The organism is Micromonospora sp. NPDC004704 (genome assembly GCF_053601675.1).
Genome location: NZ_JBSGCD010000019.1, coordinates 1 through 56615, shown reverse-complemented (window position 1 = coordinate 56615; position 56615 = coordinate 1). Strand labels below are relative to the sequence as shown.

Here is a 56615-nt window from a genome sequence, read left to right as displayed (position 1 = left end):
CCTACCTGTTCGCGATCTGGACCCCGCCGGCACAGCGACTCCGCACCGCACTCCGGTCCCGGTTCGAAGAGGTCACCATGGGCCGTACGGTCTGGGCGAACCTGCCCCCCGCACTCGTCTACCACTGCCGCCGCCCCATCCGCCCCACCCGCCCCCACTCCGGCCTCACCCCGGTCAGCGCCAGCAGGGACGACACCACCGCCTGAAGCGAACACCCCTGCTCCCAAGCAACAACGCCCGGTCCCCATCGGGACCGGGCGTTGACGAACAAAGGTTTGGGTTGGGCCCGCCGTGCCCGGCGGAGAGATCAAGCCTGACCGCTCGGAGCCGGGCACGGCGGGCCCAACCCCCCAACGAACACCCTCAAGCAGCAGGCCAATCATGAGCCCCCAGACGCGGCGAGACCGCCCCCGGAGGAGCGGCCTCGAGCCACGAGAGAAAACCGGTCACCGTGGATTGCGCCATCGCGATCTCCACCGGTGCCTGATGGCTGGTACAGCGGAGGATCACCCAGTCGGCCGGCATGGAGAACTGTTCCTGGCCCTCGGGCAACCGGCGACGTTCAACCGCGAGCCCCCGACGGGCGAGCACCCGCTTGGGCCGGATGGCAAAACTGAACATCCGGTACCAGCGCAGTTCGTCGTCGGTGAAGCGCCCGAATCCTGGCGACCAGCCCCGGCCGTCGAGCATCGTCGACACCCGTACGCTGAGCCGGATGATCCCGCCCGAGCGGGTCACCAGGGCACGCCGGACGAAGAGTACGAGCAGGCCGGCGAGCACGACCAGCGCGCCGACCCCGATCCACTCCAGAACCAGCACCGACGTGCCGGGTCAGCGGGTCGAAGCGGCGGTAACCGGGGTGGCGCTCTCGGCGAGGACGGTGACGCCCGAGCCGGTCACCGAGAGGAAGCCACCGGCCACCTCGAACGTGATCTGCTCACCACCGGCGAGCTTGATCCGGACCTGTCCGGGCTCGGCGAGCTGCCCCAGCAGCGGAGCGTGGCCCGGCAGCACTCCGAGCTCGCCCTCGGTCGTCCGCGCGACGACCATTTCGGCGTCACCGGACCAGACCTTCTCCTCGACGGCTACGAGCTCGACGTGTAGCTGATTTGCCACGCTGACTCCTTGTATAGCTACGGGATCCCACCGAGTCTAGTCGCGCATCCGTCCCGTTCCCACGGCGGGTGGCGAGAAGCACCCCCGGCTACTTGTCCGTGTTGATCAGCTCGGGGTGCGCGGCCACGAAGGTGTCCAGCGTGTCGGCCTGTACGGAGGCGAAGAAGTCCGGGGCCGGGTCCTTCAGTTGCTCGCCCTGGTAGTTGCTGGACGAGCCGAGCGCGGCGTGCGGCAGTTTGATCAGCGTCATCGAGTCGGACCGCAGGTCACGCAGGGCGAAAGCCCAGTCGGCGACGCTGTGCCCACGACCGTTGAAGATCAGGGACTGGCCGGCGGCGCGCAGCACCGCGTCCAGCTTGAGCGGGTTGGTCACCACGTCCCGGCTGAGTGCCTGGCTCGCCATCGCCCGGATGAACTGCTGCTGGTGCCGCTGCCGCCCGTAGTCGCCGTCGACCAGCGTCTTGCGCTGCCGTACGTAGTCCAGGGCCTGCCAGCCGTTCAGGTGGGCCTGGCCCTTCTTGTACTCGCGCTGCGGCCCGATGTAACCCTCGCCGTTCGGGTTGCCCGGCCGCGGGGTGCCGTCCGGCTGGAGGTGCTCGGACTTGGTGTCGGCGTCGATGTACATGTCGACGCCGCCCATCGCGTCGACGATCTTCTTGAAACCGCCGAAGTTGAGGATCGCGCCCGCGTCGAACCGCTTGATGCCGGTGTAGTTGCTGATCGTGGTCTGCAACAACTCGAAGCCCTTGGCCGCGTCCGGGTTCTTCCCGGGCACCAGGCTGCCGTGCGACATGGCGGCGTTGAGCCGGTCGTTGCCGCCGGCGTAGTTCGCCTTCGGGAAGGCGGGGATGTCCACCCGCAGGTCACGGGGAAGCGAGAAGAGGTACGCCCGGTCCATCCCGGCCGGCACGTGCAGGATCATGATCGAGTCGGCCAGCGGGGGCGTGGACGGCTGCCGCGGGTCGATGCCGACCAGCAGGATGTTGACCGGCCCCTTGATGTCGGACACTTTCGGCGGCGGGGTGCCGGGTCCCTCGTCGCCGAAGAGGTCGGCACTGGCCACCGCACCCTGGTAGCGCGAGAGCAGCGCCTCGAACCCGACCAGTACGACCCCACTGAGCAGCATCAGCACGGTACCGAAGATCGTGCAGAGTCGCGCCCAGCGCGGCACCGCCGACTTCTTCCTGCGCTTGCCGTGTGTGGTCGGCGTACCGAGGTCGGTCACCAGGCATCTCCCATCATCGCGCCCCGACGGAAACGGACGGCCCTACGAGGGCACGGACGTTGCAGAGCGTAGCGCTGGTTTCTGGGTAAACGCCTGGAAGATCAACTGGGCCGCCCCGCACCCCGCGTACGCGAAAAGGGACCGTGTCGGCGGTCAGCCGGCACGGTCCCCAGTCGCAGTACGGAAAACTAGTCCTTCATCAGCTCGCGTGCGTTGCGCTCCAGGTCGTCCAGGCCACCGCACATGAAGAACGCCTGCTCGGGGAAGTGATCGAACTCACCCTCGCTGATCTTCTTGAACGCCTCGACGGTGTCCTTGACCGGCACGTACGAACCCTTGATGCCGGTGAAGACCTCGGCCGCGAAGGTGTTCTGCGACAGGAAGCGCTCGATCCGCCGGGCACGCCCAACGGTGATCTTGTCTTCCTCGGAGAGCTCTTCGATACCGAGGATGGCGATGATGTCCTGCAGGTCCTTGTAGCGCTGCAGGATCCGCTTCACCTCGGAGGCGACGGTGTAGTGCTCCAGACCGACGTACTCCGGGGCGAGGATCCGCGAGGAGGACGCCAGCGGGTCAACCGCCGGGTAGATGCCCTTGTCGGAGATCGACCGCTCCAGGTTGGTGGTCGCGTCCAGGTGGGCGAAGGTGGTCGCCGGTGCCGGGTCGGTGTAGTCGTCCGCCGGCACGTAGATCGCCTGCATCGAGGTGATCGCCTGGCCTCGGACCGAGGTGATCCGCTCCTGGAGCTCGCCCATCTCGTCGGCGAGCGTCGGCTGGTAACCCACCGCACTCGGCATCCGGCCCAGCAGGGTGGAAACCTCCGAGCCGGCCTGGGTGAACCGGAAGATGTTGTCGATGAAGAGCAACACCTCCTGCTTCTGCACGTCCCGGAAGTACTCCGCCATGGTCAGCGCGGAGAGGGCGACCCGCAGACGCGTGCCCGGCGGCTCGTCCATCTGGCCGTAGACCAGCGCGGTCTTCTCGATGACGCCGGACTCGGTCATCTCGTGGATGAGGTCGTTGCCCTCACGGGTACGCTCCCCCACCCCGGCGAACACCGAGGTACCACCGAAGTTGTTCGCAACCCGGATGATCATTTCCTGGATCAGCACGGTCTTGCCCACACCCGCGCCGCCGAACAGGCCGATCTTGCCACCCTTGACGTACGGGGCGAGCAGGTCGAGAACCTTGATGCCGGTCTCCAGCATCTCGGTCTTCGGCTCGAGGTCGGCGAAGGCCGGGGCCTTCCGGTGGATACCCCACCGGTCGGAGACCTGGAGCTTCTCGCCCTCCTTGAGGTTGAGGCACTCGCCGATCGCGTTGAACACGTGACCCTTGGTGCCGTCACCCACCGGGACCATGATCGGGTTGCCGGTGTCCCGGACCTCGGCGCCGCGGACCATGCCATCGGTCGGCTGCATCGAGATGGCCCGGATCATGTTGTCGCCCAGGTGCTGGGCGACCTCAAGGGTCAGCGTCTTCTCTCCACCGGAGAGCGAGACGGTGACGTTGAGGGCGTTGAAGATCTCCGGCATGGCGTCGCGCGGGAACTCGGCGTCGACGACCGGGCCGATGACCCGTACCACCCGACCGGTGGCGGTCTTCGTCTCTACTGGTGCAGTCATCACACTTCACTTCCCGACGCGGCCAGCGCGTTGGCGCCGCCGACGATCTCACTGATCTCCTGGGTGATCCCGGCCTGGCGGGCCGAGTTCATCTCACGCGTGTATCTGTCGATCATGTCCTCGGCGTTGTCGGTCGCGCTCTTCATCGCGCGCCGGCGTGCCGCCGACTCACTCGCCGCCGACTCGATCAACGCCGCGTAGATCCGGGTGTTGATGTACTTCGGCAGCAGTGCGTCGAGCAGCGCCTCGGCTTCCGGCTCGAACTCGTACGCCGGCAGCAGGCCCTCGGACCGCGGACGGTCCTCGACCTCCATCGGGCCGATGATCTTGGTAACCGGGTTCTGCGTCATCAGCGACTTGAACTCGGTGTAGACGATGTGCAACTCGTCCACGCCCAGCACGCCGTCGATGCCGCCGCTGCCGCTCTCGTCGTCCGCGCCGTGGCCGAACGCCTTGATCAGCGTCTCTCCCACCTCGCGGGCGTTCGCGAACGACGGCTGCTCCGAGAACCCGGTCCAGCTCGCCTCGATCGGCCGGTTGCGGAACCGGTAGAAGGTGACGCCCTTACGGCCGATGACGTAGAGCACCGGCTCCTTGCCCTCGTCCCGCAGCCGAGCCAGCAGGGACTCGGCCATCTTGATCGCGTTGGAGCTGTAACCGCCGGCCAGGCCGCGGTCACTGGTGACCACCACGACCCCGGCTCGCCGTACCCGCGGACGGGCGGTGAGCAGCGGGTGGTCGATCGCCGCGTTGGACGCCAGCGCGGTGAGCACACCGGTGATGGCCTGGGAGTACGGCAGGGACGCCGCGACCCGGGCCTGGGCCTTGGCGATCCGGCTCGTCGCCACGAGCTCCATCGCCTTGGTGATCTTCTTCATCGACTTCGCCGAGCGGATTCGTTGACGAAGAACGCGAACCTGGGCCGCCATTGGTCAGCCCTACTTCTCTACCGCAGCGTCGGTCCCGCCATCCCGGTACCGGGTTACGGTCTCGCGGTTCTCTTCGCCTTCGAGGGGCGCGGCTGCGGCCTCGTTGACCTTCACGTCGTCCGCTTTACCCAGGAACTGGGCCTTGAACCGGTTGATCGCCTCGTCCAGGGCGCGCGGCTCGTCGTCGCTCCAGTTGAACGCCGCGATCGAATCCAGCGTCGACTTGTAGTTGTGCCGCAGGAACTCGAGGAACTCGTTCTCGAACCGGCGTACGTCGGCAACCGCGATGTCGTCGAGCTTGCCCTCGGTACCGGCCCAGACCGACACCACCTGCTCCTCGACCGGGAACGGCGAGTAGTTCGGCTGCTTGAGCAGCTCGACCAGGCGGGCGCCACGGTCCAGCTGGTTACGGGAGGCCTTGTCCAGGTCGGAGGCGAAGGCGGCGAACGCCTCCAGCTCGCGGTACTGGGCCAGGTCCAGCCGGAGCCGGCCGGCGACCTTCTTCATCGGCTTGACCTGCGCGGCGCCACCGACCCGGGAGACCGAGGTACCGACGTTGATCGCCGGCCGGACACCCTGGTTGAACAGCTCGCCCTCGAGGAAGATCTGCCCGTCGGTGATCGAGATGACGTTGGTCGGGATGAACGCCGAGATGTCGTTGCCCTTGGTCTCGATGATCGGCAGACCGGTCATCGAGCCGCCACCCAGCTCGTCGGAGAGCTTGGCGCAGCGCTCCAGCAGGCGGGAGTGCAGGTAGAAGACGTCACCCGGGTACGCCTCGCGGCCCGGCGGGCGACGCAGCAGCAGCGACACGGCGCGGTACGCCTCGGCCTGCTTGGTCAGGTCGTCGAAAACGATCAGGACGTGCTTGCCGCCGTACATCCAGTGCTGCCCGATGGACGAGCCGGCGTACGGGGCGATGTACTTGAAGCCGGCCGGGTCGGAGGCGGGCGAGGCGACGATGGTGGTGTACTCCATCGCGCCCTGCTCCTCCAGCAGGCCCTTCACCGAGGCGATGGTGGAGGCCTTCTGGCCGATCGCCACGTAGATGCAGCGGACCTGCTTGGCCGGGTCACCCGACCGCCAGTTGTCCCGCTGGTTCAGGATCGTGTCGATCGCGACCGTGGTCTTGCCGGTCTTCCGGTCACCGATGATCAGCTGACGCTGACCCCGGCCGATCGCGGTCATCGCGTCGATGGCCTTGATGCCGGTCTGGAGGGCCTCGGTCACACCCTGACGGGCCATGACGTTCGGCGCCTGCAGCTCGAGCTCGCGGAAGCCCTCGTTGGCGATCTCACCGAGACCGTCGATCGGGGCACCGAGCGCGTTCACCACGCGACCCAGGAAGGCGTCGCCGACCGGAACGGACAGCACCCGGCCGGTGCGCTTGACGCGCTGGCCTTCCTCGATGCCGGCGTAGTCGCCGAGCACCACGGTGCCGATCTCCCGGACGTCGAGGTTGAGCGCCACACCGAGCGTGCCGTCCTCGAACTCCAGCAGCTCGTTGGCCATCGTCGAGGGGAGCCCCTCGATGTGCGCGATGCCGTCACCGGCGTCGGCGACAGTGCCGACCTCCTCGCGGGAGATGTCGGGCGAATAGGAGGAGACGTAGCGCTCCAGGGCGCCGCGGATCTCCTCCGACGAGATGGTCAGCTCGGCCATCCTCTGCTTCCTCTATTCAGGGCCCGGAGTTAACTCAGAGCGGCAGGCTAAGTACGGCGTAGTTCGTTCAGCGCTTGGTGAGCGCGTTACGGGTTTCGGTGAGTCGGCGCAGGATGGTGCCGTCGTAGAGATCGGCACCGACCTGGACGCTCAGCCCGCCGAGCACGTGCGGGTCGACCGTCTGCTTGACGGTGACCTCCCGACCGTAGATCTCGGTCAGCTTGGTGCTCAGCCGGCGCTCCTCTTCCTCACCGAGGGGCGCCGCGACGGTCACGTAGGCCACCTGCCGGTCACGGCGGTCGGCGGCCAGCTCCACCAGGCGGGTGAGCCCGTTGGAGAAGGACCGTCCACCGAAGCCGGCCAGGGCCACCTCGGCCAGGCGGATGGTCGACGGCTTCGCCTTGCCGGACAGCAGGGTCCGAACCAGCTCGGTCCGCTGCGCCACCGGCGCGATCGGGTCGGACAGGGCGTTGCTCAGTCCGGTGTCTCCACCGACCACCTGGCCGAAGCGGAACAGCTCGTCCTCGACCTCACCGAGGTCGTCGGCCCGGTCGGCACTGGCGAGCAGTGCCTCCACCCCGAGCCGCTCGGTGCCGGTCAGCAGTTCGGACGGAGCCGACCAGCGACCACCGACCAGCGCGGTGAGCAGCTCGGACGCGTCCGAGTTGACCTTGCCGGCGACCAGGCTGCCCAGCAGGCCGGCCCGCTCCTCGCCGGAGCGGGCCGGGTCGGACAGGGCCCGCCGCAGCCGCGCCTCACGGCGCAGCAGATCGGCCACGGCGAGGATCCCGTCGGCGGTGTCGGCGATCGCCGACGGCTCGGCGGTCTGGGCGTACGCGTCCAGACGCTCCGCCACGGCGGCGTACGACTCCCGGCTGGCGGCCTGCATCAGCGGGCCCCCGCGCTCTCGAGCCCGGTCAGGAAGCGCTCGACCGTGCCCTTCTGACGCGCCTCGTCGGCGAGCGACTCACCGACGATCTTGCTGGCCAGGTCGACCGCGAGCGTGCCGACCTCCGCGCGCAGTTCACGCACGATGGTCTGCCGTTCGGCGGCGAGCTGTTCCTTGCCGAGCGCGATGATCCGGTCGGACTCCTCGCGCGCCTTGGCCAGGACGTCCTGTCGGATGCCCTCGGCGTCGGCCCGCGCGTCGTCGCGGATCTTGGCGGCGTCGGTACGTGCCTCCGCCAACTGGGCCCGGTACTGATCGAGGAGCTGGTTGGCCTCGGCCTGTGCGACCTCGGCCCGCTTGATGCCACCCTCGATCGCTTCGACCCGCGCCTGGAAGGTCTGCTCCATGCGCGGGAAGACGAACTTCATCAGCACGAAGCAGAGCAGCGCGAAGGCGACCGATCCAACGACGATCTCCTGCCAGAGCGGGAGAATCGGGTTGTGCTCGGTGGCGCCTTCCGCAGCGGCGATGTAAAGCATGTGAACCCTCCGTTGACGAAGGCGGGCGGAACTAGAGCTGGCCCTGCCAGATGAAGCCGAATGCGATGCCGAGCAGCGCGAGCGCCTCGATCACGGCGAAGCCGATCCAGACGTAGGGCAGGGTGATCCGCGACGACTCGGGCTGACGCGCCGTCGAGTTGATGTACGCGGCGAAGACCAGGCCGACGCCGATGCCGGGGCCGATGGCGGCAAGGCCGTAACCGATGGCGGCGACGCTGCCCTCTACTGCGGCGATGTCCATTAGTTGGTTCCTCCTGGGTATCTCGCGTGACGGTCACGCGGGACGACAACGGTTGTGCGGTTGTGGATCAGTGCTCTTCGGCGACAGCGCCCTGCACGTAGCTTGCCGTCAGCACGACGAAGACGTAGGCCTGTAGGACGATGACCAGTGCTTCGAGGAAGGTCAGCGCGACGGTCATCACCCAGGAGAGCACCGAGACCGGCGCCAGCAGCGGGGTCGCGTTGAGCATCGCGAATCCGCCGAGGGTGAAGACCAGCAGGAGCATGTGGCCGGCGAACATGTTCGCGAACAGACGCACGGCCAGCGAGAACGGGCGAACCAGGAACGTCGAGAATGCCTCGATCGGAATCAGCAACGGCAGGATGTACCACGGCGCCGGCGGGATGAGGGCGTTCTTGAAGAACTTGCCCGCACCGTGGTGCCGGATGCCCACCCAGATGAACATCACGTAGCTGATCGCCGCGAAGATCGCCGGGAAGGCGATGTGCGAGTTCGGCGAGATCTGGATCAGCGGAACGATGCTGAACAGGTTCGTCAGCAGGATGAAACAGAAGAGCGTGGTGAAGTACGGCGCGAAGGCGACTCCACGGTGCCCGATCATCTCCACGGCGATGTTGTTGCGCACGAAGCCGTAGATCGACTCGGCGAACCACTGCTTCTTGGTCGGCACCAGCTGCGGTTTGCGGTAGCTCAGCAGGAAGAACAGGATGAGCAAACCGGCCGCGAGCCAGACCAGCAGGGTGATCTTGGTGACCCACAGCGAGTGTCCGCCCCACGGGGCGATGCTGGGCAGGAAGAAGTCCCCCACGCTGGGTGGAAACGGAGAATCGCCCTCCGCGAGGACGACCGTTTGTCCGATCACCGCGTCCCTTCCCTAGTTAGGCGGCGCGCCGAAGTGGCGGATGACCAGGTAGATCCCACCAGCCGCGCCGAGTACCACGCCGATCCCGATGGCGACGCCATCGGTCTCGAGCCACCGGTCGACCAGCCAGCCGATGAGGCCCCACACCAACATCCCTGCGATCAGGTACGCGAGCGCGGTCCATCCCTGTCCGGCGTTGGGCGGCTGATAGTCGCCTGTGCCGTCAGCGGGTTGGGGGGTTTGGTCACCGGCCATGACACGGCGAACGGTATCAGCCAGAAATACGAGGCAAGGAGGCACCCCCCGCACAACCGAGGTGTGTGGGCGTTCTGGGGCGCAGCGTCGTCTGGAGGCACGCTACTCCGCTTAGGCCCGCTGGGAAATGACCGATCACGGACAGTTTTTTGCCGCGCCGTGCTAGGTGGTGGTCCGCCGCAGGTGAACAGCGGTGATCCACCAGATGTGCACACCGGTCCAGACCGCCACGCCGGCGACCACGCCGAGCGCCAGCGGCACCAGCCCTGGCCAGCCAGTAGCAGCCGCCGCGGCCATCAACACGCCGAACACCGAGAATTTGGCCGCGTACATCGCCAGACCGAACGGCAGGACCAGTTGCGGGTCCACCGAATCGGCCCAGGCCACGACCAGGGTGGACGATGTGTAACTGAAAGTGACGACGGCAACGCCGATCGCCGCACCGATCGCTCCGGTCGTACCGGATGTCAGGCCGCCGACCAGGGCGGCCAGCGCGACCAGGCCCGCGGAGGCCAACAGCAGCACCGGCAGGTGCTGCAATCGCCAGTGATTGTCCGTCGGGGACGCAGGGTCCGCGACGTCGTCAGCGCGGGGTGCGTCGACCGGTGCGGGGGACTCGGCCGGGTCTCTGTCGGAGGGAAGGGCGCGGTCCGCCGCCAGCTCAGCCACGGGGGTACGCCGGGAAGCCGGCCACCAGCTCGGTGACCTCGTGGGCGACGGCGGCCAGCGTCTCCTCGCCACCGGTGGCGGTCGGATCGGTCCGGACGGCCCGGGAGATCAGGGTCGCGATCTGCCGCATCTCACCCTCGCGCATGCCCTGGGTGGTGACACTCGGGGTGCCGACCCGGATCCCTGAGGCGATCATCGGCTTCTGCGGGTCGTACGGGATGGCGTTCTTGTTCAGCGTGATCCCCGCCCGGCCGGCCCGTTCCTCCGCGTCCCGCCCGGTCACGTCCAGCTCCCGCAGGTCGATCAGGGCCAGGTGGGTGTCGGTGCCCCCGGAGACCGGCCGCATCCCCTCCGCGGCGAGCCCGGCGGCCAGCGCCTGGGCGTTGCGGACCACCTGGGTGGCGTACGTCCTGAAGTCGGGTGACGCGGCCTCGCGCAGCGCGACGGCCTTGGCCGCGACGGAGTGCATCAACGGACCACCCTGGGTGAACGGGAAGACCGCCTTGTCGATCCGCTCGGCGAGCCCCTCCCGGCAGAGGATCATGCCGCCGCGCGGTCCCCGGAGCACCTTGTGGGTGGTGAAACAGACCACGTCGGCGTACGGCACCGGGGACGGGATCGCCCCGCCGGCGACCAGCCCGATGAAGTGCGCGGCGTCCACCATCAGGTACGCACCGACCTCGTCGGCGATCTCCCGGAACCGGGCGAAGTCGATCAGCCGGGGGTAGGCGGTCGCGCCACAGATGATCAGCTTCGGTCGGTGCGCCAGGGCGAGGTCGCGTACCTCGTCGTAGTCGATCAGCTCGGTGTCCCGGCGGACGGTGTAGCCGACCGGGGAGAACCACTTGCCGGAGAAGTTGACCCGGCTGCCGTGGGTCAGGTGACCGCCGTGCGGCAACTCCATCGCCAGCACCGGGTCACCCGGCTGCACCAGCGCCGCGTACGCGGCCAGGTTCGCGCTCGCCCCGGAGTGCGGTTGCAGGTTGGCGTGCTCGGCGCCGAACAACTCCTTGGCCCGGTTGATGCCGATCTCCTCGGCCCGGTCCACCTCGGCGCAGCCACCGTAGTAACGCCGTCCGGGATAACCCTCGGCGTACTTGTTGGTCAGGGTCGAGCCGAGCGCCGCCAGTACGGCCGGCGAGGTGAGGTTCTCGCTGGCGATGAGTTGCAGTCCGCCCCGCAACCGGTCCAACTCGCCCAGGACGACGTCGGCGATCTCGGGATCGGTGGCCGCCAACTCGTCGAAGTCGGGCCCGTAGAACTTGCTCATGTGGTCTCCTCGTCGAGTGCGCCACCGCAGTGGAGTGTACGGAGCGGCCCGGCGTGATCGACCTATGCCCTGGTCAGGACGACAACCCCCGGCGATGCGCTCAGGGCAGCAGGGCGGCGGCGAGCGGGTCGACGGTCTCCTCGATCTCGTCGGCGACCCGGCTGAAGCACTGGTCACCCCGGCCCCACGGGTCGTCGAGATCGTCCGCCGGCAGCGGGGTGCTGCCCCGCCGGGCGGCGTCGACTGCCTCGACCAGGGCGACCCCTCGGGCGTACACCTCGTCCGGGGTGGCCGATGCGGCGGGCAGCCCGGTCAGGTCGACGGCGGCGAGCAGCCGGCCGAACTCGCCGAGCACGAAGGTCCGCCCGGCCGCGTCGGGGCGGAGCGCGACCACGTAGTCCTGCTGGTCGGCGGTGGCGGTCAACACCAGGTCGGCCGCGTCGATCTGGTCCGAACGCAGCTTGCGGGCGGCGAAGCCGTCGATGTCACCGCCACGGGAGCGGACCTGACGGGCGGCGGGCGGGTTCATCTCCTCACCCGCGTGCCAGCCGCCCGTGCCGGCGCTGTGGCTGTGCAGCAGTTCGTCGGCGAGCCCAGGCCCGCCCGTCGCACCGTCGGCCCGCCGGGCCAGCCGCTCCCGGATCGCGAGGGCGAGCAGCCGCTCGGCCATCGGGGAGCGGCAGATGTTGCCCATGCAGACGTGCAGGACGGTGAACGGCGGCACTCAGGCCACCCGGCCCTGGATGTCCGGTACGACGTCGCGCAGCTTCTCCAGCGGGATCGCCCCCTCCCGCAGCACGCGGGGGATCTCGCCGGTGAGGTCGACGATGGTGCTCGGCACCGGGTCCGGCGCGGTGCCGGCCTCCAGGTACGCCCGGACGGAGTAACCGAGCTGGTCGCGGGCCTCCTCGGCGGTGGTCGCCGCGGGCTGCCCGGTCTTGTTCGCCGACGAGACCGCCATCGGCCCGGTCTCCCGGAGCACCTCCAGCGCGACGGGGTGCATCGGCATCCGTACCGCGACCGTGCCGGCGGTGTCGCCGAGGTCCCACTGGAGGCTGGGCGAGTGCTCGACGACGATCGTCAACGCGCCCGGCCAGAACGCCGCAACCAGGTCCCGGGCGGCCGACGGCAGGGTGAAGACCAGCCCGTCGAGGGTGTGCCGGGAACCGACCAGGACCGGCGGCGGCATGGACCGACCCCGACCCTTCGCGTTCAGCAGCGCGGTGACGGCGTACGGCGTGAAGGCGTCCGCGCCGATCCCGTACACCGTGTCGGTGGGTAGCACGACAAGCTCGCCGTTCTTGACCGCCTCGATCGCGGCGGCGATACCGCGGTCGCGCTCGGCGAGGGACCGACAGTCGTAGAGCATCACGAGGAGCCAGTCTGCCACGCCGGAACGGCATCGGCGGCACGGGTGCCGTCAGTGCGACACGCGGTGACAAACCGGGCCCGGCCCGTCAGGTCCGGATGGTCGCGTACCTCGTCGAACCGGCCGTCGGCGCGCAGCAGCGCCGGTACCGCCTCGGCGTGGGTGTCGTCGTGCTCGATGCCGAGCAGCCCGCCGGGGCGCAGCAGGTCGGCCGCGCGGGCCAGCACCGGGCGGATCACCGCCAGGCCGTCGGGGCCACCGAAGACCGCCTCCGCCGGGTCGTGGTCGGCCACCTCCGGGGGTACGGCGGTCGCCGACGGCACGTACGGCGGGTTGCAGAGCAGGATGTCCACCTGCCCGGCCAGCCCGGCGAGCAGCTCCGGATCGGTGACGTCGCCGGCCACCACCTCGACCGGCCGGTCCCCGGCGGTAGCCCGCTCGGCCGCGTTGCGGCGCAGCCAGGACAGCGCCTCCGGGGACCGCTCGACCGCCACCACCCGCGCCTGCGGCACCTCGTCGGCCACCGCCAGGGCGATCGCCCCGCTGCCGCTGCACAGGTCGACCACGAGCGGCCCAACGGGCGCACCCGTGCCCCCGGCGGCCCCGACCATCGCGCGGGCCCCCTCGATCCCCCAGCCGGCGAGCAGTTCGGTCTCCGGACGGGGTACGAAGACGCCCGGCCCGACCGCCAGCTCCAGATAACGAAACGGTGCCGAACCGAGGAGGTACTGCAACGGCTCGCGCTCCACCCGACGACGGACAAGTTCGGCGAACCGGTCGAGTTGGGCGGGGGTGAACCTGGCCGTCAGCGCCAACCGCCCACGCGACGTATCCAGCACGTACGCGGCCAGCAGCTCCGCTTCGGCCCGGGCGGGGCCGATTCCGGCGGCGGCCAACGCACCGGTCGCCCGACCGACGGCAACCGAGGGCCGCAACCGTTCTGACCCTTCGGCGGGCTGCTGTAGGAAATCTGTCACGCCATAATCATGAGACGTCGGACGGGGGCACCGGACACGGGCGCCGCTCGTCCGCGATTCGTAGGAGGTTCCGCGTGAGCTGGCTCGACCAGGTCAAAGACCAGGCCGAGGTCCTCATGCACGCTCGCGGGCTGATGGAGGCCGGCCGGTCCGCCGCGGCGTGCCAGACCTTCGAGCAGGTCATCGACGCCACCGAGGACCCGTACTCCCGCGCCGACGCCCTGGTCCAACGCCTCTCCGCGCTGATCAACCTGGGCCGGACCGCCGAATACACCACCGCCGTCGAGCGCGCCTTCGACGCCGCCCGCGACCTCGTCTCCGAGCCGTACCTGCACGGGCACCTGCACGCCCTGGCCGCGCTCGCCGCGCACGACCACGGTGCCCTCGACCGGTGCGTGACCCACCTGGTCCGCAGCGCCCAGGCGCTGGCCGCGGTGGAGGACCCGGACCGGGAGACCGCCTGGGCCTGGCACGACCTGGCGATGGCCTACTCCTACCTCAGCTTCCACGGTTATGCGCTCTCCGCCATCGAACGGGCCCGCCAGCTCGGTGCCGCCGCCGGTATACCGGACGAGACGTTCGCCGCCCCCGGCATCCGGCTGCGCAACGCGGTCACCCTCGACCACCACGGCGACAGCGACGGCTGCCTGCGGGTGCTCCGCGACATCGGCGGCGACCTGGACCGGTTCGTGTCCACCGGTGGCGGGGCACGGCTGCGCCCGAGCAGCCTGGTCGCGTACGGGTACGCGGTCGCCCGCCGGGCGGCCCTCGGTGAGCCGACCGAGCTGCCCGCCGGGATCTCCGCCACCTCGTTGCTCAGCAAGGGCGGGGACAGCGCCCGGGCGCGGGACATGCGCCAGCTCGGTGAGGCGTGCCTGGCCATCGCCGCCGGGCGGCCGATCGAGGCGATGACCCGGCTGGACACGATCACCGTGGCCGCCGAGACCCTCGGCGCGGCCGAGCACGCCCGGTTGCGCAGCATGGCGTACAGCAGGGCGGGTGACCATCCGGCGGCACACCGGGCCGACCGGTTCGCGTTCCGGCTCGCCGCCCAGCGCAACGACCGGCTCCGGGACGTGTACGTCGACGGCATCGCGGCCCGGATCGACCACGAGGAGTTGCGCCGCGAGGCGGCCCGGTACGAGGACGAGGCGCTCACCGACCCGCTCACCGGCCTGCCCAACCGCCGCCGGTTGGAGCGTTACGTCGCGGCAATGGTCGGACGGGGCGAGCGGGCCGTGATCGGCGTCTGCGACCTCGACGGCTTCAAGGCCGTCAACACCGCGCACGGACACCACTCCGGCGACCTGGTCCTGCAACGCATCGCCGGGGTGATCAACCGGGTGATGCGGCGGGGTGACTTCGTGGCCCGGTTCGGCGGTGACGAGTTCATCGTGGTGCTGCCGAGCGCCGGCATGGCCGAGGCCGACGACGTGGGCCGCCGGATCACCGCCGCGGTGTACGCCGAGGACTGGGCCTCGCTGGTGCCGGGCACCCCGGTCGGGGTCAGCGTCGGTTTCGCCGAGGTGAGCGGGGCCGGTGCCAACCTGCGGGAGGCGCTGAGCACCGCGTTCAAGGTCGCCGACCGGGAGATGCTGCGGTCGAAGACCCGGCCCCGGATCGTCTCCTGACCGGGTCCGCGAGAGCGGCGGATCAGCGGCGGGACAGCTCGCTCTCGCCGGCCAGCCTGGCCGCCCGGTCCGCCTCGGTCAGCGCGTCCAGCACGGCGTCCAGGTCCCCGGCGAGCGCCAGGTCGAGGTTGTACGCCGTGTAGCCGATCCGGTGGTCGGTGATCCGGTTCTGTGGGTAGTTGTAGGTCCGGATCCGCTCCGAGCGGTCGACCGTACGCACCTGGAGCCGGCGGGCGTCGGAGGCAGCCGCGTCGGCCTGCTCCTGGGCGGCGGCGAGCAGCCGGGCCCGCAGGATCCGCAACGCCTGCTCCCGGTTCTGGAGCTGGCTCTTCTCGTTCTGGCAGGAGACCACGATCCCGGTCGGCAGGTGGGTGATCCGCACCGCCGAGTCGGTGGTGTTGACCGACTGGCCGCCGGGGCCGGACGAGCGGAACACGTCGATCCGCAGCTCGTTCGGGTCGATGGTGACGTCCACGTCCTCCGCCTCGGGCAGCACCAGGACACCGGCGGCGCTGGTGTGGATCCGGCCCTGGGACTCGGTGACCGGCACCCGCTGTACGCGGTGCACCCCACCCTCCCACTTCAGCCGGGACCAGACCCCGTTGCCGCCCTCCGGTACGCCCTTGGTCTTCACCGCGAGCGAGATGTCCTTCACCCCACCGAGGTCGGAGTCCTGCACCTCGAGCACCTCGGTCACCCAGCCGTGGCGTTCGGCGTACCGGGTGTACATCCGGAGCAGGTCACCGGCGAAGAGGGCGGATTCGTCGCCGCCCTCACCGGCCTTGATCTCCAGGATCACGTCCTTGGCGTCGTGCGGGTCGCGCGGGGCGAGCAGCTCGGCCAGCCGCTGTTCGAGCGCGGGCAGGGACGCCGCCAGCGCGTCCACCTCGCCGGCGAACGACGGGTCCTCGGCGGCGAGTTCACGGGCGGCCTCGATGTCGGCCCGGGCCTCGGACAACTCACCGGCGGCCTTGTGGATCGGGGTCAGCTCGGCGAACCGACGCCCGACCCGCCGGGCGGTCGCCTGGTCGGCGTGGATCGCCGGATCCGCCAACCGCTTCTCGAGCTGCGCGTACTCGTCGAGAAGGCCAGCCAACCGCTCACTGCTCATGACCCGTACTCCTTGTGACCGAGCGGGGGAACCGCGGCGGAATGGGGGACCGCGGGCATATACGGACAACGCCCGCGCCCGGTACGAACCGGGACGCGGGCGCCGTCGACGCAGCTACTTGGCCTTCTTGGCCTGAACCTTGGCGTACTTCTGCTGGAACTTCGCAACCCGGCCGGCGGTGTCGAGAACGCGCTGCTTACCGGTGTAGAACGGGTGGCAGGCGCTGCAGGTCTCGACGTGGATCGAGCCGCCCTTGGCGGTGCTGCGGGTGGTGAACGTGCTACCGCAGGAACAGGTCACCTCGGTGGTGACGTACTCCGGGTGGATGTTGGGCTTCATGTCGCCTCGGTCCCTTTCGTCAAGTGGTCGCCGGGTCGCCGTCAACGCTCGTCACGATCGCGTGGCGCGCTCGGGCGTGAACCGGAACCGGTGGCCGATTGACCAGTGTGCCATGGGCCTCGGCCCACCCCGAAATCGGGCTGCACACCTGATCCGTGGTGGTTAACGTTCCCCGCACCCCTGTGCATTCCCCTCCCGCCGAAAGGCATTCCCCGTGACCACCGCTGTCCGCGTACCGGTGACGCCGTTGGCGCACGTCTTCGATCCCTCGGCCCTGGCCGAAGCGCTCGCCGAGGGTCTCGTACGCGTGCAACGGCACCCCGAGCTGCCGCTGTCCATCTACAACTACACCGAGGCGTGCACGTACGCCTCGATCTGGACGCCGGTGACACTGGCCTGTCGGGGGCTGATCGTGGACGACGTGACCGGGGCGGTGCTCGCTCGGCCGTACCCGAAGTTCTTCAACCACGACCAGCCAGGGGCGCCGGACCTCCGGCTCGACGCACCGGCGACCGTGACGGACAAGGCGGACGGCTCGCTCGGTGTGATCTTCCCGACCCCGGACGGGTACGCGGTCGCCACCCGGGGCTCGTTCACCTCGGACCAGGCCCGGCACGCAACCGAACTGCTGCGCACCCGCTATCCCGGCTTCGTCCCGCCGGCCGGGCACACCGTACTGGTCGAGATCATCTACCCGACCAACCGGATCGTGCTCGACTACGCCGGCCTGGACGACCTGGTGCTGCTCGGCTCGGTCGAGATCGCCACCGGCCGCAGCCACGGCCCGGCGGCGGTCCCCGGCTGGCCCGGTCCGGTGGTGGAGCCGCTGCCCTACCGCACGTTCGCCGAGGCGCTGGCCGCGCCGCCGCGAGACAACCGGGAAGGGCTGGTGGTGCACTGGCCGGACACCGACCAGCGGGTGAAGATCAAGTACGCCGACTACGTCCGGCTGCACCGCCTGGTCCACGGCCTCAGCGCCCGTACCGTCTGGGACGTCATGGTCCACGGCGGCAGCCTGACCAACCTGGTGGAGCCACTGCCGGACGAGTTCCGTGCCTGGGTCGAGGCCGTCGCGGCCGAGCTGACCGCGACCGTCGCGGCCCGCGCCGCCCGGATCGAGACCGCGTACGTTGAAATCGTCGCCGGCCTGCCCGACGGCTGGACCCGACGCGACTTCGCCAGCCGGGCCCTGGCCCACCCGGAACGCGCCGCCCTCTTCCTCCGACTCGACGGCAAGGACCACCATCCGCTGCTCTGGCAGCAGGCCAAGCCCGCCGGTGACCGGACCCCGCACAACCCGGAGTGACCGATGACCCGACTGATCCTCACCCGTGGGCTGCCCGCCTCCGGCAAGACCACCTTCGCCCGTGAACTTCAGCCGGGCGTGGTCCGGGTCAACCGCGACGACCTGCGGCGGATGCTGCACGGCACCCGCCTGTTCACCCAGTGGGCCGAGGGCCAGGTGACCGCCGTACAGCGGGCGCAGGTCGAGGCGCTGCTCCGGGCACGGGTGGACGTCTGCGTCGACGACACGAACCTGCGGTCGAGGACCGTACGGGACTGGGCCGAACTCGGTGCCCGGTTCGGCGCCACGTTGGAGGTGCACGACTTCACCGACGTACCGGTGGACGAGTGCGTACGCCGGGACGCCGACCGGCCCGAGGACGACCGGGTGGGTGAGGAGGCGATCCGCCGGATGCACCAGCGGTACCTGGCCGGGCGCACCCTGCCGCTGCCGGTGCCGTACGTGACCCCGGGCGGCCCGGCGACCGTCTACCGGCCCACGTCCGGCGCCCCGGAGATCGTACTGGTGGACATCGACGGGACGGTGGCGCTGCTGGGCGAGCGCAGCCCGTACGACATGAGCCGGGTCGGCGAAGACCGGCCGAATCCGGCGGTGATCGCGGCGGTCCGGGCGATGCACTCGGCCGGCTACGGCGTGGTCTTCTGCTCCGGACGGGACGACTCCTGCCGGGCCACGACCGAAGCCTGGCTGGACCTGCACGTGGCAGTGCCGTACCTGGGCCTCCACATGCGCGAGTACGGCGACACCCGCAGGGACTCGGTGGTCAAGCGGGAGATCTTCGAAGCCGAGATCCACCCCCGCTTCCAGGTGGTCGGCGTCTTCGACGACCGAATGCAGGTGGTCCGGATGTGGCGCTCCCTGGGCCTCACCGTCTTCCAGGTGGCCGAGGGCGACTTCTGACGGTGCCACGACGAAGGGGCACGGCCGTTTCCGGCCGTGCCCCTTTCGCGTACGTCGCGAGGGATTACTCCCCCGGGGTCGACTTCGCGATCTGCATCAGGAACTCGATGTTGGTACGGCTCTGCTTGAGCCGGTCCAGCAGCAGGTCCAGTGCGGCCTGCGAGTCCAGCGAGTGCAACACCTTGCGCAGCTTGTGCGTGATGGCCAACTCTTCCGGCGCGAGCAGGATCTCTTCCTTACGCGTACCGGACGGGTGGATGTCGATGGCCGGGAAGACCCGCTTGTCGGCGATCTTCCGGTCCAGCTTCAGCTCCGCGTTGCCGGTGCCCTTGAACTCCTCGAAGATGACCGTGTCCATCATGGACCCGGTCTCCACCAGTGCGGTGGCGAGGATGGTCAGCGAGCCGCCGTTCTCGATGTTGCGGGCCGCGCCGAGGAACCGCTTCGGCGGGTAGAGCGCGGTCGAGTCGATACCACCGGACATGATCCGGCCGCTGGCCGGTGCCGCCAGGTTGTACGACCGCCCGAGCCGGGTCACCGAGTCCAGCAGTACGACCACGTCGTGGCCGAGCTCGACCAGGCGCTTGGCCCGCTCGATCGCCAGCTCCGCGACCGTGGTGTGGTCCTGCGGCGGCCGGTCGAACGTGGCCGCGATGACCTCGCCCTTCACCGAGCGCTGCATGTCGGTGACCTCTTCGGGCCGCTCGTCGACCAGCACCACCATCAGGTGGCACTCCGGGTTGTTGTGGGTGATCGCGTTGGCGATCGCCTGCAACACCATCGTCTTACCCGCCTTGGGCGGGGAGACGATGAGCGCCCGCTGGCCCTTGCCGATCGGCATGACCAGGTCGATGACGCGGGTGGTGAGGATGTGCGGCTCGGTCTCCAGACGGAGTCGCTCCTGCGGGTAGAGCGGGGTCAGCTTGTAGAACTCCGGCCGCCGCTTCGCCTCGTCCGGCTCCATTCCGTTGATGGTGTCGAGCCGCACCAGCGGGTTGTACTTGTCCCGCCGCTGCTCACCGTCGCGAGCCGCGCGGACCGCACCGGTGACCGCGTCACCTCGACGCAGGCCGTACTTCTTGACCTGGGACATCGACACGTAGACGTCGTTCGGGCCGGAGAGGTAACCGGTGGTCCGGACGAAGGCGTAGTTGTCGAGCACGTCGATGATGCCGGCCACCGGGACGAGCACGTCGTCCTCGTTGACCTGCGGCTCCCGGCCGCCACCGGTGGTCTCGGCGCCCTCGGGGCGGTCATTGCGACCGCGCCGACGGTCCCGGAACCGGCTGCGGCGGCTGCGGCGACCACCGCCCTCGCCGTCATCGTCGCCGTCATCGTTGCGATCGATGTTCCGGTCGTTGTTGCGGTCGAGGTTCCGGTCGCCGTTGCGGTCGGCGTTCCGCTCACCGTTGCGGTCACTGCCGCGTTCGGCGTTGCGGTCGTTGCCACGCTCCGCGTTGCGGTCGCCGCCACGCTCGGCGTTGCGCTCGTTGTTCCGCTCGCCGTTGCGGTCGGAGTTCCGCTCGCCGTTGCGCTGGCCGCGCTCGGTGCGCTCACCGCGCTCGGCCCGGTCACCCCGCTCCCGGCTGGTCCGGGACTCGGCCCGCTCGACCCGCTCGGTGGTCTCGGCCACCGGCTCGTCGGCCTTCGGCTCCACCGCTGCCGTGGCGGCGGCGGTTGCCGCGGCACGGCTGGACCGGCGGGAGGAACGCTCGCGTACGGGCGCCTCGGTGGCCGCCGGCTGGGCAGCCGGAGCCGGAGTCTCGTCCGCGCCACGCCGTTCGGTGGTGTCCCGCACCTCGGCGCGTACCTCTTCGCGGGCCGGCGCGGCCGCGGCGGCGACCTCGGCCCGTGGACGCGGCGGGCTACCGGCGGCGGCGCCCCCCTGACGCTCGGAGATCGCGCTGATCAGCTCGCCCTTGCGCATCCGGGCAGTACCGGAGATGCCGAGCGACGCGGCCAGGCTCTGCAGCTCCGGCAGCAGCATCGCCGACAAGCCGGTGCCAGTCCGGCGGCGACGGACGGGACCCGCGGTGGCTTCGCCAGCGACGTTGGAAACATCCGACGTCACGTCGGTGGTGTCGCTCAATGGATTCCTTCCCTCGATAAGGCCGGGGCTACCCGGGATCGACTAACAAGGTGGCCGGGCGGCCTCGGTACACCCGCCTCGCGTCGCGCGTAACGGGAGTCTGTAACACAGCAGCCGGTTTTCCCGACTCACCAACGTCGGTGAGCAGTCTTCGCCGTCTGCGACGACCGGTGGAAAACTGCGGTGCGGCGTGGGCCTAGGCAAGGGTGAGACGGGCTAACCGCCGAAAGCTTCGGGGGTGCACCGACCCGCAGGAGATCGCATGCTTCGCGGCTGTGCTAAGTCTAGAGCGTAATCAACTCTTCCGACCTGCGGCAACAGGGTCCCGCTCGGCGTGTCCCAGTCTAACCCTATCAACCTGGGCGCCGGTCACGTCTACTGGCAACAGCCGGACCGACCAGCCCATTCCCGGGTCGAAGTTTTCCGGCACCGCGGACAGGGCCAGTACGGTCGGTCCCGCACCACTGACCACCGCCGCCACTCCAGCCGCTCGCAGGGCCGTGAGCAGGGAAGCAGTGCCCGGCATCCCGGCCGCACGGTAGTCCTGGTGCAGCCGGTCGGAGGTCGCGGCGTACAGCAGGGAGGGGTCGGCGGTGAGCGCGTGCACGAGCAACGCGGCCCGTCCGGCGTTCCGCGCGGCATCCTGGTGCGGCACCGTGGCCGGCAGTGCGGCACGGGCAACGGCGGTGAGTCCCCGTTCCTCGGGCACGAAAATCACCGGCGTGACATCCGGCGACGGCCGCAGGACAACCGCCCGCGCACCCGGACCCACCCCGGGGCGCCCGGCATCGGCCGCCACCTGCGCCTCAATGCTCCCCTGAGTCCCATCCGTCACTCCCGCTCCGGGGACGGGTGCGACGGGCTGGTCGGATCCGGCCAGCCCGGCCGAGAGGGGCGCCGTCTCGGTCCAGGCGATGGTGAAGCCGCCGAGCAGGCAGGGCGCGACGTTGTCCGGATGTCCCTCGATCTCGGCCGCCAGGCGCAGCGCACCGGCGTCGTCGAGCCGGTCCATACCGTCGACGGTCAGTCCACGGGCCAACTGCACCCCGGCGACGATCGCGGCCGACGAGGAACCCAGGCCACGGGCCTGCGGGATCCGGTTCACACAGTCCAGCGCCAGCCCGGTCGGCTGGCCGCCGAGCAGGTCGAAGGTGGCCCGCATGGCCCGGACCACCAGGTGGGTCTCGTCGTCGGGCAGTTCGCCCGCGCCCGCACCGGTGACCGCGACCCGGCAACCGCCGGGGGTCACCCTGGCGCCGACCTCGTCGTGAAGGGCCAGCGCGAGACCGAGCGAGTCGAAACCCGGCCCGAGGTTCGCGCTGGTCGCGGGCACCCGGACCCGGACCGGCCCGGAGACGAAGGACAACACCATCCGTCCATGCTAGGGCGGCCGGCCACCACGGCAGCCGGCCGCCCAACGCCTGATCAGTATTCGGACGGCGAGTCGCGGGCTGACCCGCTACCCGCCGGACTCACCCGGCGCCCGCTCATCCGATCCCGACTCGTCCGACGCCGGTCCCGACTCGCCCGCCGCCGGCTCGTTCGACGGTTTCGGTGATCGCCCGACCGTACGCAGGGCGAGCCGTAGGGCGAACTCGATCTGGGCGTTGACGCTGCGCAGGTCGTCACCGGCCCACCGGGCCAACGCGTCGTAGACCTGCGGATCGAGCCGGAGCAGGAGTTTCTTGCGCTCGGCCATCAGCCGGACCGCCCCTAGCTGTAGAGGGAGCCGGCGTTGACGACCGGCTGGGCGGCCCGGTCGCCGCAGAGTACGACCAGCAGGTTGGCCACCATCTGTGCCTTGCGCTCCTCGTCGAGGTCCACCACGTGCTCCTCGCGCAGCTTGTCCAACGCGAGGGAGACCATCCCGACCGCGCCCTCCACGATCTTGTAGCGGGCGCCGACGATCGCACTGGCCTGCTGGCGGGCCAGCATCGCCTGGGCGATCTCCGGAGCGTAGGCCAGGTGCGTGGTACGCGATTCGAGCACCTCGACGCCGGCCATCTCGGACCGCTCCCGCAGCTCGTGGGTCAGCTCCTCGCTCACCACCGCGCTGTCGCGCAGGCTGGCCCGACCGGAGTCGTGTGCCTCGTACGGGTAGCTGGTGGCGAGGTGCCGTACGGCCGTCTCTGCCTGCACGGCGACGTACTCGACGTGGTCGTCGACGGCGAACACCGCCTTGGCGGCGTCGACGACCCGCCAGACGACCACGGCCGCGATCTCGACCGGGTTACCGTCGGCGTCGGAGACCTTGAGCCGGGCGGTCTCGAAGTTGCGCACCCGCAGCGTCACCTGGGTACGGGCGGTCAGCGGCAGGGTCCAGTGGAACCCGGCGTCGCGGATGGTGCCGACGTAGCGGCCGAAGAACTGCACCACCTGGGCGTTGTTGGGGTTGACGATGGTGAAACCGGTGCCCGCGATGGCGGCCAGTACGGCGTAGGTGACGGCGGTGGCCACGATCGCCCCGTCGTTACCGACCGCGACGAGGACACCGGCCGCGGCGGCGGCGAGCACCACGAGGACCGCGATCATGAGGAAGCCGGACATCCGGAAGACCACTCGCTCCATGACATCTCCTTAGTAGCAAAGTGATATCACTACGATAGCGAGCCACCACCCGTCGGACAACCCCGTTCCCTACCGGGACGGCTCGACGTCCGGGGCGGGCTCCGACTCGGTCAGGGAGAGCTTGCGGGTGGCGATCCGCCAACCGATCGCGTAGACCAGGGTGACCAGCCCGCAGCCGGCGAGCACCACCCGCTCGTCGACGTGGTCCACCACCGCGGCGACCACGAGCTGACTGATCGAGATCGCGAAGGTGGCCAGCATCAGGTCGGTGGCGAACACCCGGCCCCGGAGCCGGTCGGGCACCTCACCCTGCAACGCGAAGTTGGACAGCACCCAGTTGCTGCCGCCGGCGAAGTGCGCCACGAAGACCAGCACCAGGACCAGCGGGAACCAGTTGACCACCGACACCCCGAGGTAGGCCAACCCGTAGCCGGACATCGACAGCGCCAGGCCGGGCAGCAGCCAGGACCGCCGGGTGAGCACCCGGCGCATCAGCACCGGACCGGCCAACGCACCCGCTCCCCGGCTGGCGAACAGCAGGCCCGCACCGATCGCGCCGACGCCGTACACGCCGGCGAGCAGCGGGAAAACGGTCAGCACCCCGTTGCCGAGGCCGACCGCCGACTTGACCGTGACCAGGGCGCGCAACCGTGGCCGGGCCCAGATGTAGCGCAACGCCTCGCCCAGCGCCGCCCAACCCCGCTGCACCGGCACCGCGTGGTCGCGGGGCGCCTGCAACGGGCGGCGGATCAACCAGGCCAGGCCGGCCGCGACGGCCAGCGCCACCGCCGCGATCCAGAAACAGGCGTACGGGCCGACGACCTCGCTCAGCACCCCGCCGAGCGAGGCACCGACCACCCCCATGGTGCCCCAGGCCGCCCCGGCGACCGCGTTCCCGGTGGCCAGGTCCTCCGGATCCAGTACGTTCGGCAGCGCCGCCTGGGAGGCGGGTGAGTAGAACGCCTTCGCCACCGCGACCGCCCCGATCGACACCAGCGCCAACCAGGCGGTGTCGGCACTGCGTACCCAGAGCAGCAGCAGGAGTGCGACCAGGCCGCACAGGTTCGACACCATCATGATCTTCTTGCGGTCGATCCGGTCCGCGATCATGCCGCTGTACGGCAGGATCAGCGCGGTGAGTCCGGTGTCGACGGCCAACACCAGCGCGCCCCACACCCCGCTGCCGGTCAACTGTGGCAGCAGCACCAGCAGCGGCACCATCACGAACCAGTCGGCGCCGAAGACCACCAGTTGGGCGGCGAACAGGTTCCGGAAGTCACGGTTGCGGACGACGAGTTGCAGCGGGGACGACGACACGGATCGGCACCCTACCCGCAGGCCGCGACCCCACAGACGGGTCGTCCCGGGCCGGTGACCGCACCGACCCGGGACGACCCGGACTAGCTGTACTGCTCGTTCCCCCCGACTACTCCGCCGGTGGCAGCGGCGAACGCCGGGTCTTCGGCAGCCGGAGCACCTCGAACTGGTCGGTGCCGTCGATCAGCGCACCCGACGGACGGGGTGCCGCGTCGACACCGAAGCCGCCCCCGTCGGTCGTGCCGCCGGCCGTACCGGTGACCGGCGCGCCCGCGCCGACCAGCGCCGGCTCCGGCCCCGAGGGGATGCCGCCGTCGCCCTTGGCCAGGTTGCGCCGCTCGCGGCGACGCTCCCGGCGGCCCTCCACCATGGTGTAGAGGGTCGGCACCAGCACCAGGGTGAGCAGGGTCGAGCTGAGCAGACCGCCGATCACCACGACCGCGAGCGGCTGCGAGATGAAGCCGCCCTCGCCGGTCAGACCGAGCGCCATCGGCAGCAGGGCGAAGATGGTCGCGATGGCGGTCATCAGGATCGGCCGCAACCGGCGCCGTGCTCCCTCGACCACCGCTTCCTGCACGCCCAGCCCCTGTTCCCGGTACTGGTTGATCAGGTCGAGCAGCACGATCGCGTTCGTCACCACGATGCCGACCAGCATCAGCACACCGATCAGGGCCGGTACGCCGAGCGGCGTACCGGTGACCAGCAGCAGGCCGATCGCGCCGGTGGCCGCGAACGGGATCGAGACCAGCAGGATCAGCGGCTGGATCAGGCTCCGGAATGTCGCCACCATGATCACGAAGACGATCGCGATCGCGGCGAGTACGGCGAGCCCCAGGTCGGCGAAGGCGTCGGCCTGCTCGGCGGTGACCCCACCGATGGTGAAGGTCGCCCCCGGTACGTCCAGCGCGTCCAGCTTCTTCTGCAGCTCGGTACTGGTGGCGCCCAGGTTGGCGCCGGTGGCGGTGCCGGTGACGGTGACACTGCGCTCGCCGTCGATCCGGGTGACCGACACCGGACCGGCCACCTCGTTGACCGTGGCGAGGTCACCGAGCTTGACCGGGCCGATCGGCAGCGCCTTGAGCTCGTCCACCGTTGCCGGGGCGGACCCGGAGCGCAGCACCACGTCCTGCTGGTCGTTGCCGAGCGACACCTGCCCCAGCGGGCTGCCCCGGAACGCCTGCCCGACGAACTGCCCGACGGCCGCCTCGGAGAGCCCGAACTGGGCCGCCTTGGCCCGGTCCACCGTCACGTCGATCCGCGGTGCGCTGTCGGCGAGGCTGCTCTCGACGTCCTCCACCTCGGGGGTCTCGACCATCGCCTGGCGTACCTGCTCGGTCGCCCGCGCCAGCACGTCGTTGTCGGCGGCCTGGACGATCACCGCGAGCTGGTTGGTCGACTGGCTGCCGCCGCCGAAGGTGATCTCACCGGCGTTGCTCAGTTTGTCGAACTCGGCCCGCAGCTTGTCCTTGAGCGGACCGGCCTCGGTCCCCTCGTGCAGCGCCACCGAGAAGCTCGCGTTGGCGGCGCCGCCACCACCGCCAAACGGGCTGTCGCCGCCGCCGGCGGTCACCTGGTACGTCTCGACCCCGTCGGTCTTGGCCAGGATCCCCTCGACCTGCTTGGCCGCGGCGTCGGTGGTCGCCAGGCTGGTGCCGACCGGCATCTTCTGGCTGATGCTGACGGTGTCCTGCCCGGAGTCGTCCAGGAAGTTCGTCTTGAGCTGGGTGGAGAGACCGAACGTCGCGAAGAGCACCACCAGCCCGATCGCCACCGTGGACCAGCGACGCTTGGTGGCGAAACCGATGACCGGGAGGTACGCCCGCTGGAGCGGACTGCGCAGTTCCTTCTCCTCGGCGGCGGCGCGCACCGCGGCCTCGCCCTCGCCACCGGCGGCCGGCTTGAGGAACCAGTACGCGAGCACCGGGATGACGGTCAGCGAGACCACCAGCGAGGCGAGCAGGGCCACCGTGACGGTGATCGCGAACGGGGCGAAGATCTGCCCGACGAAGCCACCGACCAGGGCGATCGGCGCGAACACCGCGACCGTGGTGAGGGTGGAGGCGGTCACCGCCCCGGAGACCTCGCGTACGCCGGTGATGATGGCCCCGCGCTTGTCCTCCCCGTACCCGAGGTGTCGTTTGATGTTCTCCAGGACGACGATCGAGTCGTCCACCACCCGGCCCACCGCGATGGTCAACGCGCCGAGGGTGAGCAGGTTGAGCGAGTAGTCGCCGATCCAGAGCGCGATCAGGGCGACCACCACGGAGAGCGGGATCGAGACCGCGGTGACCAGGGTGGACCGCACCGACAGCAGGAACACCAGGATGACCAGGACCGCCATCACCAGGCCGAGCAGGCCCTCGGTGGTCAGGCTTTCGATCGACTTCTCCACGTACGGCGCCTGGTCGAAGACGACGGTCAGGTCGGCTCCGGACGCCTCGCCGAGGTCGGCGAGCCTGTCCCGGATCTCGTGCGAGATGCCCACCGCGTTGCCGTCCGGCGACGCGGTGACCTGGATGCCGAGGCTCTCCTGGCCGTTGGTCCGGGTGAACCCGGTCGCCGGGGCGACCTGCTGCTCGACCGTGGCGATGTCGCTGAGCTTGACCGCGGGGGCGCCCGGAGCGGTCGGGCTGACGAAGATGCCGCGCAGGTCCTCGATGGTGCCGATCCGGGTACCGATCTGCACCGTACGGGCCTGGCCGCCGTCGACCAGGGTGCCGGCCGGGATGGCCACCCCGTTGGCCTTGAGCGCGGTGCCGATGGCGGTCGGCGCGATGCCGAGCCCGGCGAGCTTGACCGGGTCGGGGGTGATCACGACCTGCTGGTCGGGCGCACCGGTCACCTCGACCGTGCGCACCCCGTCGATCCCCTCGAGTTCGGGTACGACCGTGGCCCGCAGCTTGTCGGTCAGCGCCTGCTTGTCCCCGCTGCCGCTGGCGGCCAGTACGACCGCCGGCAGGTCGTCGGTGCTGCCGGCGAAGACCAGCGGGTCGACGCCCTCGGGCAGCTGGGTGCTGATCCGGTTGAGCGCGGTCTCCATCTTGTTGACCATGTCGTCGAGGTCGCTGCCGAACTCGTACTCGACCTGGACCGTCGTGGCGCCTTCACGCGAGGTCGAGGTGACCTTGCTGAGGCCGGCGACGCCCTGGAGGCTGTTCTCGATCGGCTCGGTGACCTGCGCTTCGACGATCTCGGGCGAGGCGCCCGGGTAGCTGGCCACGATGAAGGCCGCCGGGAACTCCAGCGACGGTAGGAGTTGCTGCTTCAGCGAGGGGACGGCGTACACCCCGAAGCCCGTGATCACCACCGCTATGAGGGCGACCAGCCCCCGGTTGGCGAGACTGAGTCTGGCAAACAACGACATGGGCGAGCTCTCCTGGGGAAGTCAGGGCGCGACACGAATATTTTGCCTGACACGAACAATTCGCGTGAGGCCGGGGGTGCCTGCTAACGTCCGGTGGCCAGTGGCAACGACCTCCGTCACCGCCACCACCGCGGCGAGGAGGCGGGCGGAGCGTTGGCCGACCGGAACCGGCTCATCGGCGCCATCATGGATGGTCAACGTCGGATGCAACAGTTGTTCGCCTCCGACCGCTCCGACCCGTTCCTGTCGCTGCACCTCACCCTGCCGCAGCTGAAAATCCTGATCCTGCTCTCGCACAGCGGCAGCGCGTCCGGCCGGGAGCTGTCCGGCACCGTCGGGGTCAGCCTGGCGACCATGACCGGCATCGTCGACCGCCTGGTCGCGCAGAATCTCGTGGTACGGGGTGAGGACCCGCGCGATCGTCGGGTCCGCCGGGTCGAGCTGAGCCCGTCCGGCCATAAGCTCATGGAGGGCATCCTCAACGCCGGCAACACCCGGATGCAAAGCCTCCTCAGCCGGCTCTCAGTCGACGAGCTGGCGACCGTCGAGCGGGCCACCGCCCTGCTCGTCGCCGCGGCGGCCGCCGAGCAACTCGATGCCGCCCCGCCCACCCCCGACCCCGGCACGAGTAATCCCTAACCTCCGCCGCCGCCCACACCACCGATTACCTCGACGATCTTGCACTTGTGGCGCCTGGATTCGGGGCACTCATCCGGATTTGTGGCCCACCACAAGTGCAAGATCGTCGCGCCGTCCGGTGTGCGGGCGGGTGGGCGGTCAGACCAGGTCGAGGGCGCGGGCGGCGGCGATCACGTCGTTGCCGATGGTGATCGGGGACGGAGCGGTGGAGATCGCCCACTCAGGATCCTTCAGCCCGTGGCCGGTCACCGTGCAGACGATCGTCGAGCCGGCGGGAACCGTACCCGCCTCGGACTGCTGGAGCAGCCCGGCGACACTGGCCGCGCTGCCCAGTTCCACGAACGCGCCCACCTCACGGGCGAGCAACCGGTACGCGGCGAGGATCTCCCGGTCGGTCACCGCCGCGATCAGCCCGCCGGAGGCGTCCCGCGCGTCCAGCGCCCCGGTCCAGCTCGCCGGGTTGCCGATCCGGATCGCGGTGGCGATGGTGGACGGCTCGCGTACCGCCTCGCCGTTGACGATCGGGGCGGCACCGGCCGCCTGGAAGCCGTACATCTTCGGGTGGCGGGTGGCGTTACCCGCCTGGACGTCCTCCCGGTAGCCCAGCCAGTACGCGGTGATGTTCCCCGCGTTGCCGACCGGCAGGCAGTGGATGTCCGGGGCGTCGCCGAGCGCCTCGACGATCTCGAAGGCGGCGGTCTTCTGGCCGTGCACCCGGTCCGGGTTGACCGAGTTGACCAGCGCCACCGGGTAGTCCTGGGAGAGCTTCGAGGCGAGCGCCAGGCAGTCGTCGAAGTTCCCCTGGACCTGCAACAGCTTCGCCCCGTGGACCAGCGCCTGGGCCAGCTTGCCCAGCGCGATCTTGCCCTGCGGCACCAGGACCGCGCAGCTCAGCCCGGCGCGGGCGGCGTACGCGGCGGCCGACGCGCTGGTGTTCCCGGTGGAGGCGCAGATGATCGCCTTGTTGCCGGTCTCGACCGCCCGGGAGACCGCCACGGTCATCCCCCGGTCCTTGAACGAACCGGTCGGGTTGGCCCCCTCCACCTTCAGGTAGACGTCGCAGCCGGTACGGGCGGAGAGCACCGGCGCGGGCAGCAGCGGGGTGTTCCCCTCGTGCAGCGTGACGACCGGCGTGGCGTCGGTGACCGGCAACCGGTCCCGGTAAGCCTCGATCAAACCCCGCCACATGTCGATCTCCTCGTCGATGCGTTGCCGCCGGTACGGGCGGACGCCGGGTGAAGGTGGGTCAAGCGTGACCCAGGGTGCCGGTGCCCACGCCCGCGCACCCATGGTTACCCATCTGGCGGGACACCGCCCTCCCCCGCTCGGCTCCGCCCGGAAGCCGGACTCAGACGCCGCCCTCGACCCGGAGCACGCTGGCGATCGAACGGACGATGTCGAGACCGCGCAGTTCCTCGACGGTGGCGGCGAGGGCGGCGTCCGGGGCGGCGTGCGTGACGATCACCAGGATCGCGTCACCGCCGCGCCCGACGGTCGCCGTACCGCCGGTGTTGCCGCCGGTGCTCGCGGACGCCTGCCGGACGGTCGCGATCGACACCTCGTGCCGGGCGAAGACCCCGGCCACGGTGGCCAGCACCCCGGCGCGGTCGGCCACGTCGAGGCTGATGTGGTAGCGGGTGACCGCCTCCCCCATCGGCCGGATCGGCAACGCCGCGTACGCCGACTCGCTGGGCGTACGGACGCCGGCCAGCCGGTTGCGGGAGACCGCCACCACGTCGCCGAGCACCGCGCTCGCGGTCGGCGCCCCGCCGGCACCCCGGCCGTAGAACATCAACTGCCCGGCGGAGACCGCCTCCACGAAAACCGCGTTGAACGCGTCGCCGACGCTGGCCAACGGGTGGCTGCGCGGGATCATCGCCGGGTAGACCCGGACCCCGATCGACTCGGCCCCGGTGGAGTCCGGGCCGCGGGAGGCGATGCAGAGCAGCTTGATCGTGCAGCCCATGGCGTTGGCGCTGGCCACGTCGGCGGCGGTGACCTCGGTGATGCCCTCGCGGTAGACGTCGGCCGCGCTGACCCGGGTGTGGAAGGCCAGCGAGGCGAGGATGGCGGCCTTGGCCGCGGCGTCGAAGCCCTCCACGTCGGCGGTCGGGTCGGCCTCGGCGTACCCGAGTTCGGTGGCCTCGTCGAGCGCCTCGGCGAAGCCGGCCCCGGTGGCGTCCATCGCGGAGAGGATGAAGTTGGTGGTGCCGTTCACGATGCCGGTGACCCGGGTGATCTTGTCGCCCTGCAACGACTCGCGCAGCGGGCGCAGCAGCGGGATCGCACCGGCGACCGACGCCTCGTAGTAGAGGTCGGCGCCGCTCTCCGTGGCGGCGTCGTGCAGCGACCCGCCGTCCTCGGCGAGCAGCGCCTTGTTCGCGGTCACCACGCTCTTGCCGGCCCGCAGCGCCTCGACCAGCCAGGTGCGGGCCGGCTCGATGCCGCCGACCATCTCCACCACCACGTCGACGTCGTCCCGTTTGACCAGTCCGAGGGCGTCGGTGGTGAAGACCGCCGGGTCGACCGGGAGGTCGCCCCGGTTGCGGCCCTGCCGGCGGACCGCGATGCCGGCGATCTCCAGCGGTGCGCCGATCCGGGCGGTGAGGTCGGCGGCCTGCTCGTGCAGCAGCCGTACCACCTCGCTGCCGACCGTTCCACAACCGAGCAGCGCCAAGCGGACAGGCTTTGTCATCCCACATCCAATGCCAGCAGATCGTCTTCGGTCTCCCGCCGGACGATCACGCGTGCCTCGTTGCCGCGGACCGCCACCACCGGGGGCCTCGGGACATGGTTGTAGTTGCTGGCCATGCTCCGGCAGTAGGCACCCGTGCCGGGCACGGCGAGAAGATCTCCGGGCTGTACGTCGGCGGGCAAGAATTCATCCTTCACCACCACATCCCCGGACTCGCAATGCTTTCCCACCACACGGGCGAGGATCGGCTCCGCTTCGGAACGCCGGTTGGCCAGGGTGGCCGAGTACGAGGCGCCGTACAGGGCGGTACGGATGTTGTCGCTCATCCCGCCGTCGACACTCACGTACGTCCGCAGGCCGTCGACGTCCTTGACCGTGCCGACCTCGTACGCGGTGAACATGGCCGGGCCGATGATCGCGCGGCCGGGCTCGAAGCTCAGGTGCGGCTTGGCCAGCCGCAGCCCCTCGCACTCACCGTCGACGATCTTGTTGATCCGCTTGGCCAGGTCGTGCGGGGTCGACGGGTCGTCCTGCGTCGTGTACGCGATGCCGAACCCGCCGCCGAGGTCCAGCTCGGGCAGCTCGACCCCACGGGCGTCACGGATCTGCGCCTGCAGGCTCAGCACCCGCCGGGCCGACACCTCGAACCCGCTGGTGTCGAAGATCTGCGAACCGATGTGCGAGTGCAGCCCGCGCAGTTCCAGCACGTCGTCGTCGAGGATCCGGAACGCGGCGGCAGCGGCAGCCCCGCCGGCCAGCGAGAAGCCGAACTTCTGGTCCTCGTGCGAGGTCGCGATGAACTCGTGCGTGTGCGCCTCGACCCCGACAGTGACCCGGAGCAGCACCCGCGGGCGGACCCCGCGCTCCCGGGCCAGCTCGGTGAGCCGGTCGATCTCGTCGAACGAGTCGACGATGATCCGGCCGACCCCGGCGTCGAGCGCCCGGGACAGCTCGCTGACCGACTTGTTGTTGCCGTGGAAACCGATCCGCTCGGCCGGCATGTCGGCGGCGAGCGCCACCGCCAGCTCACCGCCGGAGCAGACGTCGAGGAACAGCCCCTCCTCGGCGATGATCCGGACCACGGCCTTGCAGAGGAACGCCTTGCCCGCGTAGAAGATGTCCTCGCCCGGGAAGGCGGCCCGGAAGTCCCGGCAGCGCGACCGCAGGTCCTCCTCGTCGAGGACGTAGATCGGGGTGCCGAACATCTTGGTCAGCGCCCCGATCCGCAGGTTGCCGACGGTCAGCTCACCGTCGGCGTCGCGGGTGACGGTCCGCGGCCACAGTTGCGGCACGAGGGCGTTGACGTCCTCGGGGGTACGCAGCCACGCCGGTCCCCGGCTGCCGAGGTCGCCGTGCAGCGCCCCGGCCTCGTGAGCACGCATCACTTACATCTTCTCCGGGGCCGAAACCCCAAGTAGTTCCAGTCCATTCGCGATGACCGTCCGGGTGGCGTCGACCAGCCAGAGCCGGGCCCGGTGCAGGTCGGTGATCTCCTCGTCGCCCTTCGGCACCACCTGGCAGTTGTCGTAGAACCGGTGGAACGACTGTGCCACCTGCTCCTCCAGGTAGCGGGCGACCCGGTGCGGCTCACGGAGCTCGGCCGCGGTGGCGAGCACGGCCGGGTACTCGGCCAGCGCCTTGAGCAGCTCGTTCTCCTTCTCGTGCGCGAGCAGCTCGGGGCGGAACGCGTCCGGCTCGCCCCGGGTCAGCCCGACCTCGGCGGCATGCCGGCTGACCCCGGCGGTACGGGCGCCGGCGTACTGGACGTAGTAGACCGGGTTGTCGCTCTTGGCCCTGGTCCAGAGTTCGACGTCGATGTCGATCGGCGAGTCGCTGGAGTAGCGGGCGAGCGCGTACCGGGCGGCGTCCACCCCGATCGCCTCGACCAGGTCCTCCAGGGTGACCACGGTCCCGGCCCGCTTGGACATCCGCAGCGGCTGGCCGTCCCGGACCAGGTTGACCAGTTGCCCGATCAGGATCTCCAGGGTCTGGTCCGGGTCGTCACCGAAGCAGGCGGCCATCGCCCGCATCCGGCCGACGTACCCGTGGTGGTCGGCGCCCAGCATGATCACGACCCGGCCGAAGCCGCGCTCCCGCTTGTCCAGGTAGTACGCGCAGTCCGCGGCGAAGTAGGTCCACTCGCCGTTGGACTTGCGCAGCACCCGGTCCTTGTCGTCACCGAAGTCGGTGGTACGCAGCCAGGTGGCGCCCTCCAGCTCGTAGGTCCGCCCCTGGTCGGTCAGCCGGACCAGGGCCAGGTCAAGCTCGCCCCGGTCGTGCAGGTCCTTCTCGTTGAAGTAGACGTCGAACCGGACCCCGAACTGGTCCAACGAGGAACGGATCTCGTCGAACATCAGCGCGACGCCCTCGACCCGGAACACCTCCTGGGCCACCGCGTCGGGGCGGTCGAGCACGTCCGGGTGCAGCGCCCGGACCGCCTCGGCGATCTCCGCGATGTACTCCCCGCCGTAGCCGTCCTCGGGAGCCGGCTCCCCCTTCGCGGCGGCGAGCAGCGAACGGGCGAACCGGTCGATCTGCGACCCGGCGTCGTTGAAGTAGTACTCGGTGGTGACGTCGGCCCCGGTCGCCCGGAGCAGCCGGCTGAGCGCGTCGCCGACCGCCGCCCACCGGACCCCGCCGATGTGCACCGGCCCGGTCGGGTTCGCCGACACGAACTCCAGGTTGATCCGCTCGCCGGCCAGCACGTCGCTGCGCCCGTACGCCCGACCCGCCTCGACCACCACGCGGGCCAACTGCCCGGCGGCTGCCGCGTCGAGACGGATGTTGAGGAAGCCCGGTCCGGCGATCTCGACCGATTTGATGCCGACTGCCCGGCTCAGCTCCTCGGCCAGGCCGGCGGCCAGCTCGCGGGGCGGTACGCCGACCTGCTTGGCGAGCTGCATGGCGAGCGTGGAGGCGTAGTCGCCGTGCTCGGGGTTGCGCGGTCGCTCCAGGGTCACCGACTCCGGGAGCAGGGAGGGATCGAGCCCACGGGAAATGAAGACCGCCTGTGCGGCGGTACGGACGACCTCGGCGAGATTGGCGGGAGTCACCGAAACATGTTACCGGGGGTAGACTCGGTCACTCGGCGGACACCCTGCGCCTTTGTGACCCGCCACCCCCTGACCGACCGACCTGACGAGGCACCATGAGCATCAGCACCCAGGGTGGCGATCAAAGCCGTCCGTCCGTGGTCAGCACCGGTAAGAAGCCGGCGGCCGGTGGAAAGCCGGCGGCGGGTGGCAAGCCAGCAACCGGTAACTCCGGTGGCGGCCGTCCCGGCGGGCAAGGTCGAGGCGCGGGCGGTGGCGGCAAGGGCCCCCGCAAGCCGATCGCCCCGGTCAAGGTCAGCCAGGGCCGCAGTTGGGGCCCGATCGCGCTGTTCGTCGCCGTCGGCGTACTCGCCGTCGGAATCATCGGCTGGGGCGGCTGGGCGGTGTTCCAGGGTGCCAAGCCCTGGGCCGAGCAGGCCGCCGGCATCGACGGGATCAAGGACTACCGGGAATCGCCGGACAAGTCGCTGACCGCCTCGGACCACGCCTGGGGCCCGGTCAGCTACTCGCTCACCCCGCCGGTGGGCGGCAAGCACAACTTCAACTGGCAGAACTGCATGGGTGACGTCTACGACGCGCCGATCGCCAGCGAGCACGCGGTGCACAGCATGGAGCACGGCGCGGTCTGGGTCTCGTACAAGACCGGGCTCCCGGCCGACCAGGTGTCGAAGCTGGCCGAGAAGGTGCGCGGCAACGAGTACATGCTGATGAGCCCGATCGACAACCTGGACAAGCCGATCTCGCTGCAGGCCTGGGGCTACCAGCTCAAGGTCGACAACGCGGACGACAGCCGGATCGACACGTTCATCCGGTCGCTGCGTACCAACGCTGGCATCGAGCAGGGCGCGAGCTGCTCCGGCGGTATCACCGCCACCGGCACCACCCCGCGTGACCTCGGCAAAGACGGCGCAACCCAGTAAGAAGTAAGGACACCGATGGGTACAGCAACCCGCCCCGACGCGTCGGCTCCGGCCGGCGCGTCGGGCGCCGACGATCCGCGACCCGAACAGCTCGAAGACCTCGGAGACGAGGATTTCGAGCGGGACGGCTCGTCGGGCGACGACGACGATTCCGACGACTTCGACGACAACTCGGCCACCGGTGAGGGCCGTCGCCGGTTCAGCACCGGCTGGGTGGCCATCGGGATCGCGGTCGGACTGGTCCTCGGCGTTGCCGCCGGGTTGCTGATCCCGGGGCTGACCCGGCCCGGTGAGACCTCGGTCGAGGCCGGGTTCGCGCGGGACATGTCGACCCACCACGCCCAGGCCGTCGAGATGGCCATGCTCGCGCACGAGAAAGCCACCGACCCGGACGTACGGACGCTCGGTGCCGACATCGCGCTGACCCAGCAGGCCCAGATCGGCATCATGCTGACCTGGCTGCGCGACTGGAAGCTCGGCCCAACCGGTTCGGCCCCGAGGATGGCGTGGATGTCGGACGGCGGCGGCACGGTCCGGGACGGTCTGATGCCGGGCATGGCCACCGACGCCGAGCGGGCCCAGCTACGGGCGGCGACCGGGCAGGACTTCGACACGATGTTCCTCCGGCTGATGCTCAACCACCACCTCGGCGGCATCCACATGGCCGAGGCGGCGCTGGACGAGTCCGACGACGAGCAGGTGCAGTCCCTGGCCGGGACCATGGTCGCGGGCCAGAAGAAGGAAATCACCGCAATCCAGGCACTGCTTGACAAAGTAGGCGCAAAGTAGCCCGCTTAATTCCTGTACGTACCGTTATGCCCGACTGTGCACTTTAGGGAGTTTTCTCCGTAGATATCGTGACCAGTCATGATCCGGGCTCGTTGCCCCAGTCGTGGGGGTTGTTCTCAAGGACGCGCGACGTTCCGTCACCAGCTGGTGCCGGCGGCACACCATCGGCGGCGACGGCGCGGTGGCCGCTCGGCGCGGGCAGCGGTCGGGCCCGGCAGAGGCACTCAGCCGCGATCAGGAGCTCGAACTGATCGACGCACTGCGGGGCAGGTACCCGGACCAGTTCGGGTTCGACGATCCGCTCTGGACCAGGCAGAGCGTCACCGCCCTGATCGAGCGCCAGTTCGGGCTCACGATCGAACCGGCGACCGTCGGCGAATACCTGCACGCCTGGGGACTCGGCCCACGGGAGCCCACCGACCGCGCCTGCGGCCTCTGCGTCGACGCCGTACGCATCTGGATGCGACAGGAGTACCCCGGAATCGTCCGTTCCGCCCAGGAGCACCGCGCGGAACTCTGCTGGCTCGGCCGTACCCGACTGCACGGTGTCGCGCCGGCGGCCGACGTCATCTCCGCGATGTCCCAGCGGGGGCGGATGAAGTTCATGATCACCACGCCTACGGTGGATCCACCGCTGCCCCGCGACTTCCTGCTGCGGCTGAGCGGCGTGGACGGCCGATTGGTGCACGTGGTGGTGGACGGATCCTGGGGGCGGGGCGAGTGGCCCCGGCGGCTTCCACCCCGGATCGCCCCGTACGCGTTGCCTTCGTGTGGTCGTTCCTGAAGGTGGTGGGGTGGGGGTTGGGGGCGGCGTACCCCACTCTGGGCGGTCACGCTTGATCCCGACGTGGGGCACGCCGCCCCCAACCCCTGGCGCCATGCCTGGTGGATACCGATTCGGCTGCCGGGCCGGGTGTTTGCTACTCTTTCCCGGTCGCTGAGCCCCCGTAGCTCAGGGGATAGAGCACCGCCCTCCGGAGGCGGTGGCGCAGGTTCGAATCCTGCCGGGGGCACCAATCTTGACCAGCACGAAAAGGCCCGTAACCAGGGGAAACCCGGTCGCGGGCCTTCATCGTTCATCCAGCATGTTCGGCTGCCCACAGCCATCAGCCGCCAACAGCGCCAAATACGCGCCAAGGTTTCCGTGGCTGTCAAGGGTGCCGGCCCGGCGTCAGGCGGCTGCGGCGATCCGTTCGGAGAACTCGACGAGGCGGTTGGAGAATCCCCACTCGTTGTCGTACCAGCCGAGCACCTTGACCTGGTTGCCGACGGCCTGGGTCAGCGGCGCGTCGAAGATCGACGAGTAGGGATTGCCGACGATGTCCGCCGAGACCAGCGGCGCCTCGGAGTACTGCAGGTAGCGTTGCAGCCGCTGGGAAGCAGCCGCCTCGCGGAACGCCGCGTTGACGTCGTCGACGCTGGCGCTCTGTCGCAGGACCACGGTGAGGTCGGTGATCGAACCCACCGGGACGGGGACGCGCAGGGCGGCGCCGGTGAGGCGCCCGTCGAGTTCGGGGATGACCTTGCCGATCGCCTTGGCCGCGCCGGACGACGTCGGAATGGTCGAGACGGCGGCCGCGCGGGCCCGACGCAGGTCGGAGTGCGGGGCGTCGTGCAGTCGCTGGTCGCCCGTGTACGCGTGAACCGTCGTCATCAGGCCGGACTCGATGCCGAACGAGTCGTTCAGCACCTTTGCCAGCGGCGCGAGCGAGTTCGTGGTGCACGAGCCGTTGGAGAAGACATCGTGGCTGTCCGGGTCGAGTCTGTCGTCGTTCACCCCGAGGACGAACGTGGGGACGTCCCCCTTGGCCGGTGCCGAGACGATGACCTTTCTCGCGCCGCCCTTGAGGTGGGCCGCGGCCGTGACTCCGTCCGTGAAGTGGCCGGTGGATTCGATGACGACGTCGGCGCCGACGTCACCCCAGGGGATGGTGGCGGGGTCGCGCTGCGCGAAGACCCTCATGCGCGTGCCCTGGACGGCGATCGCGTCGCCGTCGAAGGCGACGCCGTCGAGGTGGCCGGAGATGGAGTCCCACTCGAGCAGGGTGGCGAGCGTACGGGCGTCGGTGAGGTCGTTGACCGCCACCACCTCGACGTCGGCGTCGTTCGCCAGGGCGGCGCGCAGGTAGCTGCGCCCGATCCGCCCGAACCCGTTGATGCCGATGCGTACCGTCATGGTTTCACTTCCTCTTGTCGTTCTTGTCGTTCGGCGTGGCTGGTGCAGCCGCCCGGAGCAGGTCGAGGGCGCCGGCCTGGGCGTCGTCGAACGGGCCCGGGTCCTGCTGCGCGATCGCGAGCACGTAGCCGCCCTGCAGGACGGACATCAGGGTGTGGGCGAGGCGCTCGGGGTCGAGGTCGTCCCGCAGTTCGCCGGCGGCGACCGCGTCGCGAAGCACCTTCACCCAGCTCGCGTGGACCTGGGTGAACGCGCGCCCGACCGGGTCGAGCAGCACCGGGTCCTCGCGGACCTGCCGGTCCTGGGTCAACCGGCCGACCTTGCAGCCCTTGAGTGCGTCGCGGGGACGCTTCAGGTAGGCCTCGATCCGAGCCATCGGGTCGCCCGGACCGTCGAGCTCGGACGTGGCCGGCAACAGGTCGGCGACGTTGCGCTCGAGGGCGGCGAGCGCGAGATCCCGTTTGCTCGGGAAGTGGTGGTACATGCTGCCCTGGCCCACCCCGGACCGCTCGCGTACGTCACGCGGGCTCGTGTCGGCGTAGCCACGCTCCCACATGAGCTCGCTCATCGTCTCGACCAGCAGTTGTCGCGAGTCCATGCCGACAGTCTGTACATACCAGTAGGTACAGCGCAACCCGTTCCGCGCGTACGAGGTGGATCATGACCGGGTACCTGCGTAACGTGGGGGACGTCACGCTGCCCCGAAAAAGAGAGTTGGAACATGTCCAAACCGCCGCTTCCCGAACCCGCCATTGCCCTGCTGCGCAAGCCGAACCCGGCCGTCATGACCACCCTCAAGGCGGATGGTCAGCCGGTGTCCACCGCGACCTGGTACCTGTGGGACGACGGCCGGATCCTGGTGAACATGGACGAGGGACGCCGTCGGCTGGGCCATATCCGCAACGACCCCCGGGTGGCGCTCACCGTTCTGGACGAGGGCGGCTGGTACACCCACGTCAGCCTCATGGGGCGCGTCGTCGACCTGCGCGAGGACACCGACCTGGCGGACATCGACCGGCTTTCCCTGCACTACCGCGGGCAGGCGTACGCACGGCGGGATCGCGGTCGGGTCAGTGCCTGGATCGAGATCGACACCTGGCACGGCTGGGGTGCGCTCAAGGACAACAACCAGGTCGGCTGACTACTGGTCCTCGGCGAGGCGGGCGGCGCGGGCGTTGAGGTAGCGCTGTTGCGGGAGGCTGGTGGCCAGGCTGGCGGCTTTCTCGTACGCCCGGCGGGCGCCGCCGTGGTCGCCGGACATCTCCAGCAGGTGGGCGCGGACCGCGTACAGGCGGCGGTCTCCGGCGATCCGCTGGTCGGTTTCGAGCTTGCCGAGCAGGTCCAGCCCCGCCTCCGCGCCCCGGGCCATGGCCACCGCGACGGCGTGGTTCAGGGCCACCACCGGGCTGTCGGACAGGCGCAGGAGCAGCTCGTACAGGGCGACTATCTGGGGCCAGTCGGTCGCCTCGGCGGTCGGTGCCTCGTCGTGGATCGCGGCTATCGCCGCCTGGAGCTGGTACGGGCCGGTCGCCCCGCGCGGCAGCGCCTCGGTGAGCAGGCCGACCCCCTCGTGGATCTGCCCCGCGTCCCACCGGCTGCGGTCCTGCTCCGCCATCGGCACCAGCGCGCCGTCCGGTCCCGTACGCGCCGACCGCCGGGCGTCGGTCAGCAGCATCAGCGCGAGCAGTCCGGCCACCTCCCCGTCGTCGGGCAGCAGCCGGTGCACCAGCCTGGTCAGCCGGATAGCCTCGGTCGACAGTTCGGCCCGGTGCAGGCTGGGGCCGGTGGTGCTGGCGTACCCCTCGTTGAAGATCAGGTAGAGGACGTGCAGCACCGCGCCGAGCCGCGCGGCGCGTTCCGTGGCCGGGGGCAGGCCGAACGGGATGCCGCTGTCCCTGATCCGCTGCTTGGCCCGGGTGATCCGCCGGGTCATGGTCGCCTCCGGTACGAGGAACGCCCGGGCCACCTCCCCGGTGCTCAGGCCGCCGACCGCCCGCAGGGTCAGCGCGATCTGCGCGGCCGGGGTCAGCGCGGGGTGGCAGCACATGAACAGCAGGACGAGCGTGTCGTCGGAGTCCGTGGCGGTACGGTCGGCGGCCGATGCTAGCCACTGCTCCGGCAGGGTCCACCGGGCGACAGTGTCCTCCCGGCGTAACCGGGCCTGCTCGCTGCGGAGCAGGTCGGTCAGCCGGCGCGCGGCGACCGTGATCAGCCAGCCGAGCGGGTGGTCCGGCAGTCCGTCCCTCGGCCACTGGGCCGCTGCCGCGATCAGTGCCTCCTGGGTCGCGTCCTCGGCGGTGTCGAAATGCCCGTAGCGGCGTACCACCGCGCCGAGGACCTGCGGCGCCAGGGTGCGCAACAGGTCCTCGACCTCGGTGTCCGGCACGTCGTTGATCAGATGCTCAGTTCCTCGACGCCTTCCACGATCGGCCGTACGTCGACGTACCACTCCGGACCGGATCCGCCCTGGTCCGGGTGGGGGGTGTTCGCCAGGCGCGCGGCGATCTCGGTGGCCCGGTCGAAGCTCCTGCACTCGACGATGGTGTAGCCGGCCAGGACCTCCTGGGTTTCGGCGTACGGCCCGTCGGTGACCACCGGAACACCGTCGCGCAACTCGATCCGCCGGGCGTGGACCGGGGCGCTCAGGCCCTGGGCGTCGACGAACTCACCGGACTCGACCAGCTCGTTGTTCCACGCTGCCATGAACTCGTGCATCGCCGCCACGTCCTCCGCCGACCAGGCCGGGCCGTTGCCGGGCTTGCCGGCCAGGACGTCGTAGTCCCGCTGCGAACCGGACAACAGGATCATGTACTTCACGAGAGTCCTCCTTCTCCGCCGGCACCTGCGCGGTGCCGTTCGACCGGGACGTCGGAGCCGCCGGCCCGGTCCGGACAGGTCAACCCGCCTTCGGACCGACGATTTTCCCGTCGTGGCGGGCGCGGGCGGCGTCCATCTCCGGGACGTGTCGCTCGGCCCAGTCGACCACGACCAGCATCGCTTCCAGGAGCCCCACGCCGAGCGGGGTCAGCCGGTAGTCGACCCGAGCCGGCACCCCGGCGGTGACCGTACGGGTGACCAGTCCGTCGCGTTCCAGTCCGCGCAGTGTCTGGGTGAGCATCTTCTGGCTCGCCCCGGCGACCGACCGGGCCAGGTCGGCGTGCCGGCGGGGGCCCGACCCGAGTTCCTTCAGCACCAGGCTGACCCACTTGTCACCGAGCCGGTCCAGCACCCGGTGCCCCGGACACCCGGCCATCGCGTCCAGGTGCGTCTCCCGTGCCGCCGTCCGCCGTCGCGCGGCGTCCCGTGTCACCACCACGTCCTCCCGAAGTGCCCTGGGCACCCGGAAGTGCCTACTACCTGCGGCTGGAGGTCAACCGTAACGTCGGCGCCGGCTCCCACTCCCCCGCACGTACGCACTCGGAGGCACAGATGACCCGCATCGCCATCCTCGGATCCGGCAACGTGGCCCGGGCGCTCGCCGGCCCGCTCGCGGCCCACGGCCACCCGGTCGTGGTCGGCTCCCGTACGCCGGAGGGCTTGAACTGGGGTGGCGACGGCGTCGCCGTCGCGTCCCCGGCCGACGCCGTCGCCGGGGCCGAGATCGTGGTCAACGCCCTGCCCGGCGCGGTTTCGGTGCGGGCCCTGGCGGACCTGCGCGGTTCGCTCGCCGGCCGGATCCTGGTCGACGTCGCCAACGGGGTACGGATCGGCGACGACGGGTTCGCCACCGCGTTGCTCCATCCCGGCAGCAGTCTGGCCGAGCAGATCCAGGCGGCCCTGCCGGCGACCTTCGTCGTCAAGGCGCTGAACACCATGCACGTGTCGCTGATGGCCGACCCCGGACGCCTGCCCACCCCGCCCACGGTGTTCGTGTCCGGCGACCGGGCCGAGGCCAGGCAGGCCACCGGGCGGTTCCTGGCCGCTCTGGGTTGGCGGCACGAGTGGGTGGTCGACCTGGGCGGCCTCGTCACGGCCCGGTGGACCGAGACCTTCCCGCTGGCCGTACGCCCACTGGTCGCCGCCCTCGGACCGGTCCCGTTCGGGCTGGCGATAGCCCGCTGAGCCGCCCTACTTCGCCCCGGAGAGGGTGTCGATCGCGTCGAAGAGTCCCAGTTCCCCGGCCGCGTTCGAGGCCAGCAGGAAACCGGCGATGCCGACGATCCATCCGGTGGTCTCGGCGGCGCTGCGGGTCATCCACCCGTTGACCCAGACGAGTACGGGCTGCACCGCGTTGGCCGCGATCATCCGGGCGCCGAGCAGCACCAGCGCCGGCAGGATCATCACCAGGCAGTATCCGGCGAGTACGGCAGCGGTCACCGGCAGTGCCAGTTCGGCCCCGCTCAGCAGCCCGATGGCGCCCAGGTACGGCAACATCGTCGCCGCCTCCAGGGTGACCGCGGTCAGGGCCAGGGCGATCAGTGCCTTCGACGACCCCTCGCCGGTCATCGCCCGCTCGCGCCACCGCATCAGCCGCCCCGGCTCGGCCCCTTCCTTCTTCCGGCCGGTGCGGAAGGCGAGGACGAGCAGGACGATGCCGAGGACGAGCTGCACCACCTGGACCGGTGTGGTGTCGAGCAGCGGTCGGATGTCGTCCAGCAGCGCCGCGGCACCGGCGGTCAGTGCCACGCCGAGCGCGAGGTAGAAGACGGCGACGGTGCCAAGGAAGATCAGTAGCCGGGACGCGTGCAGGCGGCCGGGGGCGAGCATCATCCAGATCGGGATCAGCAGTGTTCCGAAGCTCGTGCTGTCGATCAGAGCTAACAGGACCAGGGATCCGATCAACCCGGCGTCCATCGACCATCCTCTCGTACGGCGGATTCCAGCGTTTCGAGTCGCCGGCTCAACAGGTGGCGTACCTGTGCCGGCGGTAGTTCCTCGGGGAAGGTGGCGCCCTGCAGGGTGAGTCCGTCGACGAAGGTGTGCAGGTCCGCCGCTCCGGCTTCCAGCACCTCGCCGGGCAGGGGCGCGGTGAGGTCGGCCGGCCACGGGCACCCGGCGATCTCGGCCACCGCGAGCCGGCAGATGTACCGTTCGCCGCGCCAGCCCGTCTCGCGCAGGTCGTCGAAGCTGCGGTCGACCCTTGCCCTGGTCAGGAACGCCAGCCAGACCAGCCCTTCGGCGAGTCGCTCCTGGTCGAGCGGCAGGAGTTCCTCGATGATCCGTTGCGCCCGTTCGAGGCCGGGTTGGCCGGTCGCGAGCTGGACCCGGAGCCGCTCGGGCGTACGGCGGAGCATCACCTCCAGGGCGAACCGCAGCAGGCCCTCCTGGGTGGCGAAGTAGTACCGCAGGGCCCCCATCGACCAGCCGGCCTCGGCGGCCACCGCGCGTACGGTCGCACCCTCGACGCCGGCTCGGGCGACCACGGCCCAGACCGCCCGAGCGAGTTCCTCCCGACGCTGATCATGATCGACGACCTTCGGCACGACCCTTTCTAGCACCCATCGAACAGCGTTTCAACACAGGCGTGCGAAATAAAACCCGACACTGCCTACTCAGCGAGCGGTTCGTGAATCCGGCAATACCTGTTGAACCCGCCGATCCGATAGGGAAAGGTCGGTGGGTGCGTTTTCTCTTCAGCTTCGCAGGTGGCAGTGGCCACTTCATCCCGCTCGTGCCGATCGCCCGCGCCGCCCGGGCCGCCGGTCACCAGGTCGCCTTCGCCTGCGCGTCGGGGATGGCCGCAACGGTCGAAGCGGCCGGTTTCACGGCCCTCGTCACCGAGACACCCCCGGCCGACGGCCCGCCGCAGGGTACGCCCACCGCGCCCCCCGAGCGCATCCCGTTGCGGCCGATCGACTTCGCGCAGATCGACCGCGAGGTACGCGAGATCTTCGCCGGCCGGGCCGCCCGGCGGAACGCCGAACGGATGCTCGACATCTGCCCCACCTGGCAACCCGACCTGGTGGTCTGCGACGAGGCGGACTTCGGCACCATGGTCGCGGCCGAACGCCTCGGCCTGCCGTACGCGAGTGTGCTGGTCCTGGCCGCCGGTTCGTTGATCCGGCCCGACCTCGTCACCGAACCGCTGAACGAGCTGCGCGCCGCGTACGACCTGCCGCCCGACCCCGAACTCGCCATGCTCAGCCGTTACCTGGTGCTCGCTCCCGCCCCACCGAGCTACCGCGATCCGGCCTGCCCGCTGCCCGCCACCGCGCACTCGATCCGCCCGGTCACACCACCGCCGTCGGCGGACCCGACCGCCCTGCCGTGGGAGGGGCGGACGGAGGGTCGGCCCGGCGTCTACCTCACCCTCGGCACCGAGTTCCCGATCGAATCCGGTGACCTGTTTCCCCGGCTCATCGCCGGGCTCGGGGAACTGGACATCAACCTGCTCGTCACGGTCGGAAAGCAGCTCGATCCGACGGAGTTCGGCCGGCAACCCGACCACGTACGCATCGAGCGTTACGTGCCCCAGGCGCTCGTCCTGCCCCGGTCCGACCTGGTGGTCTCGCACGCCGGCTCGGGCAGCGTGCTCGGGGCGCTGGAACACGGCCTGCCGATGGTGCTGACGCCAATGGGCGCCGACCAGCCGGCGAACGCGGCCCGCTGTGCGGAACTCGGTGTCGGCCGGGTGCTCGACGCGTTCAGCGTCACCCCGGAAGCCGCCGCCGAGGCGGTCACCACCGTGCTCACCGACGACGGCTACCGCCGGGCCGCCGTACGGCTTCGGGACGAGATCGCCGCCCTGCCCGGACCCGACCATGCGGTGCCGCTGTTGGAACGACTCGCAATGGAAAAGCGACCGGTGCTCGCCGCCGGAAGAATATGACCCGGAAAAGCCGGGCGACGGTAATACCGATCTCCCATTCGGGGTAGGGCTGGCCATACCCGAGGTCTAGCCTCAGGCGGATGTATCCACCGATGGCCGACCGTTAGCGTCGATTCCGTGCTTCCCGACAGAGAAACCGCGGTCATCGAACGACAATCCACACTCGACAACACCTCCCGAACCCCACTTGAATCGGTTGGGCGTCGGCGATTCCTGATCGGCGCCTGGCCGTGGCGGTCGCTGGCCTATCTGCTCACCACGGCGCCGGTGGTCGCCGCCGTGGGGTTGCCGTCGCTGGTGCTCGGCTTCCCCTGGCTGATCGCGCTCCGCCGGGTCACCACCGGTGAATTCCAGCCACTGGGCACCCTGCTGATGACCGTACTGGTCGGAGCGGTGCTGGTGGCGGCGTTCGGGCCGCTGGTGGCGATGCCGGTGGCGGCGGTGGAAAGGCGCCGGCTGCGACTGGTCGACACCGGGCCGCCGGTGGTCGTCCGCCACCCGCCGATCGCCCCCGGACCGTGGCCCTGGCTTCGCCACCGGTACGCCGAGGCGACCACCTGGCGGGCAGTGGGCTACACGTTCCTGCTCGTCACCGCCGTCCCGGTGCTGTACGGCGCGGTCCTCGCCGTGCCGGTGCTGATCGTGACCCTCGTGGCCAGCCCGTTCCTGGTCGGGCAGGACGTCGGCCCGGTGTCGCTCGGGTTCGACACGGTCGACTCGGTCGGGGACGCGCTACGGTACGCGGTCGCCGGTCTGCTCCTGCTGCCCTCGGTGCCGTACCTGCTCGCGGTCCTGGCCGGCGCGCACGGCGCGGTCGCCCGGTTGCTGTTGCACGACGGCGGTGGCGGAACCGGGGAGCAACTGCGGGCGGAGTTGGTCGAGGTCGCCCGGTCGCGGGCCCGGCTGGTGGACGCGTTCGAGTCCGAACGTCGCCGGATCGAGCGCGACCTGCACGACGGTGCCCAGCAACGGCTGGTCAGCCTCACCCTGCAACTCGGCCTCGCCCGGCTCGACCTGCCCGCCGACTCACCCGCGGCCGGCACCCTGGCCACCGCGCACGAGCAGGCCAAACAGGCCATGGTCGAGCTACGGGAGATCGTCCACGGCATCCACCCGCAGATCCTCACCGAACGCGGGCTGCCGGCCGCGCTGAGCGAACTCGCCGATCGGTGTTCGATTCCCGTAACCGTCCACTGTGAACCGTCCGGGCGGCTGCCCGGCCAACTGGAGGCGGCGGTCTACTTCGTGGTCGCCGAGGCGCTCACCAACGCGGCCAGGCACAGCGGCGCGACCGAGGTCTCGGTGACCATGGAACAGCGGGCCGGGCGGGTGGCCGTACAGGTCGGTGACGACGGTCGGGGCGGGGCCGACCCGAACCGGGGCACCGGGCTGACCGGGCTGGCCGACCGGGTGGCCGTGGTCGGCGGGCGGATGCTGCTCTCCAGCCCGGCCGGCGGGCCGACCCTGCTCCGGGTGGAGCTGCCGTGTCCCCGGTGACCAGGGTCGTCCTCGCCGAGGACGGGGTGCTGCTCCGGGAGGGGCTGGTCGGGCTCCTGCACCGCTTCGGGTTCGAGGTGGTCGCGGCGGTCGGCGACGCCGAGACGCTGGTCGCGGCCGTCACCGAGCACGCACCGGACCTGGTGGTGACCGACGTACGGATGCCGCCCGGCTCCACCGACGAGGGGCTCCGGGCGGCGGTACGGCTGCGCCGCACCCGTCCGGACCTGGCCGTGGTGGTGCTCAGCCAGTACGTCCGGCTCGGGTACGCCGCCGAGCTGCTCGACTCCGGCGACTGCCGACGGGTCGGCTACCTGCTGAAGGACCGGGTGGTCGACGTCGCCGAGTTCGTCGGCATGCTGCGCCGGATCGTCGACGGCGGCACCGTGGTCGACCCCGAGGTGGTACGGCAACTGCTGCGCCGCCGCCGCGACCCGCTCGCCCGGCTCTCCGTACGCGAACGGGAGGTGCTCGGCCTGATCGCCGAGGGGCGGTCGAACGCGTCGATCGCGAGGACACTGGTCGTCTCGGAGGCGGCGGTCGGCAAGCACGTCGGCAACATCCTCGGCAAGCTGGACCTGCCCCCGACCGAGGACACCAACCGTCGGGTCCTGGCGGTGCTGGCGTACCTGGGCAGCGATACCGATCTGCCGGTGGATTGAACCTTTCCGGTCCCGCCTGCGAACTACCAGGATGGGGCACGGGTACGGGTCGAAGGAGGGTCGCTGATGACTGGATCGGTACGGGCCGGCAGAACACCGGCGGTAGGGGCCGCGCTGCTGGGCGCCCTGCTCGCCGGCGTGCTCGGGGGCGGGGCGGCGTTCGCCGTGCCGGCGGCGGCGGATGTGACCGTGACCCCGGCTCAGGCGTACCGGGGTGACGCCGCGAAGCTCACCTTCCGGGTTCCGGACGAGCGTGCCGGGGCGTACACCACCCGGGTCGAGTTGCGGCTGCCCGAGTCGGCGCCGGTCGCCGAGGTGTATCCGATGTCGGTGCCGGACTGGGGACCGACCACCACCACCCGCCCGCTCAACCAGCCGCTCGGTGGCATCCACCACGGCGCGGTGACCGAGGTGACCTCGGCGATCATCTGGACCCGTACGGCACCGCCCGCCGCGCCGGGTGTCGCCGAGCTGGTGGTCTCGCTGGGACCGATGCCCGACACCGAGCAGCTCGTCTTCGACGTGACCCAGACCTACTCCGACGGTACCCAGGTGCGGTGGAGCACCCCGCCCGGCTCGGCCGCTGCCGCCGGCACCGGTCCGGCACCCGTGGTCGCCCTGCTGGCTCCGGCCGCTCCCCCACCCGCCGCACCCGGTGCGGCCGCCGACGCGGAGGACGGCACCGGGGCCACCGCCAGCGACGACGTCGCCACCGACCGTTTCTCGGACGTGTTGCGGGTCGGGCTGCTGATCGCCCTGCTCGTCACCGCCGCGCTCGCCGGTGCCGCCATCGCCCGCCGCCGCCAACCCGAGCCCGCACCGGACCCGGAACCCGCCGCCCCCACCCCGGCTGCCGCCTCGACCGCCGAGTCCACCACACCCACCGGATCTGCCGACCCCAACGCACCTGCCGCGACAACGTCCGACTCGTCAACCCCCGACCCGTCAACCACCGACCCCGAACCCGAGCCCGCCGAGGCGACCTCGGCAGGGTCGGCGCCGGCCTCGGGCGCCCCCACCCGCTGGCGCCTCCGCTCCTGACCACCCCTGCCCGCCCCGCACTCCTCCACGCCCGCACGCCCCGCACGCCCCGCACGCACGCACGCACGCACGCATGCACGCGGATCAACGCACTTTCACTGAAAGAGTGGTTATCCCACGCCGAATAACCACTCTTTCAGTGAAAGTGCGGGTGCGCGGCGGACGTGGCGTCGCATTGACGGGGGCGGGCGGGTCCTATGCGGGGGTGGACGGCGGGCGGGCGCGGCGCCAGCGGACGGCGAGGGTGGCCAGGACGGCGAGGAGAGGAAGACTGCCGAGCGACCAGAGCAGGCGACCGGCGTTCTGCTGGTCCAACAGGGGCGGGTCGCCCCAGAGACGGGCCAGCGCGGTGGACCAGTCGGCGGCGAGCAGGGTGTCCGAGCCGGCGAGGACCAGCCCGAGGGCAACCTGCGACACCACCAGCAGCAGTACGGCCAACAGCCGCTCCGGGTAGCCCGCACGGCGTGGCACCGGGTCGGTACCGAGCACCACCCAGAAGAAGAGCCAACCGGTGGCCAGGAAGTACCCGACCATGACCAGGTGGGCGGCGTGTGAACGCAGGGCCTGGTCGTAGATCCCGGTGTAGTAGAGCGGGAAACCCGTCCCGGCGAGCAGGATCGCCGCCACCACCGGCCGGGTCAGCAGCAATCCGGTACGGGACGCCCCGGCTCCCCGTAGCCATTCCCGTACTCCCGGCCAGCCGGGGGTGACGGATGTCGGCAGCACCTGTCGGGCCAGGGTGAGCGGGGCGCCGAGCACGAGCAGGATCGGCGCGACCGTGGTCAGCAGCAGTTGCTGGAGCAGGTGCACGCTGAACAGCAGGGGTGCGTACCGGGCCAGGGCGCTGGAGGTGGCGACCACGATCACCGCGCAGCCGAGCAGGAACGTGGCCGTACGCCACACCGGCCACTGCCCGCCCGTACGCCGGAGCCGGGCCACCGCACCCAGGTAGTAACCGGCGATGGCGAGCGCGACGGCGATCAGGACCGGTTCGGGCAGCCAGTCACCGAGCAGCCGGGCGGCGTCGGGGGCCGCCGGCAGCGGGTAGCCGAGCAGGGCCTGCGCGATGCTCTCCTCGGGTTCACCGGGCACCGGCGCCGGGGTCCGGGACAGGGCCACGGCCGTGCCCATCGCGGCGGCGAAGATCAGCACCTCCACCGTGGCGATCCGGATGAACCGGCTCCGGTCGCCGTCGAGCAGACCGGGCAGGGCGGCACGCCGCTGCCACCAGCCGGCGGCGGCGAGCGCACCGAGCAGGAGGGTCTTGAGCAGGACGAGCTGGCCGTACCGGGTGTCGACGAGGGCGCCGAGGCCGGGCAGCCGCACGTACGCCGAGACCAGGCCGGAGGCGGCGACCAGGACCAGGCAGCCGGCGGCGAGCGGGGAGAACCGGCGTACGGCGATGGCCAGTTGGTCGGTCCTGGCGCGACCGGTCAGCGCCAGGGCCAGCAGCCCACCGGCCCAGACCGCCACCGGTACGACGTGCAGCAGCAGCCCGGAGACCGCGAGTTTGTGGTTGCTGGCCGCGGCGGCGTGCCCGGTGAAAACCGGCGGCACCATCGCCAGTACGGCGAGCAGGAGCGCGACACCGGCGGTCCGTGGGGTCAGCGCGGCCCGGCAGATCAGGAAGATCGCCCCGGCCAGCCAGCCGGAGAGGGCCAACGCCTGCCCGAGCTGGACGGTGGTGGCGAAGTTGACGACCGAGGTGACCGACACCGCCTCGGCGATCGGCAGGCCGAGCACGTCGGCGAGGGTGAGGCAGAGCGCGGCGACACTGGCGAGGCACCAGCCGAGCGCGGACCAGGCCGCCGCCCGGACCCGCCGGTAGCCGGTGGCGGAGAGGCCACCTCCGGCGGCACGGGCCGAGAGCAGCACCGCCGCGAGCAGCAGGCCGACGGTGACAACCGCGCCGACCTGCATGCCGAGCCGGGCGATGGGCAACGCCCACGGGGTGATCGGGCCGGCGTCGGCCAGGCCGGGGAGGATCTCCCGGCGGGTGGCTCCCCCGTACGACAGCAGTGCGGCCAGCACCCCGACGGCGACCAGCAGCCCAGCGGCGGCGACCGGCCACCCGCCGGGGTGGGCCGGGCCGGGCCCGGCCGTGGCGGTGGGGCGGTCGGTGGTGCCGACGACGGGGTCCGGCCCATCCACGACCGGTGTGCCCACGGCCGGCTGGTCCGGGCCGGTCACGGCTGGGTGGTCCGGCGGCGCCGGATGAGCAGGAAGCCGGTGCCGATCGCCAGCACGGCGACGCCGGCAAGCAGCAGACCCGGTACGAGGCTGCCCCCACTTTCGGTGGTGGACTCGTCCCCGGCGAGTTCACCCGGCAGGTCGTCCGAGGGGGACGCCGTCGCCCCGGCGGGTGCGGCGGTCGGGTCCGGCCCGGTCGACGGTTGGGTCGCCGCAGAGGGGCTCACCGGTGCGGCGGCGGGCGGCGGCGCGGTCACGGTGAAGGTGAGTTTGCCGCTGACCGGGTGACCGTCGACCGACACCACCCGGTACGCCACCGTGTAGTCGCCCGCGTCGAGCGGCTGCCGGAGCCGCTGCACCGCGCGGGGTCCGGTCACCTCCGGCTGGCCGGTGCCGACGGCCGCACCGGCCTTGTCGGTCACCGCGACGGTGGTGAACTTGGGGTTGAGGCGTTCGGCGAAGTCGAGCACCACCTCGGCCGGCGCGCTGGCGAGCTGGGCGCCCTTGGCCGGATTGCTGGCACGCAGCTCGTTGTGCGCCCAGGCGGGCGCCGGCACGGCCGCGAGTACGGCGGCACAGGCGACGGCGATGACGGCAAGCGGGCGGAACACTCGCATCCAGCTCAACTCCCAACGGCGATGGCAGACAGCCCCCACGGGTAGTCGTGCCGGACGGCCGGATGGTTCCCGCCGAGTCACCAGTGGCTGTCCTGGCACAACCGGGCCGAGGTTAGCGGCTCGACCTGAAGAGTCGCATGGTCGATGCCGAAGCTCTCGTGCAGCCGCTCCCGGGCGGCGGTGAGCACCCGGCCGACCTCGGCACCGGGATCGAGGCTGAGGTGGGCCGAGACGACGTCCATGCCGGAGGTCAGCGTCCACACGTGCAGGTCGTGTACGTCGCAGACCCCGGCGACGCCGGCCAGGCTGGTGCGTACCTCGGTCACGTCGACGTGCGCCGGGGCGGCCTGGACCAGGACCCGGATCGCGGCCCGGGCGAGTTGCCAGGTGCGCGGCAGGATGAACAGACCGACCGCCACCGCGACCACCAGGTCGGCGTAGAGCCACCCGGTGAACGTGATGACCACCGCGGCGACGATGACGCCGACCGAGCCGAGCAGGTCCCCGAGCACCTCCAGGTACGCCCCGCGCACGTTCAGGCTCTCCTTGGCTCCGGAGCGCAGCAGCAGGAAGGCGACGATGTTCGCCAGCAGGCCGCCGACGGCGACGACGAGCATCGGTCCGGCGGCGACCTCGGGCGGGTCACCGAACCGGCGTACGGCCTCGACCAGGACCGCGATCGCCACCCCGAAGAGGAGTACGGCGTTGCCGAGGGCGGCGAGGACCTCCAGCCGGTAGAGGCCGAACGTGCGTTGGGTGTCGAGGTTGGCGCGGCTGGCGGCGGTGATCGCGGCCAGGGCCATGCCGATGCCGAGCACGTCGGTGAACATGTGGCCGGCGTCGGAGAGCAGGGCCAGCGAGCCGGTCAGCCACGCGGCGACGGCTTCGACCAGCATGAACACCGTCAGTACGGCAAGCGCGGCCCAGAGTGGGCGGCGGTGCTTCTCGCCTGCCCTGAGCATGTGACCGCCGTGGTCGTGGCCTGCACCCATGGGTCGCCCTCCCTCGTCGTCGCGCCGTCTCCCACAAAGTATGCGTACATCGCTATGTGTGCAAGTCAGAAGTGGGACTCATTGCCAGCTTCGATCGATTCGGGCGGTGACGTGCCGGAAGGCGACAGGAACGGGCGGTGCGGGGTCAGCCGGCGAAGAGCAGGAGCAGGCCGGCGACCGTGTAGCCGACCATCAGCACCAGCAGCGGCACCTGCGCGGCGATCGCGGACCGGCCGGGGAACAGCACCAACGCCCGGTCGTGGCTGAGCACGGTGCCGAGCAGGTGCCCGAGCACGATCAGCGTGACCTGCAACATGGCCACCCCGGTCGGGGTGACCAGGGCCGCGCTGACCGACCAGTCCGCCGTACCCAGCCAGTTGGCATCCCCGGTGGCGAGCGGGTCGGAGAGCAGCGCGACGGTCCGCTGCCCCTCCAGGACCAGCAGCGAGTAGTAGTGCGCGAGCACGTACCCGACCGCGATCGGCACGATGCAGTGGGCGATCTCGGCCGCCACGTCGGCCGGCCGCACGCCCGGTGCCAGCTTCGCCGCGATCAGGCAGGTGAGGCCGTACGCGGCCAGCACCAGGCCGATCAGCACCAGCATCCCGACGGTGTTGGTGAGCACCGCCGGCAGTTGCGTGTTCTGCACGAACCGGAACCACGCGGGGGCGTTGGAGAGGCTGTCGAACAGGGTGGAGCCGAGCAGGACGACCACCACCGCGGTGAGTCCCGGAGCCGGGGCCAGCCCGCTCATCCCCTCCAGCGGGTTGCGCCAGACCAGCACCCCGTCGTCGCGACGGCCGACCACCGCCAGCCGGCCGACCAGGTCGCTGTACACCTCGAAGGCGTCGCCCCGATCGAAGAACCCGACCCCGAACACGGCCGCCCCCACCAGCATCAGCAGCGCGTACGCGACCAGCCAGGTGCGGATGACCGGGACGGTGGCCCGGTCCGGCGCGACGAGTTCCAGCCAGACGAACGCCAGCAGGCCCAGCGCCGCCGGCCAGTAACCCAGTCGCGGCGACAGCGACAGCAGGCCCCGACGCGGATCCCGCCGGAGCAGCGCGGCAGCGAGCAGATAGGCCGTACGCAGGGGATTCAGCGCCCGCCACACCGGTCCGAACAGCAGCGAGGCGGGCACCAGCCCGACCCAGAACAGCACGTAGAACAGTCCGGCGGTGGGGTTGCGGTCGACGTCCGGGCCGAAGAAGAGCCCGATCGCGAAGTAGCCCGCGAGCACCAGTCCCAGGATTCGCAGGGTCCAGTGCCAACCGGCCGAGTCGACCAGCCGGGCGGCCCGGTCCGGCAGCGGCCGACCCGCCTCGGCGTCACCCAGCCTCGGCTCCCGCCAGAACGCGCCCAGCACCACGAACGAGATGACCAGGGCCAACGCCGCACCCGTCACCGCGTACGCGAACGGGATGGGCAGGTCCTGCCGCCCGCCGACCCCGTGGGCCAGCAGTTCGGGGACCGTCCTCATCGGACCAGTAGCTGGAAAAGCAACACGCCCGACTCGTGCGTCTCGACCTCGAACAGGCCGTCCATGTCCGCCACGAACTCGACCGTGGCCGGCTGGCCGGCGGGCAGTTCCGCGCCGACCTCGTACCCGTGCACGTGCACCCGGTCCGGAACGTCGCTGGTCACGGTGATCCGGACGGACTGGCCCTTCTTCGCGTCCACCCGGCCCGGCTGCGGCTCGGACCGGCCTTCGGTGATGGTGATGGCCACCTCGACCGGCGCGCTGGAGTCCACCGGTTCGTCGGTGGACCCGCATCCGGTGCCCGCGACGGCCAGCAGGACGGCACCGGTCAGTGCGGCCAGTGCACGGCGACGGCCGATAGAGGGCATCATCAACATCTCCCCGGTCAGCCGGTCCCGTGACATCGGGAAGCGACTGTAGCGTCTTGCCGGGCACAGCGGAAGCCACCATGATGGGCCGATGCGATCGACCCGGCTGGTTACCGTCCGCGCGGCATGCCGCCTGTTCGCCGTTGTTCTCGGCGCCACGATCGCCCTCGCGGTGGCCGGATCACCGGCGTCCGCACACGGTCAGCTCGCCGTTTCCAACCCGGTTGCCGGCGCCACGCTGTCCCAACCGATGCAGTCGTTGGAGCTGTACTTCACCGAGGCTCCGGCGGCCAACGCGTACTTCACCGTCACCGCGCCGAGCGGCGTACGGGTCGACGCCGGTTGGCGGCCCGGCCCGGACAAGCGGCTCGACCGCCCGGTGACCGAGCTGAACCTGGTCAACGGCAAGTGGGAGCCGAAGCTCTACCACACCGGATTCTCGGCGTTCGTCCAGGTTTCGCACTGGCCGGAGAAGGGCGAGTACACCGCCAGTTACCTGTCGGTGGCCTCGGACCGCGAGCCCGTACGCGGCACGGTGAAGTTCTCCTACTCCGGGGCGCCGACCCGCGCGCCGCAGGGCTGGAGCGCACCGACGAACGCCGCCGACCCGGCACTGCTCGCCCTGGCCGAGAACCCGGACAGGCCGGCGTCGACCAATCCCGGTGCCGGCAACACCGTCGCATCCGCGTCGCCGGTGCCGGACAACGCCAGTGGCGCCTCCGACGACGGCAGCCCGCTGGTCTGGTTGCTGCCGGTGCTGCTGCTGGTCGGGGTGATTGTCATCGTCGCCCTGGCGATCCGGCCGCGACGTACGGCCAGAATCAACACCGGTCCGGCGAACCGTGGGCGGCCCGTCACCACCGCGGCGGCCAGACGTGCGGCGGCGGCCCGGAAAGCCGCGGCCGGCAACCAGTCGACGGGAAAGGCGCAGCCGTCGCGCAAACGCGGCAACCGCTGATCGGCGATCGCTGATTCGACAATCGGCGCCATCACCATTACAGCGGGTATCCATGTTGGTCGGAACCGCGGATAATAACCGAAAGTTGTTGTCCCATAACGCTTTTCGTACCGGATGGGCATGCCCATCGGGACGCGTCACACGGTAAGATTCTTCGCGGTCAACGCCAATCGGCGCCAACCGGTGCCGGCGGGACCGTCGCCTAATCGTCCTGGACGAACCGGGGAACCGAGTACGTGGGGTGAATCCGCAACAGCGGTAGGGATCACTTCCATCCCGAACCCGTCAGCTAACCCGGTCGGCGACCAACGGAAGGATCCTGCATGACGGCACCCCTCCGCCGATGGTTCACGCCTGCCCTGACCCTGGTTACCACCCTGCTCATGGTGGCGCCGTTCTCGGTCCCGGTCCAGGCCGCGCCGGCAACGCCGGCCCCGGCGACCGAGTCCGACAACCAGTTGCTGAGCGAGGTGTTGGAGGCGACCGGCCGTCGTTTCGCCGACGCCAAGGCCGCCCTCGACGCCTCGAAGAAGCGTCAGGCCGTCCTGGCCACCGAGCTGGCGAAGGCCGAGGTCCAGATCGAGGAGCTGACTCCCCAGGTCACCGAGATCGCCGCCCGCTCCTACCGCACCGGCAGGCTCGGCGCGGTGTCGGCGCTGCTCAACAGCGCGTCCCCGGACTCGTTCCTGGACCGGGCGGTCGCGCTCGACGAGATGAACGCGGTCAACGACCAGAAGCTGCGCGAGCTCAACACCGCCCAGGAACTGGTCGAACGCGCCAAGGCCCTGGCCGACGCCGAGGTCAAGGAGCAGGAGAAGCAGCAGGCCGTGATGGCACGGCAGAAGCAGGACGCGGAACGCTCCCTCGCTCTGGTCGGCGGCAAGAAGCTCACCAACGGCTTCGTCAACGCCAGCTCGCCGGTGGCCAAGGCGGCCCCGCGTACGGCCAGTGGCGGTTGGCCGAAGGAGTCGTGCAACAAGGACGACCCGACCACCAGCGGCTGCGTCACCCCGCGCACGCTGCACGCGTACAACGAGGTGAAGAAGGCGGGCTTCAACCGGTTCGTCGGCTGCCACCGCAACGGCGGTCCGTTCGAGCACCCGAAGGGCCGCGCCTGTGACTGGTCGCTGCTGAACAGCGGGTTCGCCTCCGCGCGTACGCAGGACCAACGGCTCTACGGCAACAACCTGACCGCGTTCCTGGTCCGGAACGCGGACCGGCTCGGCATCCTCTACGTGATCTGGTACAAGCAGATCTGGTTCCCCGCCACCGGCTGGAGCTCGTACAGCGGTGAGAGCGACCACACCGACCACGTACACATGTCCATGCTCTGACCTCGCATACGCTCGTCGATCTAGGGCAAATGGCTGCGAATAGAGATCAACAAGCAGCCATTTGCCCTAGACGAGTAAGTCCTAACTGAGTTAGTGGTCGTAGGCGATGAGTGACCTGGTCACGGGCTGGCCGGTGGTCCGGTTGTGCCAGATCGCGGCGG

General features: G+C 70.5%; 56 protein-coding genes, 1 tRNA gene and 1 riboswitch (1 of these 58 running past the window's edge). Of the genes, 17 read left to right on the top strand and 40 right to left on the bottom strand.

Annotated features, from left to right (window positions below; translation table 11 throughout):
• A protein-coding gene (locus ACWEFB_RS23965; RefSeq protein ID WP_452288788.1) for a class I SAM-dependent methyltransferase crosses the window boundary here: on the top strand, positions 1-206 show its end. The gene continues 451 nt to the left of window position 1, outside the view; the window shows 206 of its 657 coding nt (coding positions 452-657); its start codon lies beyond the left edge, outside the window; it ends in the stop codon at positions 204-206.
• Positions 207-363: 157 nt separating this feature from the next.
• Here ACWEFB_RS23965 and ACWEFB_RS23960 read toward each other — a convergent pair whose 3' ends face one another.
• The 16 genes from ACWEFB_RS23960 to prmC form a co-directional block, all read right to left on the bottom strand.
• Positions 364-819 (bottom strand): DUF2550 domain-containing protein, encoded by a 456-nt coding sequence (locus ACWEFB_RS23960; RefSeq protein ID WP_326562856.1) that lies wholly within the window; start codon positions 817-819, stop codon positions 364-366.
• 12 nt (positions 820-831) lie between these two features.
• A complete protein-coding gene (locus ACWEFB_RS23955) occupies positions 832-1116 on the bottom strand; it encodes a F0F1 ATP synthase subunit epsilon (protein WP_326562855.1) in 285 nt (94 codons plus the stop codon).
• A gap of 88 nt (positions 1117-1204) precedes the next feature.
• Positions 1205-2341 carry an LCP family protein gene (locus ACWEFB_RS23950; RefSeq protein ID WP_452288785.1) on the bottom strand — a complete coding sequence of 379 codons (1137 nt, stop codon included), beginning with the start codon at positions 2339-2341 and terminating at the stop codon, positions 1205-1207.
• Between the two features lie 188 nt (positions 2342-2529).
• Entirely contained in the window at positions 2530-3966 is a 1437-nt protein-coding gene (gene atpD / locus ACWEFB_RS23945; protein ID WP_326562853.1) for a F0F1 ATP synthase subunit beta, read from the bottom strand.
• Complete coding sequence (locus ACWEFB_RS23940; protein ID WP_452288783.1) at positions 3966-4895, bottom strand: F0F1 ATP synthase subunit gamma; 930 nt, start codon at positions 4893-4895, stop codon at positions 3966-3968. The genes atpD and ACWEFB_RS23940 overlap by 1 nt, the downstream gene beginning before the upstream one ends.
• Positions 4896-4904: 9 nt before the next feature.
• A complete protein-coding gene (atpA, locus tag ACWEFB_RS23935; protein WP_452288781.1) occupies positions 4905-6557 on the bottom strand; it encodes a F0F1 ATP synthase subunit alpha in 1653 nt (550 codons plus the stop codon).
• 67 nt (positions 6558-6624) lie between these two features.
• Positions 6625-7446: a F0F1 ATP synthase subunit delta gene (locus tag ACWEFB_RS23930; protein ID WP_452288779.1), complete on the bottom strand. Its 822-nt coding sequence runs from the start codon at positions 7444-7446 to the stop codon at positions 6625-6627.
• Positions 7446-7985: a F0F1 ATP synthase subunit B gene (locus ACWEFB_RS23925; RefSeq protein ID WP_326562849.1), complete on the bottom strand. Its 540-nt coding sequence runs from the start codon at positions 7983-7985 to the stop codon at positions 7446-7448. The genes ACWEFB_RS23930 and ACWEFB_RS23925 overlap by 1 nt, the downstream gene beginning before the upstream one ends.
• A 31-nt stretch (positions 7986-8016) precedes the next feature.
• A complete protein-coding gene (locus ACWEFB_RS23920) occupies positions 8017-8247 on the bottom strand; it encodes an ATP synthase F0 subunit C (RefSeq protein WP_121156754.1) in 231 nt (76 codons plus the stop codon).
• 67 nt (positions 8248-8314) lie between these two features.
• Entirely contained in the window at positions 8315-9109 is a 795-nt protein-coding gene (gene atpB, locus ACWEFB_RS23915; protein ID WP_326562848.1) for a F0F1 ATP synthase subunit A, read from the bottom strand.
• A 12-nt stretch (positions 9110-9121) separates the two neighbouring features.
• Positions 9122-9364, bottom strand: coding sequence for an AtpZ/AtpI family protein (locus ACWEFB_RS23910; protein ID WP_326562847.1), 243 nt, complete (start codon positions 9362-9364; stop codon positions 9122-9124).
• 162 nt (positions 9365-9526) lie between these two features.
• Positions 9527-9904, bottom strand: coding sequence for a hypothetical protein (locus ACWEFB_RS23905; RefSeq protein WP_452288776.1), 378 nt, complete (start codon positions 9902-9904; stop codon positions 9527-9529).
• A gap of 121 nt (positions 9905-10025) precedes the next feature.
• Positions 10026-11303 (bottom strand): serine hydroxymethyltransferase, encoded by a 1278-nt coding sequence (locus ACWEFB_RS23900; RefSeq protein ID WP_326562846.1) that lies wholly within the window; start codon positions 11301-11303, stop codon positions 10026-10028.
• A gap of 100 nt (positions 11304-11403) precedes the next feature.
• The gene (locus ACWEFB_RS23895; protein WP_326562845.1) at positions 11404-12027 is read right to left on the bottom strand and encodes an arsenate reductase/protein-tyrosine-phosphatase family protein; all 624 of its coding nucleotides are present in this window, start codon (positions 12025-12027) and stop codon (positions 11404-11406) included.
• A complete protein-coding gene (locus ACWEFB_RS23890) occupies positions 12028-12672 on the bottom strand; it encodes an L-threonylcarbamoyladenylate synthase (RefSeq protein ID WP_326563160.1) in 645 nt (214 codons plus the stop codon).
• The gene (gene prmC / locus ACWEFB_RS23885; RefSeq protein ID WP_452288773.1) at positions 12672-13649 is read right to left on the bottom strand and encodes a peptide chain release factor N(5)-glutamine methyltransferase; all 978 of its coding nucleotides are present in this window, start codon (positions 13647-13649) and stop codon (positions 12672-12674) included. The genes ACWEFB_RS23890 and prmC overlap by 1 nt, the downstream gene beginning before the upstream one ends.
• Positions 13650-13723: 74 nt before the next feature.
• On the opposite strand from prmC, the gene ACWEFB_RS23880 reads away from it, so the two are divergent.
• Positions 13724-15280 carry a GGDEF domain-containing protein gene (locus ACWEFB_RS23880; protein ID WP_452288771.1) on the top strand — a complete coding sequence of 519 codons (1557 nt, stop codon included), beginning with the start codon at positions 13724-13726 and terminating at the stop codon, positions 15278-15280.
• A 22-nt stretch (positions 15281-15302) separates the two neighbouring features.
• Here the strand turns inward: ACWEFB_RS23880 and prfA are convergent, their stop codons facing one another.
• Both prfA and rpmE read right to left on the bottom strand, forming a co-directional pair.
• Complete coding sequence (gene prfA, locus ACWEFB_RS23875; RefSeq protein ID WP_326562842.1) at positions 15303-16391, bottom strand: peptide chain release factor 1; 1089 nt, start codon at positions 16389-16391, stop codon at positions 15303-15305.
• Between the two features lie 114 nt (positions 16392-16505).
• A complete protein-coding gene (rpmE, locus tag ACWEFB_RS23870; protein WP_121156762.1) occupies positions 16506-16730 on the bottom strand; it encodes a 50S ribosomal protein L31 in 225 nt (74 codons plus the stop codon).
• Between the two features lie 214 nt (positions 16731-16944).
• On the opposite strand from rpmE, the gene ACWEFB_RS23865 reads away from it, so the two are divergent.
• The gene (locus tag ACWEFB_RS23865; protein ID WP_452288768.1) at positions 16945-18036 is read left to right on the top strand and encodes an RNA ligase; all 1092 of its coding nucleotides are present in this window, start codon (positions 16945-16947) and stop codon (positions 18034-18036) included.
• A 3-nt stretch (positions 18037-18039) separates the two neighbouring features.
• On the top strand, positions 18040-18936 hold the full coding sequence (locus tag ACWEFB_RS23860; RefSeq protein ID WP_452288766.1) for a phosphatase domain-containing protein: 897 nt from the start codon (positions 18040-18042) through the stop codon (positions 18934-18936).
• A 64-nt stretch (positions 18937-19000) separates the two neighbouring features.
• Here ACWEFB_RS23860 and rho read toward each other — a convergent pair whose 3' ends face one another.
• The 6 genes from rho to ACWEFB_RS23830 all read right to left on the bottom strand — a co-directional run bounded on the left by rho (position 19001) and on the right by ACWEFB_RS23830 (position 28274).
• The gene (gene rho / locus ACWEFB_RS23855) at positions 19001-21025 is read right to left on the bottom strand and encodes a transcription termination factor Rho (RefSeq protein WP_452288764.1); all 2025 of its coding nucleotides are present in this window, start codon (positions 21023-21025) and stop codon (positions 19001-19003) included.
• Positions 21026-21320: 295 nt separating this feature from the next.
• Entirely contained in the window at positions 21321-22397 is a 1077-nt protein-coding gene (gene thrB / locus ACWEFB_RS23850; protein WP_452288762.1) for a homoserine kinase, read from the bottom strand.
• A gap of 87 nt (positions 22398-22484) precedes the next feature.
• Complete coding sequence (locus ACWEFB_RS23845) at positions 22485-22724, bottom strand: hypothetical protein (RefSeq protein ID WP_452288760.1); 240 nt, start codon at positions 22722-22724, stop codon at positions 22485-22487.
• A gap of 14 nt (positions 22725-22738) precedes the next feature.
• On the bottom strand, positions 22739-23593 hold the full coding sequence (locus ACWEFB_RS23840; RefSeq protein ID WP_452288758.1) for an SPFH domain-containing protein: 855 nt from the start codon (positions 23591-23593) through the stop codon (positions 22739-22741).
• 69 nt (positions 23594-23662) lie between these two features.
• Entirely contained in the window at positions 23663-24910 is a 1248-nt protein-coding gene (locus ACWEFB_RS23835) for an MFS transporter (RefSeq protein WP_452288756.1), read from the bottom strand.
• A gap of 109 nt (positions 24911-25019) precedes the next feature.
• Positions 25020-28274 carry an efflux RND transporter permease subunit gene (locus ACWEFB_RS23830; protein ID WP_452288754.1) on the bottom strand — a complete coding sequence of 1085 codons (3255 nt, stop codon included), beginning with the start codon at positions 28272-28274 and terminating at the stop codon, positions 25020-25022.
• A gap of 186 nt (positions 28275-28460) precedes the next feature.
• On the opposite strand from ACWEFB_RS23830, the gene ACWEFB_RS23825 reads away from it, so the two are divergent.
• Positions 28461-28913 (top strand): MarR family winged helix-turn-helix transcriptional regulator, encoded by a 453-nt coding sequence (locus ACWEFB_RS23825; protein WP_452288752.1) that lies wholly within the window; start codon positions 28461-28463, stop codon positions 28911-28913.
• A 138-nt stretch (positions 28914-29051) separates the two neighbouring features.
• Here the strand turns inward: ACWEFB_RS23825 and thrC are convergent, their stop codons facing one another.
• From thrC to argS, 4 genes are all read right to left on the bottom strand, one after another.
• Positions 29052-30101, bottom strand: coding sequence for a threonine synthase (gene thrC / locus ACWEFB_RS23820; RefSeq protein WP_452288750.1), 1050 nt, complete (start codon positions 30099-30101; stop codon positions 29052-29054).
• Positions 30102-30261: 160 nt separating this feature from the next.
• Positions 30262-31608 carry a homoserine dehydrogenase gene (locus ACWEFB_RS23815; protein WP_452288748.1) on the bottom strand — a complete coding sequence of 449 codons (1347 nt, stop codon included), beginning with the start codon at positions 31606-31608 and terminating at the stop codon, positions 30262-30264.
• The gene (gene lysA / locus ACWEFB_RS23810) at positions 31605-32990 is read right to left on the bottom strand and encodes a diaminopimelate decarboxylase (protein ID WP_452288746.1); all 1386 of its coding nucleotides are present in this window, start codon (positions 32988-32990) and stop codon (positions 31605-31607) included. Before lysA ends, ACWEFB_RS23815 begins: the two co-directional genes overlap by 4 nt.
• A gap of 3 nt (positions 32991-32993) precedes the next feature.
• The gene (argS, locus tag ACWEFB_RS23805; RefSeq protein WP_452288744.1) at positions 32994-34661 is read right to left on the bottom strand and encodes an arginine--tRNA ligase; all 1668 of its coding nucleotides are present in this window, start codon (positions 34659-34661) and stop codon (positions 32994-32996) included.
• Positions 34662-34756: 95 nt separating this feature from the next.
• Here argS and ACWEFB_RS23800 point away from each other — a divergent pair, with 95 nt between their 5' ends.
• From ACWEFB_RS23800 to ACWEFB_RS23785, 4 genes are all read left to right on the top strand, one after another.
• Positions 34757-35581, top strand: a complete 825-nt coding sequence (locus tag ACWEFB_RS23800; protein WP_452288742.1) for a DUF3105 domain-containing protein — start codon at positions 34757-34759, stop codon at positions 35579-35581.
• A gap of 15 nt (positions 35582-35596) precedes the next feature.
• Complete coding sequence (locus tag ACWEFB_RS23795) at positions 35597-36370, top strand: DUF305 domain-containing protein (RefSeq protein ID WP_452288740.1); 774 nt, start codon at positions 35597-35599, stop codon at positions 36368-36370.
• Between the two features lie 103 nt (positions 36371-36473).
• Complete coding sequence (locus tag ACWEFB_RS23790) at positions 36474-37154, top strand: winged helix-turn-helix domain-containing protein (RefSeq protein WP_452288738.1); 681 nt, start codon at positions 36474-36476, stop codon at positions 37152-37154.
• A gap of 157 nt (positions 37155-37311) precedes the next feature.
• Positions 37312-37386, top strand: a tRNA-Arg gene (locus ACWEFB_RS23785).
• Between the two features lie 155 nt (positions 37387-37541).
• On the opposite strand, the gene gap is transcribed toward ACWEFB_RS23785, so the two are convergent.
• Positions 37542-38546: a type I glyceraldehyde-3-phosphate dehydrogenase gene (gap, locus tag ACWEFB_RS23780; RefSeq protein ID WP_452288736.1), complete on the bottom strand. Its 1005-nt coding sequence runs from the start codon at positions 38544-38546 to the stop codon at positions 37542-37544.
• Between the two features lie 4 nt (positions 38547-38550).
• Positions 38551-39144 (bottom strand): TetR/AcrR family transcriptional regulator, encoded by a 594-nt coding sequence (locus ACWEFB_RS23775; protein ID WP_452288734.1) that lies wholly within the window; start codon positions 39142-39144, stop codon positions 38551-38553.
• A 123-nt stretch (positions 39145-39267) separates the two neighbouring features.
• Between ACWEFB_RS23775 and ACWEFB_RS23770 the strand changes: the two genes are divergently transcribed.
• Positions 39268-39687 (top strand): PPOX class F420-dependent oxidoreductase, encoded by a 420-nt coding sequence (locus ACWEFB_RS23770; protein WP_452288732.1) that lies wholly within the window; start codon positions 39268-39270, stop codon positions 39685-39687.
• On the opposite strand, the gene ACWEFB_RS23765 is transcribed toward ACWEFB_RS23770, so the two are convergent.
• From ACWEFB_RS23765 to ACWEFB_RS23755, 3 genes are all read right to left on the bottom strand, one after another.
• Positions 39688-40932, bottom strand: a complete 1245-nt coding sequence (locus tag ACWEFB_RS23765) for an RNA polymerase sigma factor (protein ID WP_452288730.1) — start codon at positions 40930-40932, stop codon at positions 39688-39690. It abuts the gene before it with no gap.
• Positions 40933-40940: 8 nt separating this feature from the next.
• Positions 40941-41354, bottom strand: a complete 414-nt coding sequence (locus ACWEFB_RS23760; protein ID WP_452288903.1) for a YciI family protein — start codon at positions 41352-41354, stop codon at positions 40941-40943.
• Between the two features lie 88 nt (positions 41355-41442).
• Complete coding sequence (locus ACWEFB_RS23755; RefSeq protein WP_452288728.1) at positions 41443-41886, bottom strand: winged helix-turn-helix transcriptional regulator; 444 nt, start codon at positions 41884-41886, stop codon at positions 41443-41445.
• Between the two features lie 89 nt (positions 41887-41975).
• Between ACWEFB_RS23755 and ACWEFB_RS23750 the strand changes: the two genes are divergently transcribed.
• A complete protein-coding gene (locus tag ACWEFB_RS23750; RefSeq protein WP_452288725.1) occupies positions 41976-42608 on the top strand; it encodes an NADPH-dependent F420 reductase in 633 nt (210 codons plus the stop codon).
• Positions 42609-42614: 6 nt separating this feature from the next.
• On the opposite strand, the gene ACWEFB_RS23745 is transcribed toward ACWEFB_RS23750, so the two are convergent.
• Together ACWEFB_RS23745 and ACWEFB_RS23740 are read right to left on the bottom strand one after the other, a co-directional pair.
• A complete protein-coding gene (locus ACWEFB_RS23745; protein WP_452288723.1) occupies positions 42615-43340 on the bottom strand; it encodes a GAP family protein in 726 nt (241 codons plus the stop codon).
• Positions 43325-43969: a TetR/AcrR family transcriptional regulator gene (locus tag ACWEFB_RS23740; RefSeq protein ID WP_452288721.1), complete on the bottom strand. Its 645-nt coding sequence runs from the start codon at positions 43967-43969 to the stop codon at positions 43325-43327. The genes ACWEFB_RS23745 and ACWEFB_RS23740 overlap by 16 nt, the downstream gene beginning before the upstream one ends.
• Before the next feature lie 137 nt (positions 43970-44106).
• Here ACWEFB_RS23740 and ACWEFB_RS23735 point away from each other — a divergent pair, with 137 nt between their 5' ends.
• From ACWEFB_RS23735 to ACWEFB_RS23720, 4 genes are all read left to right on the top strand, one after another.
• Positions 44107-45315 carry a glycosyltransferase gene (locus ACWEFB_RS23735; RefSeq protein WP_452288719.1) on the top strand — a complete coding sequence of 403 codons (1209 nt, stop codon included), beginning with the start codon at positions 44107-44109 and terminating at the stop codon, positions 45313-45315.
• Positions 45316-45432: 117 nt separating this feature from the next.
• Positions 45433-46812 (top strand): sensor histidine kinase, encoded by a 1380-nt coding sequence (locus tag ACWEFB_RS23730; protein WP_452288717.1) that lies wholly within the window; start codon positions 45433-45435, stop codon positions 46810-46812.
• On the top strand, positions 46800-47474 hold the full coding sequence (locus ACWEFB_RS23725) for a response regulator transcription factor (RefSeq protein ID WP_452288715.1): 675 nt from the start codon (positions 46800-46802) through the stop codon (positions 47472-47474). Before ACWEFB_RS23730 ends, ACWEFB_RS23725 begins: the two co-directional genes overlap by 13 nt.
• Before the next feature lie 66 nt (positions 47475-47540).
• The gene (locus tag ACWEFB_RS23720; RefSeq protein ID WP_452288713.1) at positions 47541-48515 is read left to right on the top strand and encodes a DUF1775 domain-containing protein; all 975 of its coding nucleotides are present in this window, start codon (positions 47541-47543) and stop codon (positions 48513-48515) included.
• 195 nt (positions 48516-48710) lie between these two features.
• On the opposite strand, the gene ACWEFB_RS23715 is transcribed toward ACWEFB_RS23720, so the two are convergent.
• The 5 genes from ACWEFB_RS23715 to ACWEFB_RS23695 form a co-directional block, all read right to left on the bottom strand.
• Positions 48711-50705: a cytochrome c oxidase assembly protein gene (locus ACWEFB_RS23715; protein WP_452288711.1), complete on the bottom strand. Its 1995-nt coding sequence runs from the start codon at positions 50703-50705 to the stop codon at positions 48711-48713.
• On the bottom strand, positions 50702-51322 hold the full coding sequence (locus tag ACWEFB_RS23710) for a copper resistance CopC family protein (protein ID WP_452288709.1): 621 nt from the start codon (positions 51320-51322) through the stop codon (positions 50702-50704). Before ACWEFB_RS23710 ends, ACWEFB_RS23715 begins: the two co-directional genes overlap by 4 nt.
• Before the next feature lie 77 nt (positions 51323-51399).
• On the bottom strand, positions 51400-52314 hold the full coding sequence (locus ACWEFB_RS23705) for a cation diffusion facilitator family transporter (protein WP_452288707.1): 915 nt from the start codon (positions 52312-52314) through the stop codon (positions 51400-51402).
• Between the two features lie 145 nt (positions 52315-52459).
• Complete coding sequence (locus ACWEFB_RS23700; protein ID WP_452288705.1) at positions 52460-53794, bottom strand: hypothetical protein; 1335 nt, start codon at positions 53792-53794, stop codon at positions 52460-52462.
• Positions 53791-54198, bottom strand: coding sequence for a cupredoxin domain-containing protein (locus tag ACWEFB_RS23695; RefSeq protein WP_326562810.1), 408 nt, complete (start codon positions 54196-54198; stop codon positions 53791-53793). The genes ACWEFB_RS23700 and ACWEFB_RS23695 overlap by 4 nt, the downstream gene beginning before the upstream one ends.
• A 55-nt stretch (positions 54199-54253) precedes the next feature.
• Here ACWEFB_RS23695 and ACWEFB_RS23690 point away from each other — a divergent pair, with 55 nt between their 5' ends.
• On the top strand, positions 54254-55120 hold the full coding sequence (locus ACWEFB_RS23690; protein WP_452288703.1) for a copper resistance CopC family protein: 867 nt from the start codon (positions 54254-54256) through the stop codon (positions 55118-55120).
• A gap of 189 nt (positions 55121-55309) precedes the next feature.
• Positions 55310-55440, top strand: a riboswitch (cyclic di-AMP (ydaO/yuaA leader).
• A gap of 3 nt (positions 55441-55443) precedes the next feature.
• Complete coding sequence (locus tag ACWEFB_RS23685; protein ID WP_452288701.1) at positions 55444-56454, top strand: coiled-coil domain-containing protein; 1011 nt, start codon at positions 55444-55446, stop codon at positions 56452-56454.
• Positions 56455-56615 lie beyond the last annotated feature (161 nt).

Coding starts and splice junctions, on each gene's coding strand:
- atpD (WP_326562853.1), bottom strand. CDS start 3,966: ATGACTGCACCAGTAGAGACGAAGACCGCCACCGGTCGGGTGGTACGG.
- ACWEFB_RS23940 (WP_452288783.1), bottom strand. CDS start 4,895: ATGGCGGCCCAGGTTCGCGTTCTTCGTCAACGAATCCGCTCGGCGAAG.
- atpA (WP_452288781.1), bottom strand. CDS start 6,557: ATGGCCGAGCTGACCATCTCGTCGGAGGAGATCCGCGGCGCCCTGGAG.
- ACWEFB_RS23930 (WP_452288779.1), bottom strand. CDS start 7,446: ATGCAGGCCGCCAGCCGGGAGTCGTACGCCGCCGTGGCGGAGCGTCTG.
- ACWEFB_RS23925 (WP_326562849.1), bottom strand. CDS start 7,985: ATGCTTTACATCGCCGCTGCGGAAGGCGCCACCGAGCACAACCCGATT.
- ACWEFB_RS23920 (WP_121156754.1), bottom strand. CDS start 8,247: ATGGACATCGCCGCAGTAGAGGGCAGCGTCGCCGCCATCGGTTACGGC.
- ACWEFB_RS23910 (WP_326562847.1), bottom strand. CDS start 9,364: ATGGCCGGTGACCAAACCCCCCAACCCGCTGACGGCACAGGCGACTAT.
- ACWEFB_RS23900 (WP_326562846.1), bottom strand. CDS start 11,303: ATGAGCAAGTTCTACGGGCCCGACTTCGACGAGTTGGCGGCCACCGAT.
- ACWEFB_RS23890 (WP_326563160.1), bottom strand. CDS start 12,672: ATGCTCTACGACTGTCGGTCCCTCGCCGAGCGCGACCGCGGTATCGCC.
- prfA (WP_326562842.1), bottom strand. CDS start 16,391: ATGAGCAGTGAGCGGTTGGCTGGCCTTCTCGACGAGTACGCGCAGCTC.
- rpmE (WP_121156762.1), bottom strand. CDS start 16,730: ATGAAGCCCAACATCCACCCGGAGTACGTCACCACCGAGGTGACCTGT.
- ACWEFB_RS23860 (WP_452288766.1), top strand. CDS start 18,040: ATGACCCGACTGATCCTCACCCGTGGGCTGCCCGCCTCCGGCAAGACC.
- thrB (WP_452288762.1), bottom strand. CDS start 22,397: ATGGTGTTGTCCTTCGTCTCCGGGCCGGTCCGGGTCCGGGTGCCCGCG.
- ACWEFB_RS23845 (WP_452288760.1), bottom strand. CDS start 22,724: ATGGCCGAGCGCAAGAAACTCCTGCTCCGGCTCGATCCGCAGGTCTAC.
- ACWEFB_RS23840 (WP_452288758.1), bottom strand. CDS start 23,593: ATGGAGCGAGTGGTCTTCCGGATGTCCGGCTTCCTCATGATCGCGGTC.
- ACWEFB_RS23830 (WP_452288754.1), bottom strand. CDS start 28,274: ATGTCGTTGTTTGCCAGACTCAGTCTCGCCAACCGGGGGCTGGTCGCC.
- ACWEFB_RS23825 (WP_452288752.1), top strand. CDS start 28,461: ATGGATGGTCAACGTCGGATGCAACAGTTGTTCGCCTCCGACCGCTCC.
- thrC (WP_452288750.1), bottom strand. CDS start 30,101: ATGTGGCGGGGTTTGATCGAGGCTTACCGGGACCGGTTGCCGGTCACC.
- ACWEFB_RS23815 (WP_452288748.1), bottom strand. CDS start 31,608: ATGACAAAGCCTGTCCGCTTGGCGCTGCTCGGTTGTGGAACGGTCGGC.
- lysA (WP_452288746.1), bottom strand. CDS start 32,990: ATGCGTGCTCACGAGGCCGGGGCGCTGCACGGCGACCTCGGCAGCCGG.
- ACWEFB_RS23800 (WP_452288742.1), top strand. CDS start 34,757: ATGAGCATCAGCACCCAGGGTGGCGATCAAAGCCGTCCGTCCGTGGTC.
- ACWEFB_RS23795 (WP_452288740.1), top strand. CDS start 35,597: ATGGGTACAGCAACCCGCCCCGACGCGTCGGCTCCGGCCGGCGCGTCG.
- gap (WP_452288736.1), bottom strand. CDS start 38,546: ATGACGGTACGCATCGGCATCAACGGGTTCGGGCGGATCGGGCGCAGC.
- ACWEFB_RS23775 (WP_452288734.1), bottom strand. CDS start 39,144: ATGGACTCGCGACAACTGCTGGTCGAGACGATGAGCGAGCTCATGTGG.
- ACWEFB_RS23770 (WP_452288732.1), top strand. CDS start 39,268: ATGTCCAAACCGCCGCTTCCCGAACCCGCCATTGCCCTGCTGCGCAAG.
- ACWEFB_RS23760 (WP_452288903.1), bottom strand. CDS start 41,354: ATGATCCTGTTGTCCGGTTCGCAGCGGGACTACGACGTCCTGGCCGGC.
- ACWEFB_RS23750 (WP_452288725.1), top strand. CDS start 41,976: ATGACCCGCATCGCCATCCTCGGATCCGGCAACGTGGCCCGGGCGCTC.
- ACWEFB_RS23745 (WP_452288723.1), bottom strand. CDS start 43,340: ATGGACGCCGGGTTGATCGGATCCCTGGTCCTGTTAGCTCTGATCGAC.
- ACWEFB_RS23720 (WP_452288713.1), top strand. CDS start 47,541: ATGACTGGATCGGTACGGGCCGGCAGAACACCGGCGGTAGGGGCCGCG.
- ACWEFB_RS23710 (WP_452288709.1), bottom strand. CDS start 51,322: ATGCGAGTGTTCCGCCCGCTTGCCGTCATCGCCGTCGCCTGTGCCGCC.
- ACWEFB_RS23705 (WP_452288707.1), bottom strand. CDS start 52,314: ATGGGTGCAGGCCACGACCACGGCGGTCACATGCTCAGGGCAGGCGAG.
- ACWEFB_RS23700 (WP_452288705.1), bottom strand. CDS start 53,794: ATGAGGACGGTCCCCGAACTGCTGGCCCACGGGGTCGGCGGGCGGCAG.
- ACWEFB_RS23695 (WP_326562810.1), bottom strand. CDS start 54,198: ATGTCACGGGACCGGCTGACCGGGGAGATGTTGATGATGCCCTCTATC.
- ACWEFB_RS23690 (WP_452288703.1), top strand. CDS start 54,254: ATGCGATCGACCCGGCTGGTTACCGTCCGCGCGGCATGCCGCCTGTTC.
- ACWEFB_RS23685 (WP_452288701.1), top strand. CDS start 55,444: ATGACGGCACCCCTCCGCCGATGGTTCACGCCTGCCCTGACCCTGGTT.